Genomic DNA, 57,671 nt, shown 5'->3' on the forward strand with positions numbered 1-57,671 from the left:
CCGTGGCGAGCGCAACATCGAGTTTGGCGAGGCCTTTTTTCCAATACATGGCGAGCGGGACGACGGTCTGGCCGCGCCGTTCGACAGCCCCCAGTACTTGCGATAGCTCGCGCGCGTTCAAAAGCAGTTTGCGCGTTCGCGTCGGATCCACGTCGGCGGCAAGAAAGGTGGACTCCAACGGTTGAATGTGGGCGCCGAGCAGGAATGCTTCGCCGTATCGCATCCAGACGTAGGCTTCGGCGATACGGCCTTTGCCCGCGCGCAGTGCCTTGACTTCCCACCCCTCGAGTACGATACCGGCTTCGAATCGGTCACCGAGGAAGTAGTCATGGCGCGCACGACGGTTCAGCGCGATGGTGTTGTCGTTGCTGGTTTTGTGCTTCGTCTTGGCCATGAACGTATTATACCCTCGGGTTTTCAGATGGCTTGGCAATGACGCTAGCACTGGACCGGCCGCGTCGCTGGTCTTCCTATACGACGTTCGTTGTGGTGGTTGTCGCAGCGCTGGTCAACCTCAGCGGTTTCTGGCGGCTACCGTACTTGATCGAGGCCAACGGAGGCGCGGCCTTCGTAATGGTTTATCTCGGGGCAGCGCTGCTCGTTGGTGTACCGCTGGTCGCCGGCCAGCTCTTGTTGGTGCGCGGTACCAATCTGGATATTTTCGGCACAGTGGCTACTGTTACCCGACGTAGTCGGGTTGCCGGCTTATGGCGTGCGCTGGCCGCGGTGATGCTTGTCGCGCTGGTATTGCTGCTTGCGGTATACGCTGTTGTCTCGGCCTGGAGCATCGCGTTTGCGGTGCGCGGGTTGGCCGGCGTTTTGCCCACGGAAACGGCTACTGCGGCCACAACATATTTCCACGCATTCCTGCGCGATTCCGCGCGCGGTTGGGGGTGGTTGGTTTTGCTCGCGACCGTTGTTATGGCGGTCGCTGGCGCCGGGTTGCACCGTGGCCTGTCGGTCGTGATGCGCATGCTGGCAGGCTTGCTGGTCTTGGGCTTGGCTGTTGTGTTGATCGCGACGTACGTCTGGGGCGGGAGTGGCTCGGCCCTGGCCAGCTGGCTGACTTTTGGGCCGGCAGCACTTGGATGGCCGGCCGTGATCGCGGCGTTTGGGCAAACCGTTTTCGGGTTAGCGCTTGGCAGTGGCGTGTTGCTTGGGCTTGGCACGTATTTGCCTGCACGTGCACCGGTCGTACGTCTGGCGTGGGCGGTGGTCGCCGGTCAGGTTGTTGTGTCGTTGCTCGCGGCCGCCGCCGTTGTCGCGATCATTCATCCCGAGGGTGCTACGCGGCTGGATGCGCTGCAGCAGCTGTTCGTTGTTATCCCCGCGCACGGTGGCGCGTTTGGTTTGGCCGAGCTGCTGCTGGCTGTGCTCGCGGTCGCGGCGATCACGACGATGTTGGCGCTTTTCGAGCCGCTCGTTTTGTTTATTGAGCGCCGACTCGAGTGGTCGCGTATCCGCGCCAGTGTCAGTGCGGCCGGCGTTATTTTGTTGGTCGCCGGTTTTGCCTTGTTGTCCTATGGTCCACTGACGGCCTGGCCGGGTGTTGGTCGGGATGTGTTCGGTGGCTTGATTTGGCTGGTTGGTGGTGTGTTGTTGCCGGTCGGCGCATTATGGCTCGCTGCCGTGTCGATTGCCGCCGTCGAAAAAAGGCTCGCTGTCGCGCATCGTGATGGCGACACAGTCGGTGGTCTGAAACTGTGGCTGGGGCTGCTCCGACTGCCGGCGTTGCTTGCGCTTATGGTCGTGGCTGTAGAGAGCAGCGGGCTGTTGGCGTGGGCGCGCGCGCTTTGGGCGGAGTGAGCTTGGTGGCTGACGAGACGCTACGCGTGGAAGTCGTTTTTGCGCTGCCCGGTCGGGTTTGGCGTGAAGCGGTGATGTTGCCAGCCGCAAGCACAGTGGCCGATGCCGTCGCCGCGTCTGGACTGGCCTCGGTCTGTGCAGATGAAACCGGCGAGCCGCCGGCTGGTTACGGTGTCTACGGGCGCAGCGTTCGCCCGTCCGAGGTGCTTATCGACGGCCAGCGCGTCGAGATTTATCGCCCGCTGATTATCGATCCGCGTAAAAGACGACGTGAGCGCGAGGCGCGTTAGCTGTCGATTTGATTCTGACCGTTGCCGGCCGCGTCGTTTTTGCCATCGCCGACCTGCGACGTGAATTCGGCGTTGCCGCTGACTTTGGCCAGTTTGTCCTGGTTGAAATACAGGATCAGCTTTGAGCGATTTTCATGGGCGCGGGGGTTGCGGTAATAGAACACATAGTTCTGCCGGTCCGCGTCGAATTTGGGTTTGACAAGCGGCGTGCCCAGCAAATATTTGACTTGCTTGCGCGTCATGCCGAGCTTGAGTTTGCTTACTTTGTTCGGCGCAATGGTGTTGCCCTGGACAATCGGTGTTCGGTAATAACCGGGTACGCCGCCTTGGCAAGCTGCAAGCACCAGAGGAGTCAGTAACAGGATCGTCTTTTTCATAACGCGGTTTTGCTCGGCGTCGACGTCATAATGGTTGAAACAGGTCTCGCCTTGCCGACGTTCCTGTGAAATCCCTTTTCTTTGGCCGGCATCATATAGAAGCGTTGGCGGGGTTCCAAATAGCGCGGTTTGAGGCGAATGGCAATACGGTGGCTGGGCCCGTGGCCCTGGCATTAATCGGGTTCTGCACGGGCTAGCATATCGGCGGCGTGGGCGCGTGTCTGCCCGGTTAGTTCGATGCCGCCCAGCATGCGCGCGATTTCTTCAACCCGCTCGGTTTCGTCGAGCGCGTGGATTGTCGTCGCGGTGCTGTGATCATCGCTATCCTTGGCCACGGCGAGCTGATGCTGGGCTTGGGCGGCAACCTGGGGCAGATGGGTCACACACAGGCTCTGGCCACCGGCGCCCAGTGCGCGCAATTGACGGCCCACGATCTCGGCTACGCCGCCGCCGATCCCGGCGTCGACTTCGTCGAAAACCATGGTCGGCACGCGGCGCCCGCTGGCAGCTGCCACTTCGATTGCCAACCCCAGACGCGATAATTCGCCGCCGGAGGCGACTCGGTCGATCGAACGCGAGGTTTGACCGGGATTGGCCGCGATGCCGAACGTCACGCTGTCCACGCCGTGTGCCGAGACATAAGTGGCCGGATCTTCGGCTTTGACACTGATATTAAACGTCGCCTTCGGCATGCCGAGTGAGGCCACTATTTCTGTGACCGCGGCAGCCAGTTTGTGGCCTGCGGCGCTACGCATGGTGCTGAGCTGCTCGGCTTTATCGCGGTATGTCGCGGCGAGTGATTCGACTTTGGCTCTTAGCTCGGCGAGTCGTTCATCGGCGTTTTCAAGATTGGCCAGCTCACGTTCCAGATGGCTTTTTTTATCGGCGAGCTCGGCGGTCTCGCAGCGGTGCTTACGGGCCAGATCGCTGAGTGTGGTCATGCGCTCTTCGACGTAGGCCAGTCGCTCGGGATCGATCTGTACGCTGTCTAGATGGCGGCGCAGGCCGTCGGCGCATTCATCGGCCTGGATGCGTGCGCTGGTCGCCAGTTCAGAGATTTCCCCAAAGCCTGGATCGGTCTCGACGAGCTCACCGAGCGTGCGTTCAGCAACGGCGAGTTGGTCACTGGCGCCGGCCGGTTCACTCGCGGTCAGAGCTGCCAGCGCGTGTTGGCCGTCGGCGATCAACCGTTCGGCGCTGGCAAGGCGCCGCTGTTCGGCCTCTAAATTCGCGATCGATTCGTCGGCGACGGCGGCGTCTTCGAGTTCGCGAATCTGATAGCGGAGCACGTCGGCACGCATGGCGCCGTCGTCGTCGGTTTGTTCGATGGCCGCGATTGCTCGGCGGTGGGCGTCGATTTGCGCTGCGGTCTCGGCGACTTCGCCAAGTAGATCGTCGTGGCCACCGTATTCGTCGACGATCGCGCGCTGCGAGGCCGCTCGCGTTAAGCGCTGATGTGCGTGCTGGCCGACGATTTCAACGAGTTGATTGCCCAGCGAGCGCAGTGAGCGCGCCGGCACGGCCTGGCCGTTGATCCAGCAGCGGCTGCGGCCTTGGCTATTGATCACGCGTCGGAGTACGCACTCATCCTCGTCGGCCAGTTCCTGTTCCGACAGCCAGGCAGCGGCGTCGGGGGCATCGGCCAAATCGAAGCGGGCGCTGATGGTGGTTTTGTCGCAACCGTCACGCACGACGTCTGCGCCCGCGCGATCGCCCAGCAGTAGGCCGAGTGCGCCAACCAAGATCGATTTGCCGGCGCCGGTTTCGCCCGATAACACGGTCATGCCGGCGCCGAGTTCAATGTCGACGCGGTCGATGATGGCGAAGTTGTCGACCGCAAGTTCGATCAGCATGGCGCTGCTTCTCTAGCCGGTGGTGTCTTGACCCCGGCCCCAATGGAGTTTGTTGCGCAGGATACTGAAATAGTCGTAGCCATCGGCGTGAATCAATGTCAGCGAGCAGGCCGCGCGCTGGATGATCAGCCGGTCGCCGGGGGCCAGATCGGCGCCGATTTCACCATCGCGCGTGAATAGGGCGTCGTCGCGTCGGTCGCCGCCGATGACGATTTCCACGGTTCGGTTGGCGTCGAGGATGATCGGCCGGTCCGATAGCGTGTGTGGGCAGATCGGGACCATTGCCAGAGCGCCCAGATCGGGGTGGATGACCGGGCCGCCGGCCGACAGCGCGTGGGCGGTTGAGCCCGTAGGCGTGGCGATAACGATGCCGTCGGCGCGATGCTGACTGATAAACGTACCGTCCATCCAGGTATCGAAATCCATAACGCGTGCGACGGCGCGATTGCGGACCACGCATTCATTAACCGCGATCAGCTGTTCGTCCGGTTCACCGAGGTCGTGGTTGTTTTCGGCGCGCACCACCGTGGCCTGAAGTAGCGTGCGTGCGTCGCGCATGAAGCGTCCGGAAAAAACCGCATCGAGGGCATCGGCGACCTCGAACGGCGCGACGTCTACGGTGAATCCCAAGCGGCCGAGGTTGATGCCGAGCACGGGCGTGTCGGCCGGTGCGAGCCAGCGGCTGGCCTCCAACAAGGTGCCGTCGCCACCGAGCACCAATACCAGATCGGATTTCTGGGCCAGTTCGGCTGGCTCCGAGGAGAAGGTGTTGTCGAGGTTACCGCTGGGCTGGCGTGCGTCCAGACACACACGTCGACCGCGTGCCACGAGGTCGGCGATTACTCGATCGCGGGTAGCGATCGTGGCCGCGTCGCTGTTGCGTGCAATCACGCCAACGGTTGGAAATGGTTCGGTCATTGCAAAAGCCTGACGGGGAACGCGGGCACGGCGACACAAGCATAAATCAGCCGTCGGCGTGCTGCGAATCTGCGATCGAGTTGACGTCTATGCGCGCCTGGCTGTTGAAAAGCGACAACTCGACCCTACAACAACCGTAAGCGGACATGATCCGTGTATCAATGTATTCAACAGCAAACAGACGTTATGACGCAGCATCAGGACCCAAGTAACGCCGATCCGAGCGTAACGCCGGACGGCGAACAGGACGTAGCCGATGGCTTGACGCCCGAGCCGGATGTGGAGAACGACGATACAGTCGAGCAAAAGCCGGATGATGGTGCCGCGCCCGACAGCGTAGCCGCGACCGACGAACTTCAGGCCGAACTGGATCAGGCACGCGCCGAAGCCGAGCAGTATCGCGATCAACTTGCTCGCCTGAATGCAGAGATGGAAAACGTCCGCAAACGATCGCAGCGTGACGTTGAATCCGCACGTAAATTCGCGGTGGAAAAATTTGCCAGCGATCTGCTTGAGGTTCGCGACAGCCTTGAAATGGGGCTAAACGAGGCCAATCGACCGGACGCGGATTTCAGTCAGTTTTATGACGGCATGGAGCTGACTCGCCGGAATTTTGCCGCGAGCATGGAAAAAGTCGGTATCGAAGTGGTCAATCCGGAAGGTGAGGCATTCGACCCGGGGCAGCATGAAGCGGTCACGGCCCAGCCGACGAGCGACTACGCGCCGAATACGATCACGGCTGTTATGCAGAAAGGTTATCTACTGAACGGACGGGTGCTGCGTGCGGCGAAGGTCGTCGTGGCCAAGGCGCCGGCGGACGATCAGTAGGCCGTGTTTATGGCCGGGGCGTGCCGTGCCGGTGGTTGAAAACGCCAGGCGCGGGGTCATGTTCCGGATAAGCGCGGAAACTTAATTTCAAAGTTCAATAAGTTATAGCGAGGGGTGAATTAAATGAGTAAAGTCATCGGAATCGACCTGGGCACGACCAACTCGTGTGTGGCCGTTTACGAGGGCGGCCAGGCCAAGGTCATCGAAAACGCGGAAGGCGAGCGTACGACACCGAGTGTCGTCGCGTTCAGCGAAGACGGGCAGACGCTGGTCGGCCGGCCGGCCCGGCGCCAAGCGGTCACCAACCCGACCGATACGCTGTACGCTATCAAGCGGCTGATCGGGCGCACTTTCGATGACCCGACCACGCAGCGCGATATCAAGGAAGTCCCGTTCAATATCGTCAAATCCGATAACGGGGACGCCTGGGTCGAGGCCGGCGGTCAGAAAATGGCGCCGCCGGAGATTTCGGCGAAAGTGCTGCAGAAGATGAAATCTTCCGCCGAAGACTATCTCGGCGAGTCGGTCAGCGAAGCTGTGGTAACAGTGCCGGCCTACTTCAACGACAGCCAGCGCCAGGCCACCAAGGATGCGGGCCGCATCGCGGGGCTGGACGTCAAGCGCATTATCAACGAGCCGACCGCGGCTGCGCTTGCCTACGGCATGGACAAGCAGGGCGACAAGAAAATCGCCGTGTTCGACCTCGGTGGCGGCACGTTCGATATCTCGATCATCGAAGTGGCCAACGTCGACGGTGAGCACCAGTTCGAAGTGCACGCCACCAACGGCGATACGTTCCTGGGCGGTGAAGACTTCGACAAGAAGATCATCGATCACCTGGCTGACGAGTTCAAGAAAGAACAAGGCATTGATCTGCGCGAAGACAAGTTGGCGCTGCAGCGGCTCAAGGAAGCCGGCGAGCGCGCCAAGATCGAGTTGTCTTCGACCGAGCAAACCGAGGTCAACCTGCCGTACGTCACGGCCGACCAATCAGGGCCCAAGCACCTCAACGTCAAGATCACGCGTTCCAAGCTCGAATCGTTGGTCGAAGACCTGATCGCGCGTACGATCGACCCGTGCCGCACGGCGCTCAAGGACGCCGGCTTGAAAGCGGGCGAGATCGACGATGTGGTGTTGGTCGGTGGCCAGACGCGGATGCCGGCCGTCCAGGAAGCGGTCAAGAACTTCTTCAATAAGGACGCCCGCAAGGACGTCAACCCGGACGAGGCCGTGGCAGTTGGCGCGGGCATTCAGGGCTCGGTCCTGGCTGGCGACACGTCGGACGTGCTGCTTCTCGACGTCACGCCGCTTAGCCTCGGTATCGAGACGCTTGGTGGCAAGATGACCAAGTTGATCGAGAAAAACACCACAATTCCGACACGCAAGTCGGAAGTGTTCTCGACCGCCGAGGACAACCAGTCCGCAGTGACGGTCCATGTGCTGCAGGGCGAACGCGAGCAGGCCAATGCGAACAAATCGCTCGGCCGGTTTGACCTGTCAGATATTCCTCCGGCGCCCCGCGGTACGCCGCAGATCGAAGTCACGTTCGATATCGATGCCAACGGCATCCTCAACGTCTCGGCGCAGGACAAGGCCACGGGCAAGGAGCAATCGATCGAGATTCGTGCCTCGTCGGGCCTGTCGGAAGACGAAGTCGACCGTATGGTCCAAGATGCCGAAACCCACGCCGAGGAAGACCGCAAGTTCGACGAGCTGATCTCGGCTCGCAACCAGGCCGACGGCGTCATCCACAGCACCGAAAAGGCGCTCAAGGACTTGGGCGATCAGGTCAGCGACGAGGAGCGCAAACCGGTCGACGATGCCATCGCCGAGCTGCGGACCGCACTGGAAGGCGAAGACAAGGACGACATCGAAACCAAGAGCCAGCAGGTTTCCGAGGCGGCTGCGCCGATCATGCAAAAGGCTTATAGCCAGGGCGCAGAAGACCAGGGTGAAGAAGGTTCCGAACAGTCGGCCAGCAGCAGCGACAGCTCGGACGACGTGGTCGATGCCGATTTCGAGGAGGTCAACGACGACGACAAGAAGTCGGGCACCAACTCGTAACATCAGCACCTACTGCTGCGTGACACCAACCGGGGCAGCAGGCCGCTGCCCCGGTCTTTTTCGTTGAAACAACGCTAGACAATCATGGCCAAACGCGACTACTACGAAATCCTCGGCATTTCCAAATCGGCTTCCGCTGACGAAATCAAGAAAGCCTATCGACGGTTGGCGATGAAGAATCATCCGGACCGTAATCCGGACGACGAGGAGGCCGAAGCCAAATTCAAGGAGGCCTCGGAAGCCTACGAAGTGCTGTCGGACGATCAAAAACGCGCTGCTTATGACCAGTTCGGTCATCAGGGCGTTGGCGGTGCAGCTGGCGGCGGTGCGCAGCCGGGTGCGGGCGGTTTCGAGGATATCTTCGGGGATATTTTCTCGGATATCTTCGGCGGCGGTCGTGGCGGAGGCCGCTCACGCGCGGCCCGCGGCTCGGATCTTCGCTACGATATGGAGCTGGATCTAGAGACCGCGATTGCTGGCGACACCGAAGAAGTACGCATTCCCACGTTGGAGGAATGCGAAGCCTGCAACGGTGATGGTGCCGAACCGGGCTCCAGCGTCGACACCTGCGATACCTGTCAAGGTATGGGCCAGGTCCGTATCCAGCAGGGCTTCCTCTCGGTCCAACAAGCTTGTCCCGATTGCCAAGGCCGCGGTAAACGGGTGCAAAATCCTTGCCGTAAATGTAGCGGTGAAGGCCGGATACGTTCGTCGAAAACCTTGTCGGTGCGGGTCCCGCCGGGCGTCGACGATGGCGATCGAATCCGTCTGTCGGGCGAAGGCGAAGCCGGTGAGCAGGGCGGTCCGCCGGGCGATCTTTACGTGCAGGTTAATGTCAAACCGCATGATCTGTTCGAGCGCGACGGCAACGACCTGCGTGCCGATGTGCCGGTCGATATGGTTACGGCTGCACTGGGCGGCAACATCGACGTGCCGACGCTAAACGGGAAGGTTAATCTCCGCATTCCGCCGGAGACCCAGACTGGCCGCAGTTTCCGGCTGCGTGGCAAGGGCGTGCAGTCTGTGCGTACCTCGTCGCCTGGTGATCTGTTGTGCCGCGTCCAGGTCGAGACACCGGTCAATCTGAACAATGAACAAAAGGAATTGCTGGGGCAATTGCGCGATAGTCTCGACAATAGCGCCAAAAGCCACAGTCCGAAGATCAATTCGTGGCTCGACAAGGCCAAGCGTTTCTTCGGTGAGCGGGCCGGTTGATTAGCGCGTTTGTTATGTATCGGGTCGCGATCAATGGCGTTGCGGGGCGCATGGGGCGTGAACTCGTCACGGCCGTGGCACGGCGTGACGATCTGAAGCTCACCGCCGCGTTCGATGCGCCCGACGGCGCTACGATCGGCCAGGATGCTGGTCGGCTCGCTGGTGGCGAAGACGCTGGCGTGTGCGTTACCGAATCGGCGTCGATGAACGACGCTGAATTTGACGTCGTTATCGATTTTTCCTCGCCGGCCGCCTGTGTTGAGGCGGTCGAGCGTGCTATCGAGAAAAATGCCGCTATCGTGATTGGCACGACCGGTTTGAGTGCGGATCAGCAGGCCGTGATCGACCGCAGCGCCCAGCGTGTATCGATCGTGCAGGCGCCAAATTACAGCGCCGGAGTTAACTTGAGCCTGGATCTGCTTCGAACCGCGGCTCGTGTGCTCGGCGATTCGGTCGATATTGAAATCATCGAGGGCCACCATCGCAACAAGGTCGACGCGCCGTCAGGTACCGCGTTGAAGATGGGCGAGGTCGTGGCCGAGACCACCGGGCGCGATCTGGAGCATGACGCCGTCTATGCGCGTCAAGGCCACACCGGCGTGCGCGATCGCCGCAGTATCGGCTTCCAGACCATACGTGGCGGCGATATTGTTGGCGAACACACGGTGTTGTTCGCGGGCGATGGTGAGCGCATCGAGATCACGCACAAAGCGTCGTCCCGCCAAACGTTTGCCGGCGGTGCTGCGCGGGCTGCGGCCTGGGCGGCCGGGCAATCACCGGGTCATTACGATATGGCCGACGTACTCGAGCTCCGAATCGGCGATTGACCCGCTGGCCTGATGTCGGGCCGGCACGCTATAATGAGCTAACGTTCCCCAACCAATTGGAGACACGCGTGCGGCCGACTGCGTTGCTCGCCCTGGAAGATGGCAGCTTGTTCTATGGCCGCGCTATAGGCGCTGAAGGTTCAACAGTTGGTGAGGTGGTTTTCAATACCGCCATGACGGGATATCAGGAAATCCTGACCGATCCGTCGTATCGCCAACAACTGGTCACGCTGACGTATCCGCACGTTGGTAATACCGGTACGAACGAGGAAGACGTCGAGTCCGGCGCGGTACAGGCCGCGGGCTTGATTCTGCGCGAATGTCCGCGCAATCCTAGTAACTGGCGAAACCAGTCACCGCTCGGTACCTATTTGGCCGATAACAATACGGTTGGCATCGGTGGCCTCGACACCCGCGCATTGACCAATCTGCTGCGCGACAAAGGCGCGCAGAACGGCTGTATCGTCGCTGGTGGCGATCTCGACAGTGATGACGCGCTTGCCAAAGCGTGCGCGTTTCCAGGGCTGAAAGGCGCGGATTTGGCCGCTGACGCCGGGACGGCAACGGCCTATGAGTGGACCGTGCCGAGCTGGCAAGGGCCAGGACTGCCCGCGGCTGAGCGCACTGCGCCTGCATTCCATGTGGCCGTCTACGATTACGGCGTGAAATACAACATCCTGCGCTGCCTGATCGATGTCGGCGCGCGCGTGACGGTCGTGCCGCCGCGGCAATCGCTAGACGAGACGTTGGCACTTGGCGTCGATGGTGTTGTCCTGGCCAACGGACCAGGCGACCCCGATCCTTGCGACTACGCGATCGAGACGGCGCGCGAACTCATCGAGCGCGAGGTTCCCACCTTCGGCATCTGTCTCGGCCATCAAATTTTGTCGTTGGCTGTCGGTGCCACCAGTCACAAGATGAAGTTCGGTCACCACGGCGCGAATCATCCAGTGGTCGAGATCGCCAGCGGCGATGTGATGATCTCCAGCCAGAACCATGGCTTTGCCATCGACGAGGCAAGCCTGCCAGACGGCGTCCGCGCGACCCATCGCTCGCTTTTCGATGGCACGTTGCAGGGCATCGAACTCGTCGATAAACCGGTGTTTTCGTTTCAGGGGCACCCCGAAGCCAGCCCGGGACCACACGACGTGGCGCCGTTGTTTCAGCGATTTGTGCGGACCATGCAGGCCAACAGTCCGTCGATGAGCGCGCATGAAAGCCTGTAACGACGCTGTCTCGAGCCGCGTTATGGGCGGCGCTGTCATCGTATGTTGTTGAGTTCGGTGGCTGTCCCTTTGAAAGCAAGGGTCTAACAGCTTTAATGCTGAATCAAAAAGGTCAGCTTATGCATGATCTGCGAACCACGGGCAGTGCTGCCAGCCTTTTCAAATGGCAACAACTTCAACTCGAAAGCGGACGTATTGTGTAAAACCATGACAATGCAACGCCCGTATAGACTTGTGACTCACTTGCACGCAGTGGCGTGCACCTGCGGACTTTTTTCTTAACATGCCCAAGCGTAGCGACATAAGCAGCATCCTCGTTATCGGTGCAGGGCCGATCATCATCGGCCAAGCCTGTGAGTTTGACTATTCGGGCATGCAGGCCTGCAAGGCGCTGACCGACGAGGGTTTTCGCGTCATTCTCGTGAACTCCAACCCGGCCACGATCATGACCGATCCGGAAACAGCGGACGCGGTCTATATCGAGCCCATTACACCCGCTACTGTCGAGCGCATCATCGAAGTGGAGCGCCCGGATGCGCTGTTGCCGACCATGGGTGGGCAGACCGCGCTGAATTGCGCGTTGGATCTGTATAACGGCGAAGTCTTGAAACACCACGGTGTGGAGATGATCGGTGCCTCACAGGAGGCGATCGACACTGCCGAGGATCGCGAGGCGTTTCGCGAGGCGATGAACGAGATCGGCTTGGCCACGCCGGCTTCGGCCATCGTGCACAACGCCGCCGAAGGTGATGAAGTCGTGGCCCGCATCGGTTTTCCGATCATTTCACGGCCGTCGTTTACGCTCGGTGGCAGTGGTGGTGGCATTGCCTATAACCGTGAGGAGTTCGACGATCTGCTCGCGCGCGGGCTGGAACTGTCGCCGACGCACGAAGTGCTCCTGGAACAGTCGGTGCTGGGCTGGAAAGAATACGAAATGGAAGTTGTTCGTGACCACGCGGATAACTGCATCATCGTCTGCGCGATCGAAAACATCGATCCGATGGGCGTGCACACGGGCGACTCGATCACGGTTGCGCCGACCCAGACGCTGACCGACAAGGAATATCAGCGCATGCGCGATGGTTCGCTGGCATGCCTGCGCCGGATTGGCGTGGACACTGGCGGCTCGAATGTGCAATTCGCCATCAACCCGGTCGACGGGCAGATGATTGTCATTGAGATGAATCCGCGCGTGTCGCGCTCTTCGGCGCTGGCCTCCAAGGCGACAGGATTCCCGGTCGCCAAGGTCGCAGCCAAACTGGCAGTCGGTTATACGCTCGACGAACTGGCCAACGAAATCACCGGTGGCGCGACGCCGGCATCGTTTGAGCCGTCGATCGACTATGTCGTGACCAAGATGCCGCGGTTTACGTTCGAGAAATTCCCGGCTGCGGACAATCGACTGACCACACAGATGAAGTCGGTCGGAGAGGCTATGGCGATCGGGCGTAGTTTCCCCGAGTCGCTGCAAAAAGCCATGCGCAGTGTGGAAATCGGCTCGGATGGATTCGAACCCATCATGCCCGAGGCCGACGACGAAACCGTGTTGGCGCATCTGCGTACCGAGCTCGCCAACCCAAACCAGTACCGGCTTTGGCAGATTGGCGAGGCGCTGCGGCGCGACATGTCGCTGGCCGAGATCTTTGAATTAACGCAAATTGATCCGTGGTTTACCGAGCAGATTGCGGAAATCATCGCCATGGAAGGCGCGCTAGGCGCTGCGACACTCGCCTCGCTGGATGACGAAACACTGGCCGATTATAAGCGGATCGGGTTTTCCGATCGGCGCTTGGCGCGGCTGCTGGAAAGTGATGAATTCACCCTGCGCCGCACGCGGCAAAAAGCGAATGTAACGCCGGTGTATAAGCGCGTTGACTCGTGTGCGGCCGAATTCCCGACTGCGACGGCCTACCAGTACTCGACCTACGAACAAGTCTGTGAGGCCAGCCCCGGCACGGGCCGTAAGATCATGGTTCTGGGCGGTGGTCCCAACCGTATCGGGCAGGGCATCGAGTTCGACTATTGCTGCGTCCATGCTGCGCTGGCCATGCGCGAGGACGGTTGCGAAACGGTCATGGTCAACTGCAACCCAGAGACCGTGTCGACCGACTACGACACCTCCGATCGGCTGTATTTCGAGCCGTTGACGTTCGAGGACGTCATGGCTGTGGTCGATGTCGAGAAACCCGACGGCATCATCGTGCAGTACGGCGGGCAGACCCCGCTGGGGTTGGCGCGCCGTCTGGAAGCAGCGGGCGCGCCTATCATCGGTACGAGCCCGGATTCGATCGACCTGGCCGAGGATCGCGACCGATTCCTCAATTTGATCCACAAATTGGGCCTGAAACAACCGGCCAACCGTAGTGCGCGCTCGGAATCCGAGGCTATCGGTGCGGCCGCCGAAGTCGGCTACCCGATGGTGGTTCGGCCGTCGCACGTGCTTGGCGGTCGGGCGATGGAGGTCGTCTACAACCGCGATGAGCTCCAGCATTATATGGACAACAATGTCCGTGTTGCCAGTGATTCGCCCGTGCTGCTGGACCGCTTCCTGGAAGAGGCGATCGAGTTGGATGTCGACGCTGTATCCGACGGCGAGGCAGTTTATGTCGGCGGCATCATGGAGCATATCGAGCAGGCCGGCGTGCACTCCGGCGACTCAGCGTGTTGCCTGCCGCCGTACAGCCTCGACGAGGCGTTGCTGGCCGAGATACGTGAGCAGACCGCTACATTGGCCCGCGCGTTGTCGGTGGTTGGTTTGATGAACGTGCAGTTCGCCATTGTCGGGCGTGACGTCTATATCCTCGAGGTCAACCCGAGGGCATCGCGCACGGTGCCGTTTGTCTCCAAGGCGACCGGTGTGCCGCTAGCGCGGATCGCCGCGCGCGCCATGGCCGGCCAGTCTCTGGCGGATCAGGGCGTGACCCAAGCGGTTGAGCTGGGCCACTATGCTATTAAGGAAGCGGTCTTTCCATTCAAGAAATTTCCGGCTGTCGATCCATTGCTTGGCCCCGAGATGAAGTCCACCGGCGAAGTCATGGGGGCGGGGCGCACCTTCGGCGAAGCGTTTGCCAAATCGCAGCTTGCCGCCGGCATGGGGCTGCCCGACCACGGTACGGCTCTGATTACCGTACGCGATGCGGATAAATCAGCAGCGATCGAGCTTGGTCGGACACTCACGGCCGCCGGACTTGAATTGGTCGCGACACGCGGCACCGCGGACGCGCTGAACGAAGCCGGCGTTGCTTGCCGCGTGGTCAATAAAGTCAAACAAGGCCGGCCGCATATTGTCGACATGATTAAGAACGGCGAAATCGCGCTGGTGATCAATACCACCGAGGGCAAGAAGGCCATCGAGGAATCGCGTTCGATCCGGATTGCGGCGCTGCGCTACCAGGTTGCTTATTTCACGACTATCGCCGGCGCGCGCGCGTGCAGCGAGGCGTTAAGCGAATCTGCGACCGGTGCGGTATATCGGTTGCAGGCGCTTCAGCAGGCCGCGGAATAAAGCCTGCTGCGATAGGGCGGCGCGGCATAGCTTGCGCGATCCCGCTATAATCACGGTATGAGTCTTGATGAAGACGCACCGGCGGTCGACGCTAAGCCGATCAGTTTCCGGTGCCCCGAGAAAGAAGATGGCGCCGATCTGATCCGGCTAGTGCGCGGTACCGGCGTTCTGGATGTTAACTCGGCTTACGCCTACATGCTGATTGGTGAGCATCACGCGCATACCAGTGTGCTCGCCGAAATCGAAGGTGAGCCGGTCGGTTTCGTATCGGCGTATCGGCCACATTCGTTGCCGGAAACGCTGTTCGTGTGGCAGGTAGGGGTCGCCGAGGCGGGCCGTGGCCAAGGCCTGGCCACGCGCATGTTGTTCGACATCCTGACGCGGCCAATCTGCGAAGACGTGCGTTATCTCGATACGACTATCGCGACCAATAATGACGCGTCGAAAACCCTGTTCCGGCGATTGGCTGAGCGCATCAACGCTAACTGCGACGTACAAGAGCTGTTCTCAGCCGAGATGTTCGAAAACGAACAGGCCGCCGAGCATCTGTTTCGTATTGGGCCTTTCGACACCACCGTAATCCGCGCGCAGAACCTATAGCGCGCGCCCAGACGGGCTACAGGCCCAGGAGTTAAATATGCAGACGATCGAGCGTCTCGAATCCGAAGTCCGCGGTTACGTCCGTTCATTTCCGACCGTGTTTTCCACGGCCAAGGGCAATCGACAGACCGACGAAAACGCGCGTGAATATATCGACTTCTTTGGCGGCGCGGGCGCGCTCAATTATGGCCACAACGATGAGGCCATGAAAAAAGCGTTGATCGATTACATCGAGTCGGACGGCGTGACCCACGGCCTCGATACGGCGACGGCCGCCAAGCAACGGTTTCTGGAGGCGTTCGACGAAATCGTGATGAAGCCGCGGGATATGAACTATAAGCTTCAGTTCCCGGGGCCGACCGGTACCAACGCTGTCGAAGCCGCGCTAAAACTCGCTCGCAAAGTCACCGGCCGCAGCCAGATCATGCACTTCACGCATGGGTTCCACGGCATGACGCTCGGGGCTATGACCGTAACCGCCAACGCTGCGATTCGTGAAAGCGCTGGCGTGGATATTGCGGACAGCACGGTCGTGCCCTATAGCGATTTCTACGACGACCCGCAGCAGTCGATCGCCTATATCGAGCGCATGTTGACCGATCCGTTTTCGGGCATGGACAAACCGGCGGCGATGATTGTCGAAGCCGTGCAAGGCGAGGGCGGGATCCATGTCGCCGACTATGATTGGCTCAAAGAGATCGAGCGCCTCTGTCGCGACCACGATATTTTGCTAATCCTGGATGAAATACAAGCCGGTGTTGGTCGGACTGGCCCGTTTTTCGCCTTTGAGCCGTCGGGCATCAAGCCGGACATGATTACGATGGCCAAATCGGTATCGGGTTATGGCCTGCCGATGTCGCTCGTTTTGATCCGGCCCGAGATCGACGAATGGGATGCCGGCGAGCATACCGGCACATTCCGTGGCAACAACCATGCGTTTGTCACTGCAGTCGCTGCGCTGGAGACCTATTGGCGCGACGATACGCTCCATCAGGAAACGCTTCGAAAAGGCGAGCATGCCCGAGAGCGCATGCGTTCCATGATTGATCGCGTGGACGGATTCAACGCCACGATTCGTGGTCAGGGGCTTTTTATCGGTATGGACTGCGAGCGCCCGGAACTCGGCAACGAGATTTCGGCTGCCTGCTTTGAGCGTGGCCTGATCCTGGAGACGACCGGCGAGGATGATCGCGTCGTCAAGGTGATGCCGCCATTGATCACGCCCGATGCCGATCTCGATGCGGGGCTGGATATCCTCGAAGACGCCGTCAAATATGTCGGGCGTCAGCATGGGCTTGCCGGTACAGCCGCTTGATGCACACACCCGGTCCGATAACCGCCGAACTGATCACCTAAGGAGTCGTCCATGAAAATTATACGAACCGAAGAATTGCGTGGCACGGACCGCGAAGTCATAAGCCCCGATGGTTGGACCAGTGTTCGTTGGCTTCTGAAGTCCGACGGCATGGGGTACTCGTTCCACGAAACGACATTCCCGCCGGGCCTCGAGTGCGATATGTGGTACAAGTACCACCTGGAGGCGGTGTTTTGTTATCAGGGCGAAGGTTCGATCGTTAATCGTGATACCGGCGAGGAGTTTCAGATTTCTCCCGGTACCGTGTACGCACTCGATGAGCACGATCGCCACACGCTCAAAGCAAGTAGCGAGCTCAAACTCGTCTGTGTCTTCAATCCGCCGTGTACCGGCCGGGAAATGCACGACGAAGATGGCAGCTACCTGCCGGATACGGAATAGTTGACGCAGCAGCATATTTAGCCCGCCCCGGGAGCGAGGAGATCGCAACGTTTCGGCCAGGCGTTGTGGCCAGGCTGTCAATCGGATCGGTTACAAGAAGCCGCCGAGCATCAAGATAAATAAGAGTTCCGAAAATTGGTGATCGACGCGTTGCGCCGAAGCGTTCAGTCGTGCGCAAGTTGGGCATTTAGCACTTACGCTGCGCTGGTTGTACTTGCCTGTAATCTGATCACGTGGCCACTCCTGCTACTGATCCCTGGCGCCGATCGCCGCCGGGCGGTTGCGCGGTTCGGCACGCTGATGGTGGTTCGCCTGGCCGGTATCGGTTTGCGAGTGGAAGGTCGTGACAACTTGCCGCCGGGACCTTGCGTCGTGGTGGCCAATCATCGAAGTTATTTCGACGGCCTCGCATTGATCTGTGCGCTGCCAGCTGGCTTTTCCCCCATGATTAAGGACGCTGTGCGTCAAATCCCGGTTTTGGGGCGGGTGATGGCGCGCGCGGGCTCGCTCTACGTTCGTCGTACGCCGGCGAGAGAGGCTGGCCTCGATACGCTGCGTGTCATTCGCCGCGTTCGGGGTGGCGTGTCGCCCGCGGTATTTGCCGAGGGGACGCTGTCGCCGGATCATGGCCTGCTTCCCCTGCGCGATGGTGCGTTTTTAATCGCGGCGCGTGCCGGATTACCGGTTGTGCCGGTGGCTATCCAGGGGAGCGATAACGTGCTGCCGTCCGGCGGTCGACGGCTCCGATGTGGACGGATTACGGTACGAATTGGCCAGCCCTTATCAGCGGCTGGGCGCGATTGGGCGGCCGGCGGCGTGCTTAGAGATCGTATCGAGCATGCGCTCTGGGGCTTGTTATCGCCGGCCACTGCGTCGTGGCGGTCAACACTTTGTGCCGCCGACTATTATGCGAAAGCACTGAGCGCGTATACCGACCCGGCGGTCGTTATCGATCTGGATACGCTATCGGCCTGTCTGCGCTCTACATTGCGTCGCTTGCCATCGAAACCTTTGCGCTTCGATGCACGCGTGCTGGGTGATGCTGCCCTTGCACGTCGCATCTGGCGAAGCGATGTCCGGATCAATGCAGTGTTGTTTGACTGCGTCGGTACGGCGAAGGATTGGGTCAATAACCGGGGGTTTGACGATGCGCTGATTGCACCGCCTACTATCGAGTCCAAAGAAGCGGCACAAATGGCGATGCTGGCGGCTGAAACGCGACGCGTGGCCGTCGCCGTGTCGCATTCGGCCGATCTCGCAGCGTTGGAGCACGCACTGCAAGATTGCCGGCGCTCGCTCGTGGTTTGGGCGCGCGTGACCGATAGTGGCGCACAATCCTGTGATGCGGCGATCCAGCAAATCCAAACGATCGTGGATGTCTGCCGAAAACGTTCCGTATTTCGTCTGGGCGGTATTCTGATCGAGCCGGCCCAGCTTGAAAGGCAGTCGTGTGCCGGCGGTTCCGCCGCCGATGTGAAAACCTTGATCGAGCGAGCGGCAACGATTACGACGCCCGTGTCAGTCCTTGGAGCGACCACGTCGATGGCGATACATCGATTGCGCTGTGTCAACGAAGTCGTGTTTGGTCAGGAGCTCGAGCAGGCGACCCCGGCTGACAGCAGCGGCTGGGTGTTTGCTGGGCGCACTCATGATCGGGCCGGGCGGCGCGGTGTCATGCCGATCGATGTCCGTTCACTACGCGGATGCCGCGAACGACGGATTGATCTGTATGGCGGGTCGATCGTGGCCGATCAGGCCGCGCCACGCGAGCAAGTAAACGTTAGCGGTTGAGTCTTTAAAATCTGGGCGCTCACGCCGGCCATCTTAATCCGTAGCGCCATCGACGATGGACATGCTCACAATGCCGGCAACCGGTGGCCGCGGGCCGTATTGCGAGCTAGCTTGTACGATATGAATCTTCGGTATCGGATAGTCGTGTTATGAACCATTACAGCCTTGATGATTACACCCGCCCTGTGCTGGAAACGCCGGAGCCGGGCGCAAAGTTGTTACTGCACTCATGCTGCGCACCGTGCGGCGGTGAGATCCTCGAAGCGGTGACAGCTGCTGGTATTGATACGACGGTGTATTTCTATAACCCCAATATTCACCCAGCCGCCGAGTACGAAATGCGCAAGGACGAGGATAAGCGTTTCTGCGACAAACTCGGCGTGCCGCATATCGACGGCGATTATGACACCGAGCATTGGTTCGATCGCATCAAGGGGCTAGAAGACGAGCCTGAACGTGGCAAACGCTGCACGGTGTGTTTCGACGTGCGTTTCGAGCGCACCGCGGCTTACGCAGCAAAGCATGGATTTGGCGTGATTTCGTCGACGCTCGGTATTTCGCGTTGGAAGAATATGGAACAAATCAATGATTGCGGCGTGCGCGCGGCCTCGCGTTATGACGACGTCACCTACTGGACGATCAACTGGCGCAAGAAGGGCGGTTCACAGCGCATGATTGAGATTGCCAAGCGCGAATCGTTCTACCAGCAGGAATATTGTGGCTGTGTCTACAGCCTGCGGGACACCAATCGTCATCGCCGTTCGCAGGGGCGACCGCGCGTGCAAAAAGGGGTCAAGTTTTATGGCCGCGAGGCGATTACAGGTGGCGATGGCCGCGGTGAATACCCGGCGCGTGATACCGAATCAACCGATTGATCGAGCTGTTGCGTAGCGCGCTTAACGTCGTTGTTTGTGTCGGCAAAGTGAGATGAGCGCTACCGAGCCGGCCGCAGGCGTGGGCGATAAAACGCGGGTGACGCTGCTGGGGGCGATTCTCAATTTGCCGCTGGCGGCGATCAAGATCCTGGCCGGGATTTTCGGTCACTCACAGGCGTTGTTGGCCGACGGTATCCATTCGGCTGCCGATCTGATCGGTGATGCGCTGGTTTTTACCTCGGTCCGTGTCGCTAGCCGCAACGCCGACGCCGACCATCCGTACGGCCACGCGCGCATTGAGACAGCGGCAACCGGTGGTGTGGCGCTGTTTTTGTTGATTACGGCCGGTAGCCTCGCCTATGGCGGCGGGTTGGATGTCATCCGGGGTGATGCAAGTGGGGCAGCACCGACGGTTTTAGCACTCGCGGTGGCGCTGGCGTCGCTGGCGTTCAAAGAAGCGCTTTTCTGGTATACCTTGGCCATCGCGCGACGGACGCAGTCGCCGCTGCTACGTGCCAACGCTTGGCACCATCGTAGCGATGCGCTGTCATCGATTGCCGCCATCGCCGGCATCATTGGATCCATGCTGGGTGTGCCCATCGGCGATGGCCTTGCAACGATCGCGATCGCGCTCATGCTGGCGATAATTGGCGCACGCTACGGTTGGCAAAGTTTTCGTGAGTTAACCGATGCAGGGCTTACGCCGGACCGGGTGCGTGCCGTGCGCGAGCGGATCATGGCTGTGCCGGGCGTGTACCGGATGCGCCGGCTGCGAACGCGCGTCATGGGCGGTCACGATGCGTTTGCCGACGTCGGCGTGCTGGTTGATCCGTATCTGAGCCTAACCGAGGCACACCGCATCAGTGAGCGTATCAGCGCCGAATTGATTGGTGCGATCGACGAGATCGCCGACGTTTGCGTTCACATCGAGCCCGACGGTCAGGCCGATAAGCCGGCTGCGCATGGCCTGCCGTTGCGCGAGGAAATATTACCGACGCTGCGGACGCGCTGGGCCGTTGTCGACATTGCGCAACGGATCGAGCGCGTCGTGCTGCACTATGTCGAAGACGCGATATGGGTTGATTTGGTGCTGCCGCTCGAACTCGCGAGTGAAGACGCCACGCATCAGGCCGCGTTCGACCGGGCACTGGCCGACCTAACGACCGTTGCCGGCGTGCGCCTCTATTACGTCCGATGCGCCCGTGCTATGCACGGTGCATGACCAACGTATTGAGTCGCTCACGGGCCGCCGAAGGCCCGCGCCTTATCAATAAGCGAATTCGGTAAACACTGGATCGACCGATTCGCGCCAGCGCCCGTGATAGAGCGATAGCAGGTCATCCGCGGCCGTTGTCTCGCTGTCGGCGATGGCCTCCAGTTGTTTCAGGAACTGGGTTTCGTCGCGTTCGAATGAATCGAGGCGGGCCCGGCGCTCGAGCCCGCGGCGGGCGATCGCCAATACCTCGCGGGCGGTCGCAGCCAATGGTCGCCCGCGGAATGATGCGGCGAGACCGTCGACTGCGGCACGCTCGCGCAGATAGTGGCGTTCGTCGCGCGTGAAGTCGCGGCACAACTGCCAGGCTTCGTCGAGCGCCTGGCTGTCGTAACACAAGCCCGCCCATAAAGCCGGCAGCGCACACAGCCGTCCCCACGGGCCGCCATCGGCACCGCGCATTTCCATGAAACGCTTCAATCGCACTTCCGGAAACAGGGTGGTCAGATGATCATCCCAATCCGATAACGTGGGATATTCACCAGGCAGCGCGGGTAGTTTGCCGGCCAGGAAGTCACGAAACGATTGCCCGGCCGCATCGAGATATTGCCCGTCGCGAAAGACGAAATACATCGGCACATCGAGCGCGTAGTCGACATAGCTTTCGAAGCCCATGTTCGACTCGAAGACCCAGTCGAGCATGCCAGAGCGGTCCGGATCGGTATCGGTCCAGATATGGCTGCGATAACTCTTGTAACCATTGGGTCGGCCCTCGGTGAATGGCGAATTCGCGAACAGGGCCGTTGCGATCGGCTGCAGCGCTAGACCGACTCGGAATTTCTTGATCATGTCGGCTTCCGAGCCATAGTCGATATTGACCTGGACCGTCGAGGTTCGGAGCATCATGTCGAGGCCTAGCGAGCCGACTTTCGGCATGTAATCGCCCATGATTTTGTAGCGTTCGCGCGGCATCCATGGACACTCATCGCGTGCCCATTTGGGTTGGAAACCGAGGCCGATCAGGCCGGCGCCGAGCTCGTCGCCGACCGCTTTGGCTTGATCGAGATGGGCGTTGACCTCGTTGCATGCCTCATGGATCGACTCCAGTGGCGCACCGGCCAGCTCCAGTTGTCCGCCGGGCTCCAGCGTAATGTGGCAGCCACCGGACTCGAGCGCGACGACGTCATCACCCTCGAACATCGGCGTCCAGCCGTACTCGGTGAGTCGCTGCAGGAAGGCGCTGATGCTGCGCTGACCGTAGAACGGCAGTGGTTGGAGGCTGTCGCGGTCGAACACGAACTTCTCGTGTTCGGTGCCCAGGCGCCAGCGGCTTGGTGGTTTGCAGCCCTCTTCGAAGTAATTGATGAGCTGGCGCCGGTCACTTATCGGTGCGCCACCAGATTTTGAGGGTGCGGACATGGCGAACTCCAGATGTTAAGCGACGACAGCTATACGCGCATCGCAATACGCTCTAGATGATAGCGACGCGCGTTGATTCAAGCGATTCATCTGGACGCCGCTAGCGGTCAAACTTTATGTCGACGCCAGTATGGCGACAAACATGATGGCTAGCACGCGAGACTTGAGCCACAATGGTCGTATGTCGACGCTCGCATCCATCGCAGACCGCTATCTGCGGCTGACCCGTTTGAATAAGCCCATCGGTATTTTATTGGTTGGTTGGCCCATGCTTTGGGCTCTGTGGTTGGCCGCCGATGGTCTGCCCAGTGCGTGGATACTGACCGTGTTCGTAATCGGCGCGATCTTGATGCGCTCGGCGGGTTGCGTGGTCAACGATTTTGCCGATCGCCGAATCGATGGCGGCGTTAAACGAACCCGCGAACGTCCGATTGCGACTGGTGAAGTGACGCCAGGCGAAGCGCTCGTGCTTTGTGGTGTGCTCTGTGTGTTGGCGTTTGCGTTGGTGCTGACGTTGAATGCCGTCACCATTGTGATGTCGCTCGTGGCCGTCGGGCTGGCGATGTTGTATCCGTTCACCAAGCGCCTGACGTTTTGGCCGCAGGCGTTTCTGGGCCTGGCTTTCGGCTGGGCCGTGCCGATGGCGTACACTGCTGTGATTGGAACCGTGCCGCTAAGCGGTTGGATACTTTTCGCCGCAACCCTGGTCTGGGCGCTGATCTACGATAGCTTCTATGCCATAGTCGACCGCGACGACGACATCAAACTCGGTGTGAAGTCGACGGCTGTGCTTTGGGGACGCTTCGAGCTCGCGTTCATTGCATTGTTTCAGGTAATTTTTTTTGGCCTGCTGGTCGCAGTCGGTGTCGTTGTGGCGCTAGGCGCGGCATACTATGTCGGACTCGCCGTTGCCGCGGCCATGGCGGTCTATCATCAGTGGCTGACGCGGCATCGTGATCGCATGGCCTGTTTTCGCGCCTTCATGCAACATAATGTGATGGGCGGCATCATATTCGCCGGCATCGTCATCGCCCAGTTGCTGGGGTGACAGGCTGGCCACAGCTGCCGGGCGTTGGCCCGGGTTTGGGCGGCTCGACCGCTTGTGTCGCCTTTTGGTAATCTGCAAGTAATGATCCTTGGAACGGCCGTCCGCGCTGGACGGCCTTTTTGATTGAAGCGTTTTTATGGACAAGACACCATTAACCGAATCGGGCGCGGAAGCCCTTCGCGCCGAATTGAAGCGTCTCAAGCAGACAGAGCGCCCGCGTATCGTGGCCGCCATCGAGGAAGCGCGTGCGCACGGCGATCTGAAAGAGAACGCCGAATACCATGCGGCCAAGGAAGAACAAGGGTTCAACGAGGATCGGATCGCCGACCTGGAACGAAAAATCGCCTCGGCGCAGATCATCAACGTGGTCCAGGCGGGCGAGCAGGCCGGCGATCGAATCGTGTTCGGCGCCACCGTCCAGTTGGCTGACGAGAATTCGGGTGACGAATTCGCTTACCAGATCGTTGGCGAGGATGAGGCCGATATCAAATCGGGCCTTTTATCATTCGCCACACCTATCGCCCGCGCACTGATCGGTAAATCCGAGGGTGATGTGGTCGATGTTGATGTGCCGGGCGGTCAGCGAACGTTGGAAATACTGGCGGTCAAGTACGTCTGATCCCCGTGTTTTGTACCGGGCGCCAGAGTCTTTTACGGCGAATCGTCATCCGCTGTTTCGTCCGGGTTGGGTCGATAGAGCGTCGCGGTATGGCCGATTCGCTGCACGCATTCGGCATCGACCCGCGCACAGGCGTCATCGACTAATGTCCGACGCGTCGCGCGGTCGGGTGCATCAACGCGGATTTTGACCAGTTCGTGTGCGCTGAGTGTGGCGTCCAGTTCAGCGACGACCGCGTCGCTCATGCCGGCGGCGCCGGCGCGAACGAGGGGTTTGAGATGGTGGGCCCGGCGCTTCAATGCGCGTCGATCGGGTTGTTGTTCGTTTGCCATTATCGTGATCTATGAGATTTGTGCTTGGTGAGTATAGAGGCAGTGTCTAAGCGACGCGGCAACAACGCGTGGCTGAACCGTCAACGCGCCGATCCTTATGTCGCGAAGGCGCACACTGACGGGTATCGCGCACGCTCGGCCTACAAGCTGGCGCAACTCGACGAGCGTGATGATCTGCTCGCGGGTGTTGGTTGTGTTGTCGACCTCGGGGCCGCGCCCGGCGCTTGGAGTCAGTACTGTCGGCGGCGAGTGCCCTCGGCCCGAGTGCTGGCGCTGGACAGACTGGCGATCGAGCCGATTGACGGTGTCGAGATTCTGAGTGGGGATTTTACCAGCGACGATACGCTACATCGCTTATTAGCGACATTTGGCGATGCTCGCCCCGATCTTGTACTTTCGGATATGGCCCCCAATGTCTCCGGTGTTAAATCGGTCGATCAAGCGGCGATCATGGATCTCGCTGAGTTGACTCTGGATTATTGTGAGCGTGTGCTGGCGGATGGCGGCAATGCGGTTATCAAGGTGTTTCAGGGGGCCGGGTTTGACGCCCTCGTCGGCTCGGCTCGGCGATGTTTCAAACAGGTCACGGTCCGCAAGCCCGATGCTTCGCGTGATGCAAGCGCCGAAGTATATTTGGTGGGCCGTAGTTGGTGTGGTGTCCGTCAGGAATCGTCGGACGTATGAACGACGGGGCCGTTACAATGCGGTCCAACGATTTTGCATCGGTCGCGTAAGCGGCCGGGGATTTTAGATTGAACGAACTTGCCAAGAATCTGCTGCTCTGGGTTGTCATCGCGCTGGTGCTGATGACCGTGTTCTCGAGCTTCGCGCCGTCGACCTCCAGCGGGAACAAGATTGCCTATTCGAACTTTTTGGCCAAAGTCAAAAGTAACGAGGTGTCGCAGGTCAAAATCAGCGGCAAGGATATCGAGGGTAGCTTTAGCTCCGGTCGTTCGTTTTCCACGGTCAGCCCCGAGACCAATAACGAAGCGATGATCGGCACGTTGATGGATCACAACGTTGAAATCGTTGGTGAGCCGGCCGACAGCGGGTCGTTTTTCAAGCAGATCCTCATTTCTTGGTTCCCGTTCCTGCTTCTGATTGGCGTGTGGATCTATTTCATGCGCCAGATGCAAGGCGGCGGCGGGGGCCGCGGTGCCATGTCGTTCGGCAAATCCAAGGCCAAACAAATGGCGCCGGAAGACGTGAAGATGCGCTTCGCGGACGTGGCCGGGGTCGAAGAAGCCAAAACCGAAGTGCAGGAGTTGGTTGAGTTCTTGTCCGAGCCATCCAAATTTCAGCGCGTTGGCGGTCAGATTCCGCGTGGTGTGCTGATGGTCGGCTCGCCGGGAACGGGTAAGACAATGCTCGCGCGCGCGATCGCGGGCGAGGCTGGCGTGCCGTTTTTCTCGATTTCCGGTTCGGATTTCGTCGAGATGTTCGTCGGCGTGGGCGCCTCCCGAGTGCGCGACATGTTTGAGCAGGCCAAAAAACAGGCGCCCTGCATCATTTTTGTTGACGAACTGGACGCGGTCGGCCGCCAGCGCGGTGCTGGTATGGGCGGTGGCCACGACGAGCGCGAGCAGACGCTCAACCAGATGCTGGTCGAGATGGATGGTTTCGAGGGCAATGAAGGCGTGATCGTGATCGCGGCTACCAACCGCCCGGATGTGCTCGATCCTGCACTGCTGCGCCCCGGGCGCTTCGACCGCCAGGTGGTGGTGCCGCTGCCCGATGTGCGTGGTCGCGAGCAGATCCTGAATGTGCACATGAAGGATGTGCCCATTCAGAACGGCGTCAATACGTCGATTCTGGCACGCGGTACGCCGGGCTTTTCCGGTGCGGATCTGGCCAATCTGGTCAATGAAGCCGCGCTGTTCGCCGCGCGTGCCGACCATGAGAAAGTCTCGCAGGACGATTTCGAGCGGGCCAAAGACAAGATCCTGATGGGCGCCGAGCGCAAGTCCATGGTCATGACCGAGGACGAGAAAAAGCTGACGGCTTATCACGAATCCGGTCACGCTATTATCGGTTTGTCGGTGCCACAGCACGACCCGGTTCATAAGGTCACGATCGTGCCGCGCGGGCAAGCGATGGGCGTCACCATGTTTCTGCCGGAAGAAGACCGCTACAGCTATTCGCGCCAGCGGCTGATCAGCCAGATCTGTTCGCTCTACGGTGGACGCCTGGCCGAAGAGATCATCTTTGGCAAGGAAGCCGTGACCACCGGCGCCTCCAACGATATCGAGCGTGTCACCGAGATCGCCAATAATATGGTGACCAAGTGGGGGCTATCCGAACGGATGGGGCCGATCACGTATCACAATGATGACGATCAGCCGTTTCTCGGTAAGTCGGCGGCTCAGTCGAACACGGTCTCCGACGAGACCACGCATGCCATCGACGTCGAAGTGCGGCGGATTATCGACGAGTGCTACGAGCGTGCCCGGGAAATCCTGGAAAACAGCATGCCCAAGCTGCATCTGATGGCCGATGCGTTGATGAAATACGAAACCATCGACCGCAAGCAGATCGATCGCATCATGAACGAGGAGGATCCGGGGCCGCCACAGGACTGGATCGACAATCCCGGGTCCGATGGTGGCAATGGCAGCGGCGGTGCCGGTGCTGAAGCCGGGGGGCGCGCTTCGGAGCCAAAACCGGACTCTTCAGACGTGCCAAGCCCCGCGCAGAATCGGCACCGGCTCCACTGACTGGTGGCAATCAACCGAACCGGCGGGTCGGTGGTCTCTGGCCCGTCGGGTGCCGAAATATCGGTCATACCATGGCTGGCCGGCCCAGCCGAGCGCGGGCTTGATCTTGGCCGGGCGGCGGTCATGGGGGTGTTGAACGTCACCCCCGACTCATTCTCGGACGGCGGCCAGCATTATCAGCCCGCCAACGCGGTGTCTCGGGCGTTAGCCATGGAGAATGAAGGCGCCCGCGTGATTGATATTGGCGCGGAATCGACCCGGCCAGGCGCCGAGCCTATGTCTGCCGCGACACAGATCGAACGGTTGGCGCCGGTGCTGCGTGAGCTTCGCCCGGCAACCGACTGTTTCATTTCCGTCGACACCAGCGAGCCCGCGGTTATCGATGCGGTGGCTGAGCTGGGTGCCGATATGGTTAATGACGTACGCGGACTACGTGTGCCGGGCGCTATCGACGCTGTTGCGCGCCACGAGTTGGCGGTCTGTGTCAGTCACATGCAAGGCGAGCCTGTTTCCATGCAACAGGCGCCGCAGTACGATGACGTCGTCGCCGACGTTGCAGATTATCTGGCCGCGCGCGTCGACGAATGCGTGGCGGCCGGTGTTCGCTCGGATCGCCTATGTGTGGACCCAGGGTTTGGTTTCGGTAAGACGCGTGCGCACAATATAGCTATGTTGCAATCGGTTGCGCAGTTTGGCGTTAAGGGGCGGCCCATTCTGCTCGGGGTCTCTCGTAAGTCGATGTTTGCGCGCATCTTCGACGACGACAGCCACGACGCGCGGGTCAATGGCAGTTTGGCCAGCGCTGTTTGGGCTGTATCGCAAGGGGTGGCCATCGTGCGTGCACACGACGTGCGCGCGACCGTGCAGGTTTGTCAGTTGGCCGACGCGCTGGCCAGTGACAGCGTGTCGAGCTGATGGGCGAATCGATTTTCGGTACGGACGGTATCCGGGGGCGTGTCGGTAGCGAGCCGATGACGCCGGATTTTGCGCTTCGGCTTGGGTTCGCGGCTGGCAGTGTCTTGCTCGCCGAAAACTATGGCGCAACCGATGACATGCAGCCGTGTGTGTTGATCGGTAAGGACACGCGTTTGTCGGGCGACATGCTGGAATCGGCGCTCGAATCGGGATTCGCCGCCGCAGGCGTGGATGTGCTGCTCGTGGGAACGCTGCCCACGCCTGGTATCGCGCATCTTACGCGCACCTATCGCGCCGCGGCTGGGTTGGTCATCAGTGCTTCGCACAATCCTCATTACGACAACGGATTTAAGTTTTTCTCGCCGCGTGGCCAGAAGCTTTCGGATGCGATTGAAAGCCGTATCGCAGCGGCATTGGACCAGCCGTTAGCCTGCGTGCCCTCGGGTAAGCTCGGGCGTGCCAGCCGCGTGGATAGCGCGGCTGGACGTTATGTCGAATTTTGTAAATCCACCGCGCGTCTCGATCTGGCTGGCCTGCGTGGTCTGAAGTTGGTCGTTGACTGCGCTAATGGCGCGATGTGTCATGTCGCGCCTTCGGTTTTCCGGGAGCTAAACGCCGAAGTCAAAGAGATCGCCACCGAGCCCGACGGCCAAAACATCAACCGCGAGTGTGGCTCGACAAACCCTGAAGGGCTTGCGAGCGCGGTAATCGATGAAGGTGCCGACGTCGGCATCGCGTTCGATGGCGATGGTGATCGCTGTATCATGATTGATCATTGCGGTCGCGTTATCGACGGTGATGACCTGCTCTATGTCATTGCCGCAGCTCGACATGCCAGAGGTGCTCTGCGTGGCCCGGTCGTCGGAACAGTCATGACCAATCTGGGTGTGGTCCAGGCGTTTGAGCGGGCTGGCATTGATTTTGAGCGGGCCCCAGTGGGCGATCGCTATGTTTTTGAACGGCTCGAAGCCAACGGTGGTGAGGTCGGTGGCGAGGCCTCCGGCCATGTCCTGTGTTTGGATCGTGCGACGACCGGCGACGGAGTGGTCACCGCGTTACAGACACTGGCCATCATGATTGGCTGTGGTCGCAGCCTGGCGGATTTGACCGCCGGTCTTGTCCACCACCCAAACGCGCTAGTCAACGTCGAGCTCGCACCGGGCGAGGCCGATCGACTGATGCAGCATCCGCAGGTGTTGGCTGACATCGAGCGCGCGGAAGCCGCGTTCGAGGGTGCCGGTCGCGTGTTGCTGCGAGCCTCGGGCACGGAGCACAAGTTGCGCGTGATGGTGGAAGGTCCTGATCAGGATAAGGTATACTGGTGGGCTAACGAGCTAGCGGCGGGCGTGCGCGGCCAAGCAGCGCACGGCGTCTGAAGATGCTACTTGCGTGTCTGTTCGCCGCCATCTGAATCCGCAAGTTCCAATCCAAAGGGGTCCGACATGAAGCGTGGCTCGCTGGTTATCGGCAACTGGAAAATGAACGGCAGTGCGTCCGAGGTCGATCATTTTGCGGCGGCGCTCAAAGGCGCCGAACAACTGCCGTGTGAAGTCGGCGTCTGCGTGCCGTTTGTCTATATCGAGCGTATGGCGCGTGCGGTCGCCGGCAGCCAGGTTGTCGTGGGTGGTCAGGATGTGGCCGACCGCGTGGATCCTGGTGCACTGACCGGTGCGGTTAATGCGCGCATGTTAGGCGATGTTGGCGCGGGCGACGTCATTGTGGGGCATTCCGAGCGGCGTAGTGAATACGGCGAAACCGACCAAAACATTGTTGCTAAGGTCGGCGCGGCACTCGAAGCGGGGGTGCGGCCGATTGTATGTGTGGGCGAAACCAAGCAGCAACGCGACGCGGGTCATTTCCAGCAGGTCGTGGATGCTCAGCTCGACGCGGTTTTGTCCTCTTTTGAGAGCCGTGAGTTGGCGTCGCTGGTAGTGGCTTACGAGCCGGTATGGGCGATTGGGACCGGTGATACTGCTACGCCGGAAGAGGCCGAAGAGGCGCACAGCCATATTCGTGGCCGCGTAGCCGCGTACAATTCCGAGCTGGCCGACGGCTGCCGGATCATCTATGGCGGTAGTGTCAAACCGGATAACGCGGCCGACATTTTCCGCCAGGACAACGTGGATGGCGCGCTGGTTGGCGGTGCTTCACTCAATTATGATTCGTTCGCCGCGATCGCAGCCGCTAGCGTCGAGGCAGAGCAACAAAACAAAACTGGCTGACCGACTCCTATATGTTGTATTCGATCCTGGTCACGACGCAGGTCGTGGTTGCTTTGAGTTTAGTTGGCCTGATACTGCTCCAGCATGGCAAGGGTGCCGATGCGGGTGCGGCTTTCGGCAGCGGTGCGTCGGGCACCGTCTTCGGCGCCAAGGGCAGCGCTAATTTCATGAGTCGGGCGACAGCCGGTTTGGCTATCGCCTTTTTTGCACTGAGTCTGACGTTGGCGTATCTGGTCAATGCCGGAAGTACGGGTGGTTCCAGTGTGACCAGCAGCTTGCCGGCACAGACTGCCAATCCGGCCGAGACGAAAAAGGATGGCAGCAACTCAGGCGACAAGAACTCGAACTCTGGTTCGTCAAACGAGTCGCAGAAAAACGATGAGGCCGCCGCTGGAAGCGAGGGTGGCGAATCGGGCGGCGATTCGGGTAAAATGACGGCGCCGCCAGCGCCGGCTGATGACAAATCAGACGTCGATGCGCCGTCAGACACCCAAGCGGGCCAGTCAGGCGGAGATGACAATGGCCAAGGCCATTAAGTAGTGATACAATGCGCCGACGTGGTGGAATTGGTAGACACGCTGTCTTGAGGAGGCAGTAGCGCAAGCTGTGCCGGTTCGAGTCCGGCCGTCGGCACCAATTTTTGCTTGATTTTTCGTTGCTAATTGGGCGACGCTAAGTTACACTACTAACGATCGGGTGCGGGGTGGAGCAGTCTGGCAGCTCGTCGGGCTCATAACCCGAAGGTCGCAGGTTCGAATCCTGCCCCCGCTACCAACTTGATGTTGAAGAAAGCCCCGATCACGGGGCTTTTTTCGTTGTGAGCCGGTGTTCCATGGCGACGGATTTAAGTAAGCAATTGGCGCCGGTCCTGGCTGATCTCGGCTACGAGCTTTGGCATCTGGAACCTGGTGCCGACGGGCAGTCTGACTTGCTGCGTGTCTATATCGATGCCGAGAACGGCATCGACGTCGACGACTGCGAAAAGGCCAGCCGCGAAATCGATGCGACGTTAACCGTCGCTGGGTACAACTATGCGCTGGAGGTTTCGTCGCCGGGCGTCGAACGCCCGCTGGTGACCGGGTTGCATTTTCAGCGGTTTATTGGTGAGCGTGCGCGCGTGCGATGTTTTAGCCCTGTGGGCGGGCAGCGTCGGTTCTGTGGCTGGATTCGCAGCGTCGACGATGGGCGTTTGGGGATTGCCGAGGCTGACGAAACCGTCGAAATCGACTTGTCGAATATCGCCAAGGCGTATCTAGACCCGGAAGTTTGGCCGGACGGCTCGACGCATTGATCCCCGTTTCCGACAACCCGACATACTGTTTATGAGCAAGAACGTACTGCTGGTCGCCGAGGCGGTCGCCAACGAGAAGGGCGTTGAGCGCCCGATCATATTTGAGGCTATTGAAGCCGCCCTCGAATCTGCCACCCGTAAGCTTTACGACGAAGACGTCGGCATCCGTGTGACGATCGATCAGGATACCGGCGACTACCGCACGTTTCGTTTCTGGGAGGTGTTAGAGCCGGGTGAAATCGATGCGGAGACTGGTGAGCCGCGTTTCATTGAATCGCCGGGCCGCGAGATTTCAGTGGAGCAAGCGCACGAGCACGATACGACACTCAGTGTCGGCGACGTTGTTGAGGAAGAAGTCGAGTCGATCGAGTTCGGTCGTATCGGTGCCCAAGCCGCCAAACAGGTCATCGTTCAGAAAGTGCGCGAGGCCGAGCGCGCGCAGATTGTCGAGCAGTATCGCGACCGCGTCGGCGAATTAATTACTGGCCTGGTCAAGCGTTTGGATAAAGGGTCGGTGATTCTGGATCTGGGCGGCAACGCGGAAGCGTTGATCCCGCGTGATCATCTGATCCCGCGCGAAACGATGCGGCCAGGCGACCGTGTGCGGGGCTTTTTATTCGACGTGCGCCCGGAACAGCGCGGCCCGCAGCTTTTTGTTTCGCGTACCCGGCCGGAATTTCTGGTCGAGCTGTTCAAGCTGGAGGTGCCAGAAGTCGGGCAGGGGCTTATCGAGTTGCGCGGCGCTGCCCGCGACCCGGGCTTGCGCGCCAAGATTTCGGTTCAGGCCAAAGATCGGCGTATCGACCCGGTCGGCGCTTGTGTCGGTATGCGGGGCTCGCGTGTGCAGAGCGTATCCAACGAATTGGTCGGCGAGCGCATCGACATCATCGTATGGGATGAGAATCCGGCCCAGTTTGTTATCAATGCCATGGCGCCTGCCGATATTGAATCCATCGTTCTGGACGAGGATTCCGGTAGCATGGATCTGGCGGTCACCGAGGAATCTCTGGCCAAAGCGATCGGCCGCGGCGGACAAAATATTCGTCTTGCCTCAAATCTGACCGAATGGCAGCTGAATGTCATGACGCTCGAGGACGCAGACGCGAAAAGCGAGTCTGAATCGCGTGAGCTCCAGGAGCATTTCCAGACCGATCTGGATGTTGACGCCGAAGTGGCAGCCATTCTGGTTCAGGAAGGCTTCACGACGACCGAAGAAGTCGCCTACGTGCCGCCCTCGGAATTACTGACGGTCGAGGAATTCGACGAAGATGTTGTTGAGGAGCTGCGTAATCGCGCGCGTGACTGTCTGTTGTCGCGGGCGATCTCGAGCGCAGAAGGCGCAGGTGAAGGCGAGCCGGCTGATAGTCTGCTGCAAGTCGACGGCATCGACGACAATCTGGGGCGCGAACTGGCCGGTCACGGCGTGCAGACGCGCGATGATTTGGCCGAGCTGGATGTCGAGGAACTTCAGGAATATATTGAGATCGACAACGAGCGCGCGGCGGCACTGATCATGGCCGCTCGGGCACACTGGTTTGAAGCGACTGATTCCTAAAAGGTCGGTCGGGCAACCAAGGCAAATGAACAGTCGTAGTAACGCCGGTCGATAAACGGGCCGGCGGCGACGGAGAAAGCGAAATATGGCGGATACCACAGTCAACGATCTGGCAAACGAAGTCGGCATACCGGTCGAGCGGCTGGTCACACGGCTTGCAGATGCTGGTGTTGACGCCAGTCAGGGAACCGACGTCATCAGCGGTGAGGACAAGCTCAAACTCTTGCGGCATCTGCGTGATGCGGGCAGTGGGGGCGCCCGGAAGTCCGGCGGCACCTTGAGTGCCGGAAGCCGCGGTACGGTCTCGGTCCAGCGTCGCTCCAACTCGGAGATGACGGTCAATACTGGGCGTGGCAGCGATCGGGGCCGGACTGTCAATGTCGAAGTGCGCAAGCGTCGGACTTACGCTGGCCGGTCGCAGGCCGGCGAGGCTGAGCCAGGCCCCGAGGCAGATGAATCGGCGCCGGCAGCCGAAACGCAGGCGCCCACTGAGGCCCCGGAGCCGGACGCGCCGACAACAGGTGAGGCGCCGGTTAGCGCCGAAACCGTGGAAACCGCCGCCGACGCCGAGATCGAAGCAGAATCGACATCGACGGAGTCCGAGACGCCGGCGGATGCGTCGAGCGAACAGGCCGGGGCGGATCAGGAAGACGTCGGCGAGCCGGTTGACTCGGAGCCCGAGCTCGAAGCCGAGCCCGCTCCCGAACCTGAGTCGGCACCGGTGTCCGAGCCCGAGTCGACGTCGGCCTCGTCCGAGACTGCTTCGAAAACTGAGGCAGCCAGCGATGCTGGAAAGACGGCCGCGGGCAATACTGCGGCTGACAACCAGCAGCCAGCAGGCGGTGGCCGTCGCCGCGACGCGGCACGCTCGCGCGCTCAGGAGAATCTGGAACGCGCGGCCAAAAGCCACGGTCGCACCGAAGCCGATGCCAAACGCGATAGCGAGCGCAAGAACCGGCGTGAGCTGCATGTGGCTGATGAAAAACGTGGTCAGCGACGCTCGAAGTCGAACCGTCGTGGCGGTAATCGGTCACGGCAAGTCAATATGTCGAACGAGCACGGGTTCGAGCGGCCAACCGCACCGGTGGTGCGCGATATCGAGATTCCCGAGACCATTACGGTGGCCGATCTGGCCCAATCCATGGCGGTCAAAAGCGGCGAGCTTTTGAAACGCATGATGAAGCTCGGTGTCATGGCCACCATTAACCAAACCGTGGATCAGGAAACGGCCACGATCCTGGTCGAGGAAATGGGGCATACCCCCAAGCCGGTCGCCTCCGAATCCGCCGAGGACACCCTGTTGGAAGCGGTGCGTTCCAAGGAGCAACAAGCCGAGCAACAGCCGCGGGCGCCGGTGGTCACGATCATGGGGCACGTCGACCACGGAAAGACATCGTTATTGGATTATATCCGCCGCACGCGGGTAACAGCCGGCGAGTCCGGCGGTATTACGCAGCATATCGGTGCCTATCACGTCGAACACGATAAGGGCGCGATAACCTTTATCGACACGCCAGGCCACGCAGCCTTTACCAAGATGCGGGCACGTGGTGCCGAGACCACCGATGTCGCCATTCTCATCGTAGCTGCCGATGATGGCGTCATGCCGCAAACCCGCGAATCCATCGAGCACGCACGCGCGGCCGACGTGCCGATGGTGGTCGCCGTCACCAAATCGGATCTGGACAGCGCTGACTCCGACAAGGTCAAAAGTGGGTTGTCAGCCGAAAACATCATCCCCGAAGAATGGGGCGGTGAGACCCAGGTGGTCGAAGTCTCGTCGGAGACCGGGGCTGGTGTCGATGATCTGCTGGATGCGGTTACGGTACAGGCCGAGCTCGCCGAATTGGCGGCGCCGGTGGACGTGCCGGCACGTGGCACGGTCATCGAATCGAGTCTGGAAAAAGGCCGTGGCTCGGTGGCGACGATCCTGGTGCAGGCGGGCACGCTGAAACGCGGTGACACTCTGTTGGCCGGGTCGCACCACGGCCGCGTCCGCGCGCTATTCGACGAGCGCGGTGACCAGATCAAGAGCGCGCGGCCGTCGATCCCGGTCGAGGTGCTCGGGTTGTCCGGTACGCCCGAAGCCGGCGACGACGCGTTCGTTGTCTCCGATGAAAAACGCGCCCGTGAAATCGCCGAGCAGCGCGATGATTCCCGGCGCGAGAACAAGCTTGCCCGTCAGCAGGCCGCGCGGCTGGACGAGGTCTTTTCTACCATTGGTGGTGAGAGCTCGGCCGAAACCAAGGATCTGAACCTGATCGTTAAAGGCGATGTGCAGGGCAGCGTGGAAGCGTTGATCGAATCGCTGCACAACATCCCGGCGCGTGAAGTCAAAATCCGCATCGTTGGCAGCGGAGTCGGCGGTATCAGTGAGTCCGACATCGAACTGGCGAGTGCGTCGAGCGCAATCATCATCGGCTTCAACGTTCGTGCGGACGCCAAAGCCAAGAAGCTGATGCGCGACAGTGAAGTCGATGTGCGCTACTACAGCGTTATCTATGAAGCCATCGAGGATGTGACAGCCGCGATCAACGGTCTGCTCGGTACCGAACTGCGCGAAGAAATCATCGGCGTGGCTGGTGTGCGTAATGTCTTCCGCTCGTCCAAGCTCGGTGCTGTCGCCGGTTGTTTGGTCGAGGATGGGGCGGTCGTACGCTCGCAACCGATCCGCGTGCTGCGCAATAACACCGTCGTCTATGAGGGTGAGTTGGAATCGTTGCGGCGTCACAAGGACGACGTCGAACGCGTCGAAGCTGGCACCGAATGCGGTATCGGTGTGAAGAACTATAACGATATTCAGCCAGGTGACCAGATTGAGGTCTACGAACGGACCGAAGTCCAGCGCTCGGTGGGAGCGCCGGAGTCTGCCTGATGACGAGGTGTCGCTGGGGCAGTGATTCGTTGATGGCTTGGCTAGTCGGGGGTGGTCATCTTGGCACGCGATGATAGTCGGCCGGTGCGGATCGCTGCGGCCATTCGTCGTGAACTGGGTGAGTTGATCGCCACCGAGGTCAAAGACCCGCGTGTTTCACTCGCAACCGTGACCGATGTCGAATTAAGCGACGACCTCGGCCACGCACGCGTATTCATCTCAAGCCTGGATGTGGTTTCCGAGACCGATCGCGTAGATGAGATCGTCACTGGGCTCCAAGCAGCGACGGGCTTTTTCAAAAAACGGTTGAATGCGCGCCTGCGCTTACGCGTTGTGCCGCAACTGCGATTTATCGCGGATACCACCGAGCGCAACGCGCAGACCCTTGATCGTCTGATCGAGGGCGCAGTTGCCTCCGATCGCGCCAGCGCGGCCGAAGGTGACGACGAGCGCAGCGATTCCGACGACAACGCCTGAATCAGGGCATGCCCCGTCGTCGCAAGGGCGCCGCTATCGACGGCGTGTTTCTGCTGGATAAGGCACAGGGCGTATCGTCGAATAACGCATTGCAACAGGTGCGTCACACGCTGAGCGCTCAAAAAGCCGGCCATACTGGCAGCCTTGACCCGCTAGCCACGGGCTTGTTGCCGATCTGTCTCGGCGAGGCCACGAAAGTCGCTGGCCATCTATTGGATGCACCGAAATCGTACCGTGTCACGGCTGCGATTGGTGCGGCTACCGACACCGGCGACGCCGAGGGTCGCACGCTCGAGCAAAGTGCGACTGATTTGCCCGATAACGACACTGTTGATGCGGCTTTATCCCATTTTGTTGGCGATCAATACCAGATACCGCCAATGTATTCGGCACTGAAACACCACGGACGCCCCCTGTACGAATATGCGCGGGCGGGTCAGACCGTGCCCCGCGAAGCACGCCCGGTTCGCGTCGAACGTTTGACGCGAATCGCGGCGGGCAATGGTGAGCTCGAGCTCGCGCTCGATGTCTCGGCAGGCACTTATGTGCGCCAACTCGTAGCCGATATTGCCGTGGCGCTTGGTCGCGTTGCCCATGTAACTGCGTTGCGACGCGTTTCTGTCGGCGCTCTGGGGTGTATCGAGCAGCCGATGAACCCGATTGAAACGTTGCGACAACATGTCGCGAACGACGGCGATGCTTCCGAGCATCTGGTTGGCTTGTCGGCGCTGCTGGCCGATTGGCCGGCTGCTACACTGGATGAGCGCGATGCACACCGGCTCGTCAATGGTGGCCGGATTGCGATGCGAAATCCGGTGACCGACGACCCATCGGCACTTTGTCGTGTTCATGACGCGACAGGGGGATTGATTGCGATCGGCGCTTGCTCTGAGCAAGGCGTGCTGCAGCCAAAACGTGTTTTCGTCCGTCCGCAGTCTTGAGTAGGCCGGGGTGGATGTTGCTTTTACATGCCTAGCTGCGATGCGCGAAAATGTGTCGCGTTGGCGGCAGGCATACGCGGCTGCAACCATTAGCCATGCGTGATTGGCGCGACGTCAGTCGCCAACTTCGAGGGCGGAGGCGCCACGGTCTGCTCACTGAGCCTGGCAACGGGCGATGTGCCGGGCGGTTGTCCACAAGCGCTCGAACAGGCAAAATAACAGTTTAATTCGGCGGGGCGTGCCGGCGGTCGGGCTTTTTCTTGAAACGCGACGAGCTTTTCACTCGCGGCTCAGGAAAAAGCCGGTCTGGCGCTGTGGCGCAGTCTCGCGCGGGTTGGTAATAAACGGAGACAATATCTATGGCGCTTTCGAGCGAGCAAAAAACTGCAGTCGTAGAGAAATACGGCCGCGACCGCAATGACACCGGGTCACCCGAAGTACAAATTGCGTTGCTGACAACGCGTATCACCGAACTCGGTGGCCATTTCAACCAGCATAGCGGCGACCACCACTCGCGGCGTGGCCTGCTGAAAATGGTTAGCCAGCGCCGCAAGCTGCTGGACTATGTCAAACGCAAGGACCAGAGCCGTTACCGGACTTTGATCAAGGATCTCGGGCTGCGGCGCTAATCCGGCGCCAGGGCTCTGGGTCGGAATCATTGCCAAGCCGTTGTCGTTGGTTCGACCACGGGCCGCATGCGGCGCGGCTAGCAAAAATAGTATGCAAAAAAGCGCCCCGCGCATTCGCCGGTGGCGCTTTTTTGTATGAAACGAAGTAGGAAGAAGAGATAGTGAACGAAACAAGTAAGCAAAGTTTTGAGTTTGGTGGCCAAACGGTCACTTTGGAAACCGGTCGTATGGCCAAGCAGGCTGACGCGGCTGTGATGGTTAGCATGGGCGATACGCTCGTCCTGGTGACGGCCGTTGGCAAAAAACAGGCGGCGCCGAATGCGGCGTTTTTCCCGCTGACCGTCAATTATCAGGAGCGCACCTACGCCGGTGGCAAGATCCCGGGTGGATTTTTCAAGCGGGAAGGCCGGCCGAGCGAAGCTGAAACGCTGACCTGTCGGCTCATCGACCGTCCGATTCGGCCGCTGTTCCCGGACGGTTTCTATAACGAAGTCCAGATCATCGCCACTGTCATGTCGCTCGATCCCGAAATCGATGCCGATGTCCCGGCCATGATCGGCGCCTCGGCCGCCCTGTCGCTATCGGGCATGCCGTTCGCCGGACCGATCGGTGGTTGCCGGGTCGGCTATGCCGACGGCGACTACATTCTGAACCCGAGTGCCACCCAGTTGGCGACCAGCGAACTCAATCTCGTCGTGGCAGGCACCGACGACGCGGTCTTGATGGTCGAGTCGGAAGCAAGCCAGTTGAGCGAAGAGGCCATGCTGGGCGCCGTTCTTTTCGGCCATGATCAACTCCAGGCTGCCATTGATGCCATCAATAAGCTGACAAGCGAAGCTGGCAAGCCCGCGTGGGATTGGCAGCCGCCGGAAACCGACGCGGCGTTGAGCGAACGCGTGGCCGACCATGTTCGTGACAGCGTCGCGGCGGCCTATCAGATTGCCGACAAGCAGGATCGCCAAGCGCGAATCGACGAGATCAAGCAAGACGCGGTGGCTCAATTCGCGGGCGAAGATGCCGACGCCGAGGCGACCGTCAAGGCCGCGCTCGGCGATGTTGAGAAAAAGACGGTGCGCTCGCGGGTTCTAAACGGCGAACCCCGCATCGACGGCCGCGATACGCGCAGTGTGCGGCCGATCGAAGTCGAGACCGGCGTGCTGCCGCGTACCCACGGGTCGGCGCTTTTCACGCGCGGCGAGACCCAGGCCCTGGTTGTCACTACGCTGGGCACCGGGCGCGATGCGCAGATGATCGACGCGGTCGCCGGCAAGTACGACGAGCCGTTCATGCTGCATTACAACTTCCCACCGTACTGCGTCGGTGAAGCTGGTTTCATGGGTGCGCCCAAGCGTCGCGAGATCGGCCACGGCAAGCTCGCCAAGCGCGGTATCGCCGGGGCCTTGCCGGACTTGGAGAAGGAATTCCCCTACGTGTTGCGTGTGGTCTCGGAGATCACCGAATCCAATGGCTCGTCGTCGATGGCTTCGGTCTGCGGCACCAGTCTGGCGCTCATGGATGCCGGAGTGCCGACTAAAGCGCCGGTCGCCGGTGTGGCCATGGGTCTGATCAAGGAAGATGACAAGTTCGCAGTGTTGACCGATATCCTCGGCGACGAAGATCATCTTGGCGATATGGACTTCAAGGTGGCCGGTTCCAAGAACGGCATCACGGCGCTGCAGATGGACATCAAGATCGGCGGCATCACCCGCGAGATCATGGAAGCTGCGCTGGAACAGGCGCGCGAGGGTCGGTTGCATATCCTCGGCGAGATGGAACAGGCAATCGATCAGCCGCGTCAGGAAGTGTCCGAGTGGGCGCCACGTATCACCGACATGAAGATCGACAGCGAAAAGATTCGTGACGTGATCGGCAAAGGCGGTGCCACGATTCGCAGTATCACGGAAGAAACCGGCGCCAATGTGGACATCGAGGACGATGGCACGGTGCATATTTCGGCGGTCGACAAATCGGCGGCCGACGCCGCGATCAAGCGGATTGAAGACATTACCCGCGATATCGAAGCCGGTCAGGTCTACGAAGGTGAAGTCGTTCGCATTGTCGACTTTGGCGCGTTCGTCAACCTCGTGCCCGGTCGCGACGGGTTGGTGCATATCTCGCAGATTGCCCAGCACCGCGTCGAGAATGTGACCGACGAGCTAAGCGAAGGTCAGACTGTTCAGGTCAAGGTGCTGGAGGTCGATCGGCAGGGCAAGATTCGCCTTTCGATCAAGGCTCTTGAGGAGTCGGTAGAAGCCGAGTCTGAATAGATAGTGACTCAACCGGCCGACGACGACGCGGTTTAGGCGTCGTCGTCGGTGCGGTTGCGTTCGTCCGCGGCATCGCGGCGCTGGCGAAGATTGGCCAGCACCTCGCGGCGGACATTTTTCCAGATCGGGCGCTGTAGCGGGGTCAGCTCGCGCAGCGCCGTGATCGGATTGCTGACGTCCAGCATGGATTTCAAGCGACCGCGAAATTGCTGCTGTTGCTCGTTGAAGAAATCCAGCGAAAGCTCAAGATACGAGCTCATCGCACCCTGCATCGAATCACCATAGAATCGGATGATGTGGCGCAGGACCCGCGTGCGGAATATGGGATTGCTCCCTTCTTCCTGATCACTGATGATCTGTAGCAGGATGCTGCGCGTGATATCGCGGCCGGAGCGTTTGTCGACCACGGTGAAGTCTTCGCCGGCGATCACAAGGCGCCGCACATCTTCCAGCGTGATATAACAACTCGAACCGGTGTCATACAGACGCCGGTTCGGGTATTTATTGATCAGTCGTAATGTGGCCATGGCGCGTTGAAGCTGGCTCGGGTGAGACGCTGATCGGTCGCGCCTGGAAGAAGTGCGGTGACTGTCTACGGCGCGATTTGACGTTCACGGATTTCGTCGAGACTTTTGCAGTCGACGCATAGCGACGCCGTCGGCCGCGCTTCCAGTCGTCGGATCCCGATCTCCGAACCACAGGTGTCGCAAAAGCCATACTCGTCGCGTTCGACCCGCCCAATACTTTCGTTAATTTTATTTAGGAGCTTGCGCTCACGGTCGCGAGTGCGCAGTTCGAGGCTGAACTCCGACTCCTGACTCGCGCGATCGGTCGGGTCTGGGAAATTAGCCGCCTCGTCCTGCATGTGGTGCATGGTCCGGTCGACTTCAGTCATCAGCGCCTGTTTCCAGCCTTCAAGAATCTGGCGGAAATGCTCGCGTTGATCGGCGTTCATGTACGCCTCGTCGGCGCCCGGTTCGTACGGCGTGAAAGCCGTCGGTGCGTCGAGGGCGGATTGCTCGTCTGCAGACACTGTTATAGCGAACCCTGAAAAAGTAACCGGTATTGATAGCAAACCGTGCCGCACGGTGCAAGTTCGGTGGCCAAAGTTGCAGCTGGGCGACAGGCGGTCTAGGCTTCAACGTTCAAATTTGACCATCGGTTGCCGAGTCCTTGGCGCTGGCCGCTTTATTATTCGACGTCGACGGCACACTGGCCGACACCGAGGCCGATGGCCATAGGCCAGCGTATAATCGTGCCTTTGCCGCGCACGGTCTCGACTGGTATTGGTCGTCTACGCTCTACCAGGAACTGCTGGCCGTCTCCGGCGGCATCCCGCGCTTGTCTTGGTTTCTCGACACGTATAGGCCATCACTGGGCGTTCATGCCGCGGCTTATCGACACGACCCCGGTGCTTGGATCCGCGCGCTGCATCGGCAGAAGGCACGTTATTTCCGGCGCCAGGTCGTCGCTGGCCGAGTTGCGCTGCGGCCCGGCGTCAAGCGTTTGATCGAGGGCGCGATAGCCGCCGGTATACACGTAGGTTTGGTGTCCAACGCTTCGCGCGCGACCGTCGATGCGCTCGAAAAATACTGTGTCCAAGCAGCGCTGGGCGATGTAATCTCGCTCACGATTTCGGGCGACGACGTGTTGCGACCCAAACCGGACCCGATGCCTTACACATTGGCTTGTGAGCGGCTCGGCGTCGACCCCGCGTGTGCGCTTGCGCTGGAAGATTCGCCGGTAGGTCTGACCAGCGCACTGGCTGCGGGTCTCCCCACGCTGGTTACAACCAGCGATGAGACCCGCGACCGATCTTTCCCGGGTGCCGTGGCGGTTGTCGACAGCCTCGACCATCCAGGTCGACCCGCGGGCGCTGATGCGAATGCGGGGGACACCTTCGAACGCGTCGATATCGACGTTTTACGGTCCTTGCACGTATCCGGTGCAGACACGCATGGTTCGACGGATGGCTGACGGCATCCGATCGTCGGGTGACGCCATGATCAGGGCAATGTCACCGGTGTCGGCGGTTGCCAGTTGTCGGCTCGGTATTCGGCGATAACGGTCGTATCGATGCCGCCGCGCGTCCAGAATGCCGACTCCAAGCGAATGAAGCGTGGCTCGATGGTCGTGGCGATCGTATCGACGATGTCGTTGGTCACCGCCTCATGGAACGCGCCGACGTCGCGAAACGAGGCGATATAGAGTTTGAGCGATTTCAACTCCACGCAAGCCGTGGCCGCGACATAGGAGAGCGTGAGCGTGGCGAAGTCGGGCTGACCGGTAACCGGACACAAACAGGTAAACTCCGGAATCTGAGTGCGAATGGTGTAGTCGCGCTCAGGCTTGGGGTTGGCGAATGTGGTCAGTGGCGTATTGGTGTGTACGGTCATCGTATGAAAGGTATGGAACGTGCCGGATAGGATACCGAAGATAGCCGCACAAACAGCGAGCGTGCCATGCGGTTGAGTGCGATCAAGCTGGCCGGCTTCAAATCCTTTGTGGAGCCGACGACGATCGAGCTCGATGATGACCTGACGGCCGTTGTCGGCCCCAACGGCTGCGGCAAGTCCAACGTCATCGACGCCGTGCGCTGGGTGACCGGTGAATCCAGCGCCCGCCAGTTGCGCGGCCAGTCGCTGGAAGACGTCATATTCGCTGGTTCGAAGACGCGTAAACCCGTCGGTCGTGCCGCCGTGGAGCTGGTTTTCGACAACGCTGACGGCTCATTGGGCGGTCCTTACGCCGACTACGCCGAAATCTCCATACAGCGCGAGCATAATCGTCGCACCGGCTCGAGTTATCGCATTAACGGCACGCGCGCACGACGTCGCGATGTGCAGGATCTATTTCTCGGCACAGGGCTCGGTGGCCGGGCGAGTTACGCGCTGATCGGGCAAGGTTCGGTGAACCGATTGATCGACGCCAAACCCGACCAGATCCGTGATCTACTCGAAGAGGCGGCGGGTATTTCGAAATATAAGGAACGACGCCGCGAGACCGAAAACCGCATCGCCCATACGCGCGACAATCTCGACCGCTTGAGCGACCGTATCGAAGAATGCGAACAGCGCGTTGAGTCACTGGCCACCCAGGCCGAAACCGCGAGCGAGTATCAGCGATTGCAGGCCGAACAGCAGCGCGTGCGGCGTGGCCAACTCGCGCTGCGCTGGCGTGACTGGCGCGACCGCGCCGTCAGCACTCAGGCCGAACAACAGCGCCAGGCCGAAATTCTGGCCGCGCGCCAGGCCGACAAAACGCATGCAGATCAGCGTCTGACCAATGCCGAGGCCGAACGCCAAACGGCAGCCAACGCCGTTGATACGGCGCAGACGGCCTATTACGACGCCCAGGCCGAAGCCCAGCGGCTCAGTCAGGCCGTTGAGCACGCACGTCGATGGCGCGAACAGCGTGAAGCTGAGCGTACGCGACTGGCCACACGGGCCGAGGAGTTGGACGAACGGCTGGAGACTGCGACCGCCGAACGCGAGCGCACGGCTGCGGAAACCGAGCGTGTCCGGGCGGAAAAACCCGATGTGGATGCAGCTGAGCAGCGTGTGGCCGATGAACTTGAGCAGGCGGAGGTGGCAGCGCGCAATGCGGAACGTGAGCGCGACGCACTGTTTGAAGGCGGTGATAATCCGCAGCTTGACCTCGATTCGGCCGAACGCCGCTATACCGAAGCCAAAGATCGTCGACATTACGCCGAACAGCGGCTCCAGGCCCGGCAGCGCGAGCTTGACGCCGTCGAGGTTATCGATCGCGATGCGCTGGCGCGGGAGACAGATAATCTCGATGCACGCCAGCAGGCAATAGAGACCGAGACGCAGACGCGCGCCGAATGCGCCAGTGCACTCGAAGCGCTGGCCACCCGGATCGGCGAGTGTGAGCGCGAGCTCGCAAGCGCTCGGGATACGGCTGGTGAGCTACGTGCAGAACATGCTGCCGAAACGCGCATGAAAAACGCGCTGACGGGTGGTGATGATGACGCGATCAATGCTTGGCTGGACACCGCCGGCGTGGATGAGCAGGCCGTGGCGCTCGCCGAGCGCGTCACGATCGAGGCCGAGTGGCAGACCGCAGTCGAGCGGGTTCTGGGCGAACTCTTGCGGGCGCGGCTCGTGCCCGACCTGAGCGTATTTGAGCACGCCGAGGTGCCCCCCAGCGCGCTGCAGTTGGCGATTGATCAACGCACCGACGGCGGCATCCGCGCTGAGTCGCTGGCAACGAAACTAAGCGGTCCAGCGCCGTTGATCGCCGCCGCCGAAACCCTGTTTCCGATAGCCGATGTTGCCAGCGCACTGGCGCGCCGCAGCGAACTGAGCGACCCCGAGTGCTTTATTACACCCGACGGCGCGCTGATTGGCCCATATGCGCTAGCACTGCCGGGGCGTGAAGCCGAAACCGACGGGGTGATTGCGCGTGAACGCGCCATCGAAGCGATCGAGATGCGCCTCCACGAGGCCGACCAGCGCGTTGCCGACACCGAGGCTGAACTCGGGCGCGTGCAACAAAACCGCGATGACAAACGAGACGAACTCGCCGCACTGGATCAGTCGCTTGATGCGCGCCGTCAGGCATTACAGCGCGAGCGCGATGAATGTGACGATCGACGTCGACGTGCTGACCGAGCCGAAGCGCGTCAGCGCGAACTCGAATCCGAAATCAGCGAAGCGCGGCAAACGATCCATGACGCGGATGCTGAAGCCGAACAAAATGCGCGACGCATTGCCGAGTTGCGGACCGAAGCCGAGCGTTTTCAAGCCGAGCGCGAACGCTGTCAGTATGCGTTGACCACGGCGCGTGACAACCGCGACGCCGCGCGCCGCGCCCTGACCGAAGCCGAGCATCGACGCCGCGACATCGAGGCGCGCATCAGTCGCGCCGAGTCTGAGAAGGCCGCGGCCGAGTCGCGTGTCGCCGAAGCCCGCCGCTCGCGCGAGGCCATCAGCACACAACTGGCCGAGCTAAGCGATACGGACAACGACGCTTCGGAGGCGCCGACGCAGGCCGATGTCGACAACGCCGAAGCCGCGCGCGCGGCAGCTGAAACCCGACTCCGGGATGCGCGCCACGCGTTGGACGCGGCGGAATCAGCCTGCGCCGAGGCACGCCAGCACGTCAGCACCCTTGATGAAGCGGTGGCCGCGGCCCGTGAAGCAGGCCACACTGCACGCACCGAGCTCGAGACCGCCGCCGCGCGTCGCGATGGCTTCGCCGAACAACTCGCCGAGATCGAACCGGAAACCGATATTGCCGCGTTGGCTGACGCGATGGACGCTGCGGAAGACGCCGACGCTTGGCAAGCTGCGCAGAACAAGATGAGCCGCCAGATCGAAGCGTTGGGCAACGTCAATCTTGCGGCCATCGACGAACACGCCGAGGCCGTCGAACAACACCGCGACTTGCAATCTCAGCACGCGGACCTGGACCAGGCGCTGGCCACGTTGAACACGGCGATCGAGAAAATCGACCGAGAGACGCGCACGCGCCTTAAATCCACGTTCGACCAGGTCAACGAACATTTCGACGCGTTTTTCAACGAATTGTTCGGCGGCGGCGAAGCCACGCTGGAGCGAACCGAATCGGACTGGCTGGTGGCCGGTATCCAGGTTATTGCGCGACCGCCGGGCAAGCCACGCGTCGCGTTGGCGATGTTGTCCGGTGGCGAAAAGACTTTGACCGCACTGGCCCTGTTGTTCGCGTTATTCGAATTGAATCCGGCGCCGTTTTGCATGCTCGACGAAGTCGACGCGCCACTCGATGATGCCAACGTCGAGCGTTTCTGCCGGTTGATCGAGCGCATGGCCGAGCGTGTTCAGTTTGTGATGATCACCCATAACAAGACCACCATGGAACGCCCCCGGCGGCTGCACGGTGTGACGATGGCTGAATCGGGTGTATCGCGCCTGGTCAGCGTGGATATTGACGCTGCGTTGGCCATGGCCGAGTAGGCGACGACGGATCACGTTTGCCGTCGAGCGTCCGGTCTTGGGATCAACTGACCGGCACGCTGAAAAATTGCTATCGTAAGACAATTACGGGCGCAGCAGCGTCGCCATTTTTCAGACTACGTTTAAACCCATTATGCTCTTGCAGTGGCTCATTCTCGTTGTGGTTGTTGTCGCTATTGGCGTCGGCTACTGGCTACTGCGCACTCGCGGTAGCACCGACCCCTGGCAAAACATGGACCATGGCGTCGATACGCCGTCGACGGATACCGACGAGGACAGTTCGAACGAAGCGGATGACGAGCTCGCAGGCACGGGCCTGGAGGGGGACTCGTACATCGTCGCTGTACGTACGCTGACGGCGGATCTGCCCGCGGATCAATCAGCCGCGCGTACCGAGGACAACAGCAGCGTCGCCGATGACGCCGCCGAAGCAAGCTGGCAAGCCTATAAACAGAACTACGCCCGACCGTCCGGTGGGACCGAAAAATCCGATACGAGTCGACGTGCTGAGTCGACAGCTCGCACCGAATCGTCGGCCGAGTTGCCACTGAACGATATGCTCGACGACTCGGCCGTGCCGCCCGAGCCGGGACCGAGTTTCGCCCCCGGGGCGCAGCAATCCGTCGAATCTGGGCAGCGTACCGAGCGCACCTCGGGGGATGCTGATACGCGCTCAGCGGCCGATGAGGCCGAACCGCCACCGCAGCGCGATGCTGCCCCCGAGGATGCATCGCAGGCAGCGTCAACGGCGCAGCCGCGCCCTGAGCCAGCAACCGAATCCGAACCCGAACATGCGAACGCGGACGAACCAACGCCGCCCGCGGCATCGGAAGCATTGAGTCCACACCAGGTCATCGAACCTCAACCGCGGCTGAGCGACGAGCAGGAAATCTTTGTCATCCACGTGGTCGCGGGCCGAAACCAGCGCTATGCCGGGGTCGATATCCACGCCGCGCTGGCCGAGCAAGGGCTGCAGTTTGGCTTTCAAAGCCTCTATCATCGGGTGGCGCGCGATGGCGAACGACTGCGCTCGGTTTTCGGCGTCTCCAACATGGTTAATCCGGGCACGCTCGATCCGGACGAGAAAGGCAGCCTGTCGACGCCGGGACTGACGCTGTTCATGGTCGCGCCTGCCAGTGAATCGGCACGGGCGACGCTTCGTGACATGATGGAAACGGCCAATGCGCTAACCATCGCCCTCGGTGGTCAGGTGCTCGACGACCGACGTGCCGTGTTGACGGCCCAGGCTGCGCAGTACATGCTCGACCGAACGGCCGAGCTCGACCGTCGGGCAACACTCGCCCAGCGGCGTTAAATGGTGGCAGATCAACCGTCGGTGGCCGCCGCCGACCGCGCTGCCGAACTTGCCCGCTCGATCGAGGCCCACAACCGCGCCTATTATGTCGACGACGAGCCGACGATCAGCGATGCTGAATACGATGCGCTGTTCCGTGAACTGGTCGACCTAGAAGCCAACTATCCCGCTTTGAAAAGGGTGGATTCGCCGACTCAGCGGGTTGGCGCGCCGCCGTCGACGGCATTCTCCTCGATCACCCACGGCCAAGCGATGTTTTCGTTGGCCAATTGTTTCAACGACGATGAGCTGACGCGCTTCGACGATAGCCTCCGCCGCGAGCTCGGTGTCGAAACACTGACCTACAACGCTGAGCCCAAGTTCGACGGCAGCGCATTGAATCTGCGCTACGTCGGCGGCGTGCTGGAATCGGCGGCGACACGCGGTGACGGCACGGTGGGTGAGGCGGTCACACCGAACGCACGCACCATCCGCAACCTGCCGTTGCGGCTGGCGGGTGAATTCGCCGCCGACAGTGTGCTGGAAGTCCGCGGCGAGGTGGTCATGCCACGTTCGCGTTTTGAGCGTTTGAACGCGGGGTTGGTCGACAGTGGCAACAAACCGTTCGCCAACCCACGCAATGCTGCCGCCGGCAGTCTGCGTCAATTGGACTCGGCAATAACCGCCGAACGGCCGCTGATGTTCTACGCCTACGGCATTGGCCAGCGGATTGACGTTGCAATCACCGATCGCATTAGTGAACAGCTCGAACGACTTGACCGGCTCGGTTTCACCGTTAGCCCACACATTGAACGCGTGCAGGGCGTGGCGGGGTGTATCGATTATTACCAGCGCATGGCCGAGCGTCGGCCCGAGCTCGATGTCGAAATCGATGGCTGTGTGTTCAAGCTCGACGACGGTGCCCAGCGCGCTGAGGCTGGATTCGTGGCCCGCGCGCCGCGTTGGGCGATCGCGCGCAAGTTTCCAGCCGAAGAGGTTGTAACCACGCTTGCCGACGTCGATTTCCAGGTCGGCCGCACGGGGGCGGTAACCCCGGTCGCCAAACTCGTGCCGGTAGCCGTCGGGGGCGTGACCGTCTCTAACGCCAGCTTGCACAATGCCGATGAAATCGCACGCAAGGACGTTCGCATTGGCGATCAGGTTCGGATCCGCCGCGCCGGCGATGTGATTCCCGAGATCGTCGGTCGCGCCGCGGCTGAGCGACCAGCCGATACGCGCGCCATCGAGATTCCGGCGGCGTGTCCGGAATGTGGCTCGGCGGTTGATCGTGTGGGGGATGACGCGATCGCACGCTGTACCGGTGGGCTGGTTTGTCCGGCCCAACTCCGCGAAGCGCTCAAGCATTTTGCATCGAAATCGGCTATGGATATCGATGGCCTCGGTGAACGCCAGATCGTGGCGTTTGTGGCCGACAACTTGCTGGCGTCTCCGGCCGATATTTATCGCCTGTACCAATATCGCGATGCGTTGATCGAACGTCCGGGGTATGGCGAAAAATCGGTCGACAACCTGTTAGCGGCAATCGAAACCAGCAAAAACACCACGCTCGCGCGTTTTCTCTACGCGCTGGGCATTCGGGAAGTCGGATCAGTTACCGCCGACTCGCTGGCTGAACGCTACAAAACGTTGGACGCTGTACGCATGGCTGCGTTGGATTATCCCGACCAGGTGGCGCGCGTTTCAGCCGAGCACAGCACGAAAAAGGCACAGGAAGATGCGCTAAGTGAAACGGGGCTGCGCGCGCTTCCGGACATTGGTCCGCGCGTGGCGGAATGTATCGCCGAATTTTTCGCTGAACCTCAAAACCAGCGCGTTATCGACGAACTGCTCGCGGCCGGCATCGTCTGGCCGCAGCCAGAGGTATCGGTGGCCGGCGGTGAGCTGGCCGGGGTCACGTTTGTCATCACGGGGCGTTTGCCGACGCTGACCAAGGATGAGCTCGAAGCACGCATCAACGCCGCCGGTGGGCGGGTGGCCAGCAATGTGTCCAAAAAAATCGACTATGTCGTGGTTGGTGAAGACGCCGGTAGCAAGCAAGAGCGTGCCGCCAGTCTCGGTATCACCCAGCTCAATGAAGCCGGCGCGCTGGCATTAGTGGATGGCAGCTAAGGCATGGACAACGCGCCGTCGGTCATCTGACTCGAAGCTCACATCGGCTAGCACCGGGCGATGCCGTGTATTGGGCCCGGCGGGCGACGCGTTGTAACGCTGGCCTGGTCTAACGCCTGTTGGTCGGAGGCCGCAAAAAAGTGCTGATATGGTTCGAGGCGCGGGAACCATCAGCGCTTCGTCGTCATGGAGTTGCCGTTGCCGAAAAACGCGTGCACGCCTGCTCAATGAGACGGGTAACGAGCGCCTCGTAGCCGATACCAGCGTGTTCGAATAACTTCGGATACATGCTGATCGGTGTAAAGCCGGGCAGTGTGTTGACTTCGTTGACGATGACGCGCTCGTCACTGGTTACGAACACATCGACGCGCGCAAGCCCGGCCAGATTGAGTGCTTTGAATGCGGTGGCCGCGACGTTGCGCACTGTTTCGGCCACGTTCTCCGGTAAATCGGCCGGCACCACCACGCCTGCGGCCTCGGCATCCAGATATTTGGTTTCGTACGAGTAAAAGCCGTCCGTCAATACGATCTCGCCGCAGCCGCTGACTTCCGGGTGCTCGTTGCCCAGTACGGCACATTCGATCTCGCGACCCGTCACCGCCGTTTCGACGAGGACTTTATGATCGAGCGCGAGTGCGTTATCGAGCGCCGGTTTGAACGCTGTTTTACTCGTCACCCGACTGACGCCGACCGACGAGCCTTGGTTCGCGGGTTTGATGAATAGCGGTGTGCCGAGTTGTTCCGCGAGCGCATCGAAATCGGCGTTGGCGCTGTCAGCATGACTCAGCGCGCGGTAGGGCGCGGTTGCTAATCCGGCCGCGCTCAGCAGTCGTTTGGCAATGTCCTTGTCCATGGCCATGGCCGAACCGGCTATGTCAGTGCCGACAAATGGCGTATTCAGCCAACGCAAAAGGCCTTGCAAACCGCCATCTTCCCCGGATGTGCCGTGGATGATGGGAAAAAAGACATCGATAGGATCGATGGCTTGGCCGCTGGCGCTGTCGATGAGTACACCGCTGGTAGCGCCTGGATTCAGGTGTAATCGGTTGGTCGATGGCTGGAGAGCGATCCTGGCCGGATCATTGGCGTCGGTAACGAATGCGTCCGGTGGATAGTGATGCCAGCCACCGTTATCGTCGACGCCGATAACGATGACTTCGAAACGTGCGCGGTCGATGGCCGCGACGATGTTGACGGCCGAGATAAGCGACACGGCATGTTCAGTTGAGGGTCCGCCGCAGATGATGCCTACACGTGTCCGCATGATTAATTAGTCGATGTGTTGGCGGATGCGGCTGCTTCTAGGCATCCGGCTACTTGAAAATAGTGTAAACGGCCCACAAGCAATTGTCCGAGCGGCAGGGGAGCCGCAATTCTAGCCATTTGCCAGACGACGCCTAAAATCATGAGTCAAACTAAATCAGATGCCAACAGCGCCGGGCAAGCCGAACCGGAAACCCACGGCTTTCAGGCGGAGGTCAAGCAGCTGCTGCAGCTGATGATCCACTCCATGTACTCGAACAAGGAAGTCTTTGCGCGCGAGCTGATCTCGAATGCTTCCGACGCGCTCGACACACTCCGGTTCGAAGGTGTCAAAAACGACACGCTGTACGAAAACGACCCGAATCCGCAGATCTGGATCGACTTCGACAAGGAAGCGGGCACCGTCACCATCGGCGATAACGGCATCGGCATGACCCGTGACGAGGTCATGGAACGCATTGGCACGATCGCCAAGTCCGGCACGCAGGCATTTTTGAACTCGCTGTCGGGTGACGAGAAAAAAGACGCCCAATTGATCGGCCAGTTCGGCGTTGGGTTCTACTCGTCGTTTATTGTTTCCGATCATGTCACCGTGGAAACGCGGCGCGGTGGTGAATCGACCGGCGTGCGCTGGATCTCCGACGGCGGCGGCGAATACACCATCGAGGAAGTCGCCAAGCCGCGGCGCGGCACCGAGGTCACACTGCATCTGCGCGAAGGCGAGACAGAGTTTCTCGAATCGCAGCGGCTGCGCTATTTGGTGACGACTTACTCGGATCATGTAGCGTTCCCGATCATGATGGAGCAAGAGCAGTCGGAGCAGGCAAGCGACGACGACAGCGAAAGCGAAGACTCGGAGCCCCAAACCGAGCAGGAGCCGGTCTGGGAACAGGTCAACCGTGGCGCGCCGCTGTGGACGCAGGCCAAATCCGAGTTGGCCGACGAGGACTACAAAGAGTTCTATAAGCACACTTGCCACGACTTCGAGGATCCGCTGACCTGGACCCACAACAAGGTCGAAGGCAGCCAGGAATATACCTCGCTGTTGTACATTCCGAAGCGCGCACCGTTCGATCTGTTCGATCCGCAGAGCAAGCAGCACGGCGTCAAACTCTATGTACAGCGCGTGTTCATCATGGACGACGCCGAGAAATTGATGCCGCGCTATCTGCGTTTCGTCAAAGGCGTCATCGATTCCAACGACCTGCCGTTGAACGTCTCGCGTGAAATCCTGCAGTCCAATCGGGCGCTGGACAAAATTCGCTCCGGGTCGACCAAGAAAGTGCTTGGTCTGCTCGAGTCGATGGCCAAGGATGAAGACGAGGCCGACAACTACGCCACGTTCTGGAACGAATTTGGCCAGGTGGTCAAGGAAGGCATCGTCGAGGACAGCGAAAACCGCGACAAGATCGCTGGCCTGTGTCGCTTCCGCACGACCAAGGAAGAGTCCGATCCCGGCGTGTCGTTGGATACCTATATCGAGCGCATGGCCGAAGGCCAAGACAAGATCTACTACATCACCGCGGACACCATGGCCGAGGCCAAGCATAGCCCGCATCTCGAGATCTTTAACAAGAAAGATATCGAAGTGCTGCTTTTGACTGACCGCGTCGATGAGTGGGTCGTGGCGCACCTGACCGAGTACGAAGGCAAAGAATTGTCGTCGGTCGCCAAGGGTGCGCTCGATCTGGGCGAAGCCGAGACCGAAGAAGAGAAAAAAGAGCACGAGAAACTCGAAGAGGAATCCAAGGACCTTTGCGAGCGGATCAAGAATTCACTCGGCGAGCGTGTCAATGAAGTGCGCGTGACCCATCGGTTGACCGACTCACCGGCCTGTCTGGTTGCCGATGAATCCGGTATGTCGGCGCATCTGGAGCGGATTCTGAAAGAAGCCGGTCAGGCCATGCCGAACCAGACGCCGCATCTGGAGATCAATCCGACCCATCCGCTGGTTGAAAAACTCGCTGCCGAGCAGGCCGAGGATTCGATGGAGTCGTTTTCACAGCTTCTGTTCGAGCAGGCCGTATTGGCCGAAGGCGGCGAACTCGACGACCCGGCGACGTTCGTCTCGCGTATGAACCAGATGCTGCTAGCGGTCTCCAAGGGCGCTGCGTAAAGGTAAGCCGCGCCTGTTGCAAAACAGGCGCGTTTAGTGCCGCCGAAACGCCGGGCGCTTTAGTGCGTCTCGGCGTTTCGGTTGTCGGCGTCTATAGCATCGCCCAGGGCGCATGAATGACCACCCGTGCCCACGGCGGCACAGCCGATACCTCTAGGATCGGATGCGGCGTTAAGCTGGCCGTTGTCGTGGTTGACCACAATCGCGTGCATATCGCCGTAGTGGTGGTCGACCTTTTTGAACGAATGGCCCATCGCCTCGAGCTGGTGGCGAACCTTGGGCGATAGTGCGCCCGGCTCGTACTGAATCGCATCGGGCAAATACTGATGGTGATAGCGCCCGTGCTGGACGACATCCTGGGCGTTGCCGCCGTGGGTGAAATCCAGAATGCCCAACAGCACCATTGAGATGATGCGAGAGCCGCCCGGGGTTCCCACGATCAGCGTTTTCTCGGGGCCGGTCACAAAAGTCGGCGACATACTCGATAGGGGTCGCTTACCCGGCTCGACCTGGTTCGCTCGGGTGCTGACCAAGCCATAGCCGTTGGGTGTCAACGGTTTGGCGGCGAAGTCGTCCATTTCGTCGTTCAGAAACACGCCGGTTCCCGGCGCCACCACACCACTACCGAATGGGAAATTGATCGATAGTGTGGCCGCGACGCGGTTGCCGGCGCTGTCTACGATCGAAAAATGCGTGGTGTCGGTTCCGCGCTGGCGGCGATATGCGCTGGTGACCGGCGCTAGCGCGTCACTTGGCGTGGCCTGATCTTTCGTGATACTGGCGCGCAGGCCAGCGGCGTAATGGGGATCAGTCAGCTTGGCAAGCGGCATATCGACAAAATCAGCATCCCCTAGATAAGCCGCGCGGTCGCGGTAGGCCCGGCGCATCGCTTCCGCGGCCAAATGCACGCGGTGGGTGCGATCGAGCTTCGACCATTGGTAGCCGGATAGAATGTTGAGTGTTTCCAACAGCTCGATCCCCCCGGCCGAAGGTGGCCCGGCCGATACCACTTTGAATTGGCCGGCCGGTGTTTTGTACTGACCGCTCATCGGTTCGCGTTCGACGACGCTGTAGTCACTTAAGTCCTTGCGGGTCCAGATGCCGCCGGCCGAACGATTGCCGGCGACCAATTTGGCGGCGACCGGACCGTCGTAGAAGCCAGCTTTGCCATCTTGGGCCAGCGATTGGAGGGTTTCGGCGAGCTGTGGTTGAACGAGCGAAGTGCCAACCGGTAATGGTTCGCCGGCCTTGGTCAGTATCTTGTCAGCGCTCGCCGGATAGCGCTTTAGAAGGTCCTTCCGAAAGTTGGCGAGATGGTGCATGTCGGCGTTGACCGGCACGCCGTTTTGCGCCAGTTCAATGGCTGGTGCGAGGTCTTCGGCCAGCGAGAGTTGGCCGTAATTTTGGGCTAGATGAACGAGCGCGGCCGGCTCGCCGGGAATCCCCGCAGCCAGGCCGCCGTCGCGCGATGCTCGTTTTTTGATCTCGCCGTCGGCGTTTTGATACATGCGCGGGGTGGCTGCTGCCGGGGCTTCCTCACGCCCATCGATCATGATATTGCGGCCGCTCTCGTTCTGATGCAAAAGCCAGAATCCACCGCCGCCCAGTCCGGAACTCTGTGGCTCGACAACGGCCAGGGCTGCGGAGACCGCGACCGCCGCGTCAAATGCGTTGCCGCCACGTTGGAGGATGGTTTGCCCCGCCTGGGTTGCCGCCGGATGCGCGCTGGCCACTGCGGCTTTATTGGGTGTGGCACTTGCCTGGATGCTGGCCGCCAACAAGAGCACGATGCCTGCAGCGGCAGATGTGAGGTTGTACCAGGGTGTGTTGCCTGTTCGCATTGCTGACATCTCCGGGGCCATCAGTGTTCGGTTTTGGTATGCAGTCGCTCGGCGACCGGCTTGGGCACCAAGCCGGTAAGCTGGCCATTTAGAAACGCGATCTCGCGCACAAGTGTCGATGAGATATGGGCGTACTCGGCCGAGGGTGCGAGAAAGATGGTATCGACCTCAGGGGCCAGATGGCGGTTCATCATCGCCATTTGTTTTTCGTATTCGTAGTCGCCGACGCCGCGTACGCCACGGACCAGAACGCTCACATCGTGCGCGTGTGCGAAATCCACGACTAGGTCGGTGACCGGCATCACCCGTGCGTTGGGCACATCGGCTAATACTTCGCTGGCGATCTCGACGCGCTCAGCGTAGTTGAAAATCGAGCGTTTTTCGTTGCTGGAGGCCACCGCTACGATCAGGTCGTCGAACAGGTTTGCCGCACGGCGGATGACGTCGGCATGGCCGTTAGTGATGGGGTCGAATGTGCCGGTGTAAGCGGCGCGAACTGGGGTATGTTGAGTCATAGGCTTTCGACAAATTGACGAGGGGCGCGGTCATCTGCGCCTGATAACCCACTTAATATAGCAGTCGGGATCAGCATTGACTGAAAGCGCCCAGTGGCGATAGCCGCGCTTGGCTTTTCGGCTTGTTGTATCCGTGTCATCACCAACGCTACCAACTGGCCCTGGTTTTCTTAGTAATCGGGGCGCAAGGACAAGCGAGGCAGCCTCTTGGATTATCCTGCGGTCCAAACCGTGCAGATGGCATAAACAGGCTGGACGTGTCGGCGCGTGTCAGCGGCCTGCGCCCTATACTGCGAGCGGTTATCCGGCTGTATATGGTCGGGCAAGCCCAAAGCCCACGGCGCCGGCACGTTTATGTCGCAGCGTTTCCAACACCGGATCAATTAATGAGGCGAACTCATGCGCTTGGGCGGCCGGATGCTCAAAATAAACACGCGCATTGGATGTCAGCGCTGGGCGTAGACGCTCGATCGCAGCGTGTTGTAGCTCATGCGCGAAGGGTGGGTCGACGAAAGCGATGTCAATCGAAGAAGCAGGCAGCGATGCGTGCCGAAAATCGCTGGCTGTGACCGTCGCGCGGGTGTTCGCACCGAGCATGTCGAGTCGCTCGCGAAGCGCGTTGGCCGTTGTGCGGTCGGTGTCGAAAAAATCGACGTGCGCCGCACCGCGTGACAGCGCTTCCAGCCCGAGCGCGCCGGTCCCGGCGAAACAATCGATGCAGTGAGCGCCCTCGATCATGGGCGCTAGCCAGTTGAAAAGCGTTTCGCGAACTCGCTCGGCGGTCGGGCGCAGTCCATCGGCATCGGTGACGGGCAGGCGTGTGCCGCGCCATTGGCCGCCGGTCAGGCGTATGGTTGCTGGTCGGCCCGGTTTGCGGCGACCTCGGCTGCGCTGTTTGGCCAAACTATCCGGAGTCAGCCGGTGTCGGTGCCACCAACCGTGATGGCGTCGATTTTAAGTGTTGGCTGGCCGACACCGACCGGCACGTTCTGACCTTGTTTGCCGCAGACGCCGACGCCTGAGTCCAGGGCGAAGTCGTTGCCGAGCATCGAAACCTGATTCAAAATCCCCGGGCCGTTGCCGATCAGTGTTGCGCCTTTGACCGGTGCACCGATTTGGCCGTTTTCCACGCGGTAGGCTTCGTCGGCCGAGAACACGAAGTTGCCGGACGTGATGTCGACCGAGCCACCGGAGAAATTGACCGCGTAGATGCCATCGTCGAGCGAACTGATGATATCGGCCGGCTCGTCGTTGCCGGGGCACAGATATGTGTTGGTCATCCGCGGCATAACGGTGTCAGCGTAAGATTCGCGACGGGCGTTGCCGGTGGTCGGTACACCCATCAGGCCAGCGTTGTGCTTGTCCTGCATATAGCCGGTGAGCACCCCGTTTTCGATCAATGTGTTGCGGCCAGCCAGTGTGCCCTCGTCGTCGACGGCTAGCGAGCCACGGCGGCCGTCCAGGGTGCCATCATCGACCACAGTACAAAGTGGCGAGGCGACTTGTTCGCCGATGCGGTCGGCATAGGTGGATGTGCCGCGGCGGTTGAAATCGCCCTCCAGACCGTGACCGACAGCCTCGTGGAGCAATACGCCGGGCCAACCCGCTCCTAGGACGACTGGCATGGACCCGGCGGGTGCCGGTTCGGCACGCAGGCGTACCAGCGCTCGGTCGACGGCCTGGCGTGCATAGTCAGCCACGCGGTCCACGCCGTCGTTGAAAAAGCCATAGTCGGTACGTGCGCCGCCACCGGCACTAGCCGATTCGCGTAGGCCATTGGCTTCGACCTGCACGCTGATATTGACGCGGACCAGCGGGCGAACATCCCCGGCCAGGGTGCCATCGGTCGCCGCGACCAATACCGTGTCGCTTGTGCTTGCACAGGAAGCGGTCACGCGCACTACACGGTCGTCGGCTGCGCGTGCGATCTTATCGGCATGGTGCAGCAGGGCGAGTTTATCGGCGGCCTCGAGGCTGGCTGACGGGTCAATCGGCTGATAGCGCATCGGCGGCGGATTATCGCCACGGGTTAGCGGGTTGACCCGCGCGCTGTTGCCGCCATGAGCGATCGCCGCTGCGGCATCGGAGGCCTCGGCTAAAGCGGGGA

General features: G+C 60.6%; 48 protein-coding genes and 2 tRNA genes (2 of these 50 only partly in view). 36 read left to right on the top strand and 14 right to left on the bottom strand.

The window, feature by feature from the left end:
* Positions 1–394: the 5' portion of an SsrA-binding protein SmpB gene (gene smpB / locus HKX41_09950; GenBank protein NNC24464.1), read on the bottom strand. Its footprint begins 80 nt before the window's first position; the window shows 394 of its 474 coding nt (coding positions 1–394); it begins with the start codon at positions 392–394; its stop codon lies off the left edge, out of view.
* Between the two features lie 38 nt (positions 395–432).
* Here smpB and HKX41_09955 point away from each other — a divergent pair, with 38 nt between their 5' ends.
* Both HKX41_09955 and HKX41_09960 read left to right on the top strand, forming a co-directional pair.
* Positions 433–1,806, top strand: a complete 1,374-nt coding sequence (locus tag HKX41_09955) for a sodium-dependent transporter (GenBank protein ID NNC24465.1) — start codon at positions 433–435, stop codon at positions 1,804–1,806.
* Between the two features lie 5 nt (positions 1,807–1,811).
* Positions 1,812–2,096, top strand: a complete 285-nt coding sequence (locus HKX41_09960; protein ID NNC24466.1) for an RnfH family protein — start codon at positions 1,812–1,814, stop codon at positions 2,094–2,096.
* Here the strand turns inward: HKX41_09960 and HKX41_09965 are convergent.
* The 3 genes from HKX41_09965 to HKX41_09975 form a co-directional block, all read right to left on the bottom strand.
* Positions 2,093–2,473 carry an outer membrane protein assembly factor BamE gene (locus HKX41_09965; protein NNC24467.1) on the bottom strand — a complete coding sequence of 127 codons (381 nt, stop codon included), beginning with the start codon at positions 2,471–2,473 and terminating at the stop codon, positions 2,093–2,095. The two genes, HKX41_09960 and HKX41_09965, sit on opposite strands and share 4 nt — an antisense overlap.
* A gap of 173 nt (positions 2,474–2,646) precedes the next feature.
* Positions 2,647–4,326: a DNA repair protein RecN gene (gene recN, locus HKX41_09970; GenBank protein NNC24468.1), complete on the bottom strand. Its 1,680-nt coding sequence runs from the start codon at positions 4,324–4,326 to the stop codon at positions 2,647–2,649.
* Positions 4,327–4,338: 12 nt separating this feature from the next.
* Positions 4,339–5,244, bottom strand: a complete 906-nt coding sequence (locus HKX41_09975; protein NNC24469.1) for a hypothetical protein — start codon at positions 5,242–5,244, stop codon at positions 4,339–4,341.
* A gap of 186 nt (positions 5,245–5,430) precedes the next feature.
* On the opposite strand from HKX41_09975, the gene grpE reads away from it, so the two are divergent.
* The 12 genes from grpE to HKX41_10035 all read left to right on the top strand — a co-directional run bounded on the left by grpE (position 5,431) and on the right by HKX41_10035 (position 21,153).
* Positions 5,431–6,072 carry a nucleotide exchange factor GrpE gene (gene grpE / locus HKX41_09980; GenBank protein ID NNC24470.1) on the top strand — a complete coding sequence of 214 codons (642 nt, stop codon included), beginning with the start codon at positions 5,431–5,433 and terminating at the stop codon, positions 6,070–6,072.
* Positions 6,073–6,195: 123 nt separating this feature from the next.
* Complete coding sequence (gene dnaK / locus HKX41_09985; GenBank protein ID NNC24471.1) at positions 6,196–8,136, top strand: molecular chaperone DnaK; 1,941 nt, start codon at positions 6,196–6,198, stop codon at positions 8,134–8,136.
* A gap of 84 nt (positions 8,137–8,220) precedes the next feature.
* On the top strand, positions 8,221–9,351 hold the full coding sequence (gene dnaJ, locus HKX41_09990) for a molecular chaperone DnaJ (protein NNC24472.1): 1,131 nt from the start codon (positions 8,221–8,223) through the stop codon (positions 9,349–9,351).
* Positions 9,352–9,365: 14 nt separating this feature from the next.
* Positions 9,366–10,178: a 4-hydroxy-tetrahydrodipicolinate reductase gene (gene dapB, locus HKX41_09995; GenBank protein ID NNC24473.1), complete on the top strand. Its 813-nt coding sequence runs from the start codon at positions 9,366–9,368 to the stop codon at positions 10,176–10,178.
* Positions 10,179–10,246: 68 nt separating this feature from the next.
* The gene (gene carA, locus HKX41_10000; GenBank protein NNC24474.1) at positions 10,247–11,404 is read left to right on the top strand and encodes a glutamine-hydrolyzing carbamoyl-phosphate synthase small subunit; all 1,158 of its coding nucleotides are present in this window, start codon (positions 10,247–10,249) and stop codon (positions 11,402–11,404) included.
* 283 nt (positions 11,405–11,687) lie between these two features.
* A complete protein-coding gene (gene carB / locus HKX41_10005) occupies positions 11,688–14,909 on the top strand; it encodes a carbamoyl-phosphate synthase large subunit (GenBank protein NNC24475.1) in 3,222 nt (1,073 codons plus the stop codon).
* A 57-nt stretch (positions 14,910–14,966) separates the two neighbouring features.
* Positions 14,967–15,509 carry a diaminobutyrate acetyltransferase gene (gene ectA, locus HKX41_10010; GenBank protein NNC24476.1) on the top strand — a complete coding sequence of 181 codons (543 nt, stop codon included), beginning with the start codon at positions 14,967–14,969 and terminating at the stop codon, positions 15,507–15,509.
* 37 nt (positions 15,510–15,546) lie between these two features.
* Positions 15,547–16,824, top strand: coding sequence for a diaminobutyrate--2-oxoglutarate transaminase (gene ectB, locus HKX41_10015; protein ID NNC24477.1), 1,278 nt, complete (start codon positions 15,547–15,549; stop codon positions 16,822–16,824).
* Positions 16,825–16,875: 51 nt separating this feature from the next.
* The gene (locus HKX41_10020) at positions 16,876–17,265 is read left to right on the top strand and encodes an ectoine synthase (GenBank protein NNC24478.1); all 390 of its coding nucleotides are present in this window, start codon (positions 16,876–16,878) and stop codon (positions 17,263–17,265) included.
* A 300-nt stretch (positions 17,266–17,565) separates the two neighbouring features.
* Positions 17,566–19,056 (top strand): hypothetical protein, encoded by a 1,491-nt coding sequence (locus HKX41_10025; GenBank protein NNC24479.1) that lies wholly within the window; start codon positions 17,566–17,568, stop codon positions 19,054–19,056.
* A 149-nt stretch (positions 19,057–19,205) separates the two neighbouring features.
* A complete protein-coding gene (locus HKX41_10030) occupies positions 19,206–19,931 on the top strand; it encodes an epoxyqueuosine reductase QueH (protein NNC24480.1) in 726 nt (241 codons plus the stop codon).
* Between the two features lie 52 nt (positions 19,932–19,983).
* Positions 19,984–21,153 carry a cation transporter gene (locus tag HKX41_10035; protein ID NNC24481.1) on the top strand — a complete coding sequence of 390 codons (1,170 nt, stop codon included), beginning with the start codon at positions 19,984–19,986 and terminating at the stop codon, positions 21,151–21,153.
* Between the two features lie 45 nt (positions 21,154–21,198).
* On the opposite strand, the gene HKX41_10040 is transcribed toward HKX41_10035, so the two are convergent.
* A complete protein-coding gene (locus tag HKX41_10040) occupies positions 21,199–22,563 on the bottom strand; it encodes a glutamate--cysteine ligase (protein ID NNC24482.1) in 1,365 nt (454 codons plus the stop codon).
* Positions 22,564–22,705: 142 nt separating this feature from the next.
* Between HKX41_10040 and ubiA the strand changes: the two genes are divergently transcribed.
* A complete protein-coding gene (gene ubiA, locus HKX41_10045) occupies positions 22,706–23,611 on the top strand; it encodes a 4-hydroxybenzoate octaprenyltransferase (protein NNC24483.1) in 906 nt (301 codons plus the stop codon).
* Positions 23,612–23,747: 136 nt separating this feature from the next.
* A complete protein-coding gene (gene greA, locus HKX41_10050; protein NNC24484.1) occupies positions 23,748–24,230 on the top strand; it encodes a transcription elongation factor GreA in 483 nt (160 codons plus the stop codon).
* Positions 24,231–24,262: 32 nt separating this feature from the next.
* Here greA and HKX41_10055 read toward each other — a convergent pair whose 3' ends face one another.
* Entirely contained in the window at positions 24,263–24,562 is a 300-nt protein-coding gene (locus tag HKX41_10055; GenBank protein NNC24485.1) for a YhbY family RNA-binding protein, read from the bottom strand.
* Between the two features lie 42 nt (positions 24,563–24,604).
* Between HKX41_10055 and HKX41_10060 the strand changes: the two genes are divergently transcribed.
* The 15 genes from HKX41_10060 (at position 24,605) to pnp (ending at position 40,448) form a co-directional block, all read left to right on the top strand.
* A complete protein-coding gene (locus HKX41_10060) occupies positions 24,605–25,246 on the top strand; it encodes an RlmE family RNA methyltransferase (protein NNC24486.1) in 642 nt (213 codons plus the stop codon).
* A gap of 68 nt (positions 25,247–25,314) precedes the next feature.
* Positions 25,315–27,276 carry an ATP-dependent zinc metalloprotease FtsH gene (gene hflB / locus HKX41_10065; GenBank protein NNC24487.1) on the top strand — a complete coding sequence of 654 codons (1,962 nt, stop codon included), beginning with the start codon at positions 25,315–25,317 and terminating at the stop codon, positions 27,274–27,276.
* Positions 27,277–27,399: 123 nt separating this feature from the next.
* Positions 27,400–28,191 carry a dihydropteroate synthase gene (folP, locus tag HKX41_10070; protein ID NNC24488.1) on the top strand — a complete coding sequence of 264 codons (792 nt, stop codon included), beginning with the start codon at positions 27,400–27,402 and terminating at the stop codon, positions 28,189–28,191.
* Entirely contained in the window at positions 28,191–29,567 is a 1,377-nt protein-coding gene (gene glmM, locus HKX41_10075) for a phosphoglucosamine mutase (protein ID NNC24489.1), read from the top strand. The genes folP and glmM overlap by 1 nt, the downstream gene beginning before the upstream one ends.
* Before the next feature lie 66 nt (positions 29,568–29,633).
* A complete protein-coding gene (locus HKX41_10080) occupies positions 29,634–30,413 on the top strand; it encodes a triose-phosphate isomerase (GenBank protein ID NNC24490.1) in 780 nt (259 codons plus the stop codon).
* An 11-nt stretch (positions 30,414–30,424) separates the two neighbouring features.
* Positions 30,425–30,949 carry a preprotein translocase subunit SecG gene (gene secG / locus HKX41_10085; protein ID NNC24491.1) on the top strand — a complete coding sequence of 175 codons (525 nt, stop codon included), beginning with the start codon at positions 30,425–30,427 and terminating at the stop codon, positions 30,947–30,949.
* Positions 30,950–30,964: 15 nt separating this feature from the next.
* Positions 30,965–31,049 (top strand) — tRNA-Leu (locus HKX41_10090).
* Between the two features lie 61 nt (positions 31,050–31,110).
* Positions 31,111–31,187, top strand: a tRNA-Met gene (locus HKX41_10095).
* A 58-nt stretch (positions 31,188–31,245) separates the two neighbouring features.
* On the top strand, positions 31,246–31,704 hold the full coding sequence (locus tag HKX41_10100; protein NNC24492.1) for a ribosome maturation factor RimP: 459 nt from the start codon (positions 31,246–31,248) through the stop codon (positions 31,702–31,704).
* A 31-nt stretch (positions 31,705–31,735) separates the two neighbouring features.
* A complete protein-coding gene (gene nusA / locus HKX41_10105) occupies positions 31,736–33,259 on the top strand; it encodes a transcription termination/antitermination protein NusA (protein NNC24493.1) in 1,524 nt (507 codons plus the stop codon).
* Between the two features lie 85 nt (positions 33,260–33,344).
* A complete protein-coding gene (infB, locus tag HKX41_10110) occupies positions 33,345–36,134 on the top strand; it encodes a translation initiation factor IF-2 (protein ID NNC24494.1) in 2,790 nt (929 codons plus the stop codon).
* Positions 36,135–36,194: 60 nt separating this feature from the next.
* Positions 36,195–36,611, top strand: a complete 417-nt coding sequence (rbfA, locus tag HKX41_10115) for a 30S ribosome-binding factor RbfA (GenBank protein ID NNC24495.1) — start codon at positions 36,195–36,197, stop codon at positions 36,609–36,611.
* A gap of 8 nt (positions 36,612–36,619) precedes the next feature.
* Positions 36,620–37,552 (top strand): tRNA pseudouridine(55) synthase TruB, encoded by a 933-nt coding sequence (gene truB, locus HKX41_10120; GenBank protein ID NNC24496.1) that lies wholly within the window; start codon positions 36,620–36,622, stop codon positions 37,550–37,552.
* A 359-nt stretch (positions 37,553–37,911) separates the two neighbouring features.
* Positions 37,912–38,181 carry a 30S ribosomal protein S15 gene (gene rpsO / locus HKX41_10125; protein ID NNC24497.1) on the top strand — a complete coding sequence of 90 codons (270 nt, stop codon included), beginning with the start codon at positions 37,912–37,914 and terminating at the stop codon, positions 38,179–38,181.
* Between the two features lie 161 nt (positions 38,182–38,342).
* Positions 38,343–40,448 (top strand): polyribonucleotide nucleotidyltransferase, encoded by a 2,106-nt coding sequence (pnp, locus tag HKX41_10130; GenBank protein ID NNC24498.1) that lies wholly within the window; start codon positions 38,343–38,345, stop codon positions 40,446–40,448.
* 32 nt (positions 40,449–40,480) lie between these two features.
* Here pnp and phaR read toward each other — a convergent pair whose 3' ends face one another.
* Together phaR and dksA are read right to left on the bottom strand one after the other, a co-directional pair.
* Entirely contained in the window at positions 40,481–40,975 is a 495-nt protein-coding gene (gene phaR, locus HKX41_10135) for a polyhydroxyalkanoate synthesis repressor PhaR (protein ID NNC24499.1), read from the bottom strand.
* Positions 40,976–41,040: 65 nt separating this feature from the next.
* Positions 41,041–41,403: an RNA polymerase-binding protein DksA gene (gene dksA / locus HKX41_10140; GenBank protein ID NNC24500.1), complete on the bottom strand. Its 363-nt coding sequence runs from the start codon at positions 41,401–41,403 to the stop codon at positions 41,041–41,043.
* Positions 41,404–41,621: 218 nt separating this feature from the next.
* On the opposite strand from dksA, the gene HKX41_10145 reads away from it, so the two are divergent.
* Entirely contained in the window at positions 41,622–42,425 is an 804-nt protein-coding gene (locus HKX41_10145; protein ID NNC24501.1) for an HAD-IA family hydrolase, read from the top strand.
* Between the two features lie 29 nt (positions 42,426–42,454).
* On the opposite strand, the gene queF is transcribed toward HKX41_10145, so the two are convergent.
* A complete protein-coding gene (queF, locus tag HKX41_10150) occupies positions 42,455–42,844 on the bottom strand; it encodes an NADPH-dependent 7-cyano-7-deazaguanine reductase QueF (protein NNC24502.1) in 390 nt (129 codons plus the stop codon).
* A gap of 66 nt (positions 42,845–42,910) precedes the next feature.
* Here queF and smc point away from each other — a divergent pair, with 66 nt between their 5' ends.
* The 3 genes from smc (at position 42,911) to ligA (ending at position 49,829) form a co-directional block, all read left to right on the top strand.
* On the top strand, positions 42,911–46,405 hold the full coding sequence (gene smc, locus HKX41_10155; protein NNC24503.1) for a chromosome segregation protein SMC: 3,495 nt from the start codon (positions 42,911–42,913) through the stop codon (positions 46,403–46,405).
* Between the two features lie 139 nt (positions 46,406–46,544).
* Entirely contained in the window at positions 46,545–47,720 is a 1,176-nt protein-coding gene (locus HKX41_10160) for a hypothetical protein (protein NNC24504.1), read from the top strand.
* On the top strand, positions 47,721–49,829 hold the full coding sequence (ligA, locus tag HKX41_10165) for an NAD-dependent DNA ligase LigA (GenBank protein ID NNC24505.1): 2,109 nt from the start codon (positions 47,721–47,723) through the stop codon (positions 49,827–49,829).
* 184 nt (positions 49,830–50,013) lie between these two features.
* On the opposite strand, the gene ddlA is transcribed toward ligA, so the two are convergent.
* On the bottom strand, positions 50,014–51,096 hold the full coding sequence (ddlA, locus tag HKX41_10170; GenBank protein NNC24506.1) for a D-alanine--D-alanine ligase: 1,083 nt from the start codon (positions 51,094–51,096) through the stop codon (positions 50,014–50,016).
* 138 nt (positions 51,097–51,234) lie between these two features.
* On the opposite strand from ddlA, the gene htpG reads away from it, so the two are divergent.
* Entirely contained in the window at positions 51,235–53,208 is a 1,974-nt protein-coding gene (htpG, locus tag HKX41_10175; protein NNC24507.1) for a molecular chaperone HtpG, read from the top strand.
* 59 nt (positions 53,209–53,267) lie between these two features.
* Here the strand turns inward: htpG and ggt are convergent, their stop codons facing one another.
* From ggt to tldD, 4 genes are all read right to left on the bottom strand, one after another.
* Positions 53,268–55,070, bottom strand: a complete 1,803-nt coding sequence (ggt, locus tag HKX41_10180; protein ID NNC24508.1) for a gamma-glutamyltransferase — start codon at positions 55,068–55,070, stop codon at positions 53,268–53,270.
* Entirely contained in the window at positions 55,070–55,564 is a 495-nt protein-coding gene (coaD, locus tag HKX41_10185) for a pantetheine-phosphate adenylyltransferase (GenBank protein ID NNC24509.1), read from the bottom strand. Before coaD ends, ggt begins: the two co-directional genes overlap by 1 nt.
* Before the next feature lie 300 nt (positions 55,565–55,864).
* Positions 55,865–56,482: a 16S rRNA (guanine(966)-N(2))-methyltransferase RsmD gene (gene rsmD / locus HKX41_10190; protein NNC24510.1), complete on the bottom strand. Its 618-nt coding sequence runs from the start codon at positions 56,480–56,482 to the stop codon at positions 55,865–55,867.
* Positions 56,479–57,671: the 3' portion of a metalloprotease TldD gene (gene tldD / locus HKX41_10195; protein NNC24511.1), read on the bottom strand. Its footprint extends 262 nt past the window's final position; the window shows 1,193 of its 1,455 coding nt (coding positions 263–1,455); its start codon lies beyond the right edge, outside the window; it ends in the stop codon at positions 56,479–56,481. Before tldD ends, rsmD begins: the two co-directional genes overlap by 4 nt.

Source organism: Salifodinibacter halophilus (assembly GCA_012999515.1).
Lineage (GTDB): Bacteria > Pseudomonadota > Gammaproteobacteria > Nevskiales > Salinisphaeraceae > Salifodinibacter > Salifodinibacter halophilus.

What these genes read in the sequence shown, in the direction of transcription:
- rpsO (NNC24497.1), top strand. Translation starts at nt 37,912, where the DNA reads ATGGCGCTTTCGAGCGAGCAAAAAACTGCAGTCGTAGAGAAATACGGC.
- HKX41_10080 (NNC24490.1), top strand. Translation starts at nt 29,634, where the DNA reads ATGAAGCGTGGCTCGCTGGTTATCGGCAACTGGAAAATGAACGGCAGT.
- dksA (NNC24500.1), bottom strand. Translation starts at nt 41,403, where the DNA reads ATGAACGCCGATCAACGCGAGCATTTCCGCCAGATTCTTGAAGGCTGG.
- HKX41_09965 (NNC24467.1), bottom strand. Translation starts at nt 2,473, where the DNA reads ATGAAAAAGACGATCCTGTTACTGACTCCTCTGGTGCTTGCAGCTTGC.
- ectB (NNC24477.1), top strand. Translation starts at nt 15,547, where the DNA reads ATGCAGACGATCGAGCGTCTCGAATCCGAAGTCCGCGGTTACGTCCGT.
- infB (NNC24494.1), top strand. Translation starts at nt 33,345, where the DNA reads ATGGCGGATACCACAGTCAACGATCTGGCAAACGAAGTCGGCATACCG.
- recN (NNC24468.1), bottom strand. Translation starts at nt 4,326, where the DNA reads ATGCTGATCGAACTTGCGGTCGACAACTTCGCCATCATCGACCGCGTC.
- HKX41_10020 (NNC24478.1), top strand. Translation starts at nt 16,876, where the DNA reads ATGAAAATTATACGAACCGAAGAATTGCGTGGCACGGACCGCGAAGTC.
- HKX41_10030 (NNC24480.1), top strand. Translation starts at nt 19,206, where the DNA reads ATGAACCATTACAGCCTTGATGATTACACCCGCCCTGTGCTGGAAACG.
- ubiA (NNC24483.1), top strand. Translation starts at nt 22,706, where the DNA reads ATGATGGCTAGCACGCGAGACTTGAGCCACAATGGTCGTATGTCGACG.
- HKX41_10055 (NNC24485.1), bottom strand. Translation starts at nt 24,562, where the DNA reads ATGGCAAACGAACAACAACCCGATCGACGCGCATTGAAGCGCCGGGCC.
- phaR (NNC24499.1), bottom strand. Translation starts at nt 40,975, where the DNA reads ATGGCCACATTACGACTGATCAATAAATACCCGAACCGGCGTCTGTAT.
- smc (NNC24503.1), top strand. Translation starts at nt 42,911, where the DNA reads ATGCGGTTGAGTGCGATCAAGCTGGCCGGCTTCAAATCCTTTGTGGAG.
- HKX41_10025 (NNC24479.1), top strand. Translation starts at nt 17,566, where the DNA reads ATGGTGGTTCGCCTGGCCGGTATCGGTTTGCGAGTGGAAGGTCGTGAC.
- dnaJ (NNC24472.1), top strand. Translation starts at nt 8,221, where the DNA reads ATGGCCAAACGCGACTACTACGAAATCCTCGGCATTTCCAAATCGGCT.
- HKX41_09975 (NNC24469.1), bottom strand. Translation starts at nt 5,244, where the DNA reads ATGACCGAACCATTTCCAACCGTTGGCGTGATTGCACGCAACAGCGAC.
- nusA (NNC24493.1), top strand. Translation starts at nt 31,736, where the DNA reads ATGAGCAAGAACGTACTGCTGGTCGCCGAGGCGGTCGCCAACGAGAAG.
- truB (NNC24496.1), top strand. Translation starts at nt 36,620, where the DNA reads ATGCCCCGTCGTCGCAAGGGCGCCGCTATCGACGGCGTGTTTCTGCTG.
- queF (NNC24502.1), bottom strand. Translation starts at nt 42,844, where the DNA reads ATGACCGTACACACCAATACGCCACTGACCACATTCGCCAACCCCAAG.
- ligA (NNC24505.1), top strand. Translation starts at nt 47,721, where the DNA reads ATGGTGGCAGATCAACCGTCGGTGGCCGCCGCCGACCGCGCTGCCGAA.
- dapB (NNC24473.1), top strand. Translation starts at nt 9,366, where the DNA reads ATGTATCGGGTCGCGATCAATGGCGTTGCGGGGCGCATGGGGCGTGAA.
- HKX41_10035 (NNC24481.1), top strand. Translation starts at nt 19,984, where the DNA reads ATGAGCGCTACCGAGCCGGCCGCAGGCGTGGGCGATAAAACGCGGGTG.
- HKX41_10040 (NNC24482.1), bottom strand. Translation starts at nt 22,563, where the DNA reads ATGTCCGCACCCTCAAAATCTGGTGGCGCACCGATAAGTGACCGGCGC.
- grpE (NNC24470.1), top strand. Translation starts at nt 5,431, where the DNA reads ATGACGCAGCATCAGGACCCAAGTAACGCCGATCCGAGCGTAACGCCG.
- HKX41_10100 (NNC24492.1), top strand. Translation starts at nt 31,246, where the DNA reads ATGGCGACGGATTTAAGTAAGCAATTGGCGCCGGTCCTGGCTGATCTC.
- htpG (NNC24507.1), top strand. Translation starts at nt 51,235, where the DNA reads ATGAGTCAAACTAAATCAGATGCCAACAGCGCCGGGCAAGCCGAACCG.
- greA (NNC24484.1), top strand. Translation starts at nt 23,748, where the DNA reads ATGGACAAGACACCATTAACCGAATCGGGCGCGGAAGCCCTTCGCGCC.
- coaD (NNC24509.1), bottom strand. Translation starts at nt 55,564, where the DNA reads ATGACTCAACATACCCCAGTTCGCGCCGCTTACACCGGCACATTCGAC.
- dnaK (NNC24471.1), top strand. Translation starts at nt 6,196, where the DNA reads ATGAGTAAAGTCATCGGAATCGACCTGGGCACGACCAACTCGTGTGTG.
- ggt (NNC24508.1), bottom strand. Translation starts at nt 55,070, where the DNA reads ATGGCCCCGGAGATGTCAGCAATGCGAACAGGCAACACACCCTGGTAC.
- secG (NNC24491.1), top strand. Translation starts at nt 30,425, where the DNA reads ATGTTGTATTCGATCCTGGTCACGACGCAGGTCGTGGTTGCTTTGAGT.
- ectA (NNC24476.1), top strand. Translation starts at nt 14,967, where the DNA reads ATGAGTCTTGATGAAGACGCACCGGCGGTCGACGCTAAGCCGATCAGT.
- folP (NNC24488.1), top strand. Translation starts at nt 27,400, where the DNA reads ATGGGGGTGTTGAACGTCACCCCCGACTCATTCTCGGACGGCGGCCAG.
- HKX41_09955 (NNC24465.1), top strand. Translation starts at nt 433, where the DNA reads ATGACGCTAGCACTGGACCGGCCGCGTCGCTGGTCTTCCTATACGACG.
- glmM (NNC24489.1), top strand. Translation starts at nt 28,191, where the DNA reads ATGGGCGAATCGATTTTCGGTACGGACGGTATCCGGGGGCGTGTCGGT.
- carB (NNC24475.1), top strand. Translation starts at nt 11,688, where the DNA reads ATGCCCAAGCGTAGCGACATAAGCAGCATCCTCGTTATCGGTGCAGGG.